The sequence below is a fragment of the Desulfohalovibrio reitneri genome, from assembly GCF_000711295.1.
Classification (GTDB): Bacteria; Desulfobacterota; Desulfovibrionia; order Desulfovibrionales; family Desulfovibrionaceae; genus Desulfohalovibrio; species Desulfohalovibrio reitneri.
Genome location: NZ_JOMJ01000004.1, coordinates 731,566 through 787,529 on the forward strand (window position 1 = coordinate 731,566; position 55,964 = coordinate 787,529).

At 63.2% G+C, this 55,964-nt stretch carries 57 protein-coding genes and 1 pseudogene (2 of these 58 only partly in view); 44 read left to right on the forward strand and 14 right to left on the reverse strand.

From position 1 onward, the window contains the following. The 20 genes from N911_RS0115995 to N911_RS0116090 all read left to right on the forward strand — a co-directional run. A protein-coding gene (locus N911_RS0115995; RefSeq protein ID WP_051694516.1) for an endonuclease/exonuclease/phosphatase family protein crosses the window boundary here: on the forward strand, nt 1-167 show its 3' portion. Its footprint begins 568 nt before the window's first position; only the last 167 of its 735 coding nucleotides appear in the window; the start codon falls outside the window, past its left edge; it ends in the stop codon at nt 165-167. A 49-nt stretch (nt 168-216) separates the two neighbouring features. Next, complete coding sequence (locus N911_RS0116000; protein ID WP_029898917.1) at nt 217-1,224, forward strand: aldo/keto reductase; 1,008 nt, start codon at nt 217-219, stop codon at nt 1,222-1,224. 83 nt (nt 1,225-1,307) lie between these two features. After that, complete coding sequence (locus N911_RS0116005) at nt 1,308-1,706, forward strand: hypothetical protein (RefSeq protein ID WP_029898919.1); 399 nt, start codon at nt 1,308-1,310, stop codon at nt 1,704-1,706. A gap of 120 nt (nt 1,707-1,826) precedes the next feature. Continuing rightward, a complete protein-coding gene (locus tag N911_RS0116010) occupies nt 1,827-3,122 on the forward strand; it encodes an IS5 family transposase (RefSeq protein WP_237559957.1) in 1,296 nt (431 codons plus the stop codon). Between the two features lie 111 nt (nt 3,123-3,233). Next, nucleotides 3,234-5,621 (forward strand): phosphoenolpyruvate synthase, encoded by a 2,388-nt coding sequence (gene ppsA / locus N911_RS0116015; protein WP_029898921.1) that lies wholly within the window; start codon nt 3,234-3,236, stop codon nt 5,619-5,621. Continuing rightward, nucleotides 5,618-7,003, forward strand: coding sequence for a F0F1 ATP synthase subunit beta (atpD, locus tag N911_RS0116020; protein ID WP_029898923.1), 1,386 nt, complete (start codon nt 5,618-5,620; stop codon nt 7,001-7,003). The genes ppsA and atpD overlap by 4 nt, the downstream gene beginning before the upstream one ends. Further along, on the forward strand, nt 7,000-7,383 hold the full coding sequence (locus N911_RS0116025) for a hypothetical protein (protein WP_029898925.1): 384 nt from the start codon (nt 7,000-7,002) through the stop codon (nt 7,381-7,383). The genes atpD and N911_RS0116025 overlap by 4 nt, the downstream gene beginning before the upstream one ends. Further along, entirely contained in the window at nt 7,380-7,679 is a 300-nt protein-coding gene (locus N911_RS0116030; RefSeq protein WP_029898928.1) for an AtpZ/AtpI family protein, read from the forward strand. The genes N911_RS0116025 and N911_RS0116030 overlap by 4 nt, the downstream gene beginning before the upstream one ends. Continuing rightward, nucleotides 7,676-7,966 carry an ATP synthase subunit I gene (locus N911_RS0116035; RefSeq protein ID WP_029898930.1) on the forward strand — a complete coding sequence of 97 codons (291 nt, stop codon included), beginning with the start codon at nt 7,676-7,678 and terminating at the stop codon, nt 7,964-7,966. The genes N911_RS0116030 and N911_RS0116035 overlap by 4 nt, the downstream gene beginning before the upstream one ends. Next, nucleotides 7,963-8,694 (forward strand): F0F1 ATP synthase subunit A, encoded by a 732-nt coding sequence (locus N911_RS0116040; protein WP_029898932.1) that lies wholly within the window; start codon nt 7,963-7,965, stop codon nt 8,692-8,694. The genes N911_RS0116035 and N911_RS0116040 overlap by 4 nt, the downstream gene beginning before the upstream one ends. 1 nt (nt 8,695) lies before the next feature. After that, a complete protein-coding gene (locus N911_RS0116045; protein WP_029898934.1) occupies nt 8,696-8,977 on the forward strand; it encodes a F0F1 ATP synthase subunit C in 282 nt (93 codons plus the stop codon). Between the two features lie 3 nt (nt 8,978-8,980). Next, nucleotides 8,981-9,829, forward strand: a complete 849-nt coding sequence (locus N911_RS0116050) for a F0F1 ATP synthase subunit delta (protein ID WP_029898936.1) — start codon at nt 8,981-8,983, stop codon at nt 9,827-9,829. After that, nucleotides 9,822-11,453: an alternate F1F0 ATPase, F1 subunit alpha gene (locus tag N911_RS0116055; RefSeq protein ID WP_081859294.1), complete on the forward strand. Its 1,632-nt coding sequence runs from the start codon at nt 9,822-9,824 to the stop codon at nt 11,451-11,453. The genes N911_RS0116050 and N911_RS0116055 overlap by 8 nt, the downstream gene beginning before the upstream one ends. Further along, a complete protein-coding gene (locus N911_RS0116060) occupies nt 11,446-12,348 on the forward strand; it encodes a F0F1 ATP synthase subunit gamma (protein WP_029898940.1) in 903 nt (300 codons plus the stop codon). Before N911_RS0116055 ends, N911_RS0116060 begins: the two co-directional genes overlap by 8 nt. Beyond that, the gene (locus N911_RS0116065) at nt 12,345-13,589 is read left to right on the forward strand and encodes a glycosyltransferase (RefSeq protein ID WP_029898942.1); all 1,245 of its coding nucleotides are present in this window, start codon (nt 12,345-12,347) and stop codon (nt 13,587-13,589) included. The genes N911_RS0116060 and N911_RS0116065 overlap by 4 nt, the downstream gene beginning before the upstream one ends. Before the next feature lies 1 nt (nt 13,590). Next, complete coding sequence (locus N911_RS0116070) at nt 13,591-14,877, forward strand: glycosyltransferase (protein ID WP_035105635.1); 1,287 nt, start codon at nt 13,591-13,593, stop codon at nt 14,875-14,877. Next, entirely contained in the window at nt 14,870-15,790 is a 921-nt protein-coding gene (locus N911_RS0116075; protein ID WP_138774446.1) for a transposase, read from the forward strand. Before N911_RS0116070 ends, N911_RS0116075 begins: the two co-directional genes overlap by 8 nt. 99 nt (nt 15,791-15,889) lie before the next feature. Then, nucleotides 15,890-16,474 carry a cytochrome c3 family protein gene (locus N911_RS0116080; RefSeq protein ID WP_029898948.1) on the forward strand — a complete coding sequence of 195 codons (585 nt, stop codon included), beginning with the start codon at nt 15,890-15,892 and terminating at the stop codon, nt 16,472-16,474. A gap of 14 nt (nt 16,475-16,488) precedes the next feature. Further along, the gene (locus N911_RS0116085) at nt 16,489-17,913 is read left to right on the forward strand and encodes a multiheme c-type cytochrome (protein WP_029898950.1); all 1,425 of its coding nucleotides are present in this window, start codon (nt 16,489-16,491) and stop codon (nt 17,911-17,913) included. Between the two features lie 122 nt (nt 17,914-18,035). After that, complete coding sequence (locus N911_RS0116090) at nt 18,036-20,063, forward strand: response regulator (RefSeq protein ID WP_051694517.1); 2,028 nt, start codon at nt 18,036-18,038, stop codon at nt 20,061-20,063. Here N911_RS0116090 and N911_RS17800 read toward each other — a convergent pair. Next, nucleotides 20,060-21,262: a LuxR C-terminal-related transcriptional regulator gene (locus N911_RS17800; RefSeq protein ID WP_138774447.1), complete on the reverse strand. Its 1,203-nt coding sequence runs from the start codon at nt 21,260-21,262 to the stop codon at nt 20,060-20,062. The two genes, N911_RS0116090 and N911_RS17800, sit on opposite strands and share 4 nt — an antisense overlap. A gap of 349 nt (nt 21,263-21,611) precedes the next feature. Between N911_RS17800 and N911_RS0116100 the strand changes: the two genes are divergently transcribed. After that, complete coding sequence (locus N911_RS0116100) at nt 21,612-22,004, forward strand: class II SORL domain-containing protein (RefSeq protein ID WP_029898956.1); 393 nt, start codon at nt 21,612-21,614, stop codon at nt 22,002-22,004. A 92-nt stretch (nt 22,005-22,096) separates the two neighbouring features. Continuing rightward, nucleotides 22,097-22,381: a sll1863 family stress response protein gene (locus N911_RS0116105; protein ID WP_029898958.1), complete on the forward strand. Its 285-nt coding sequence runs from the start codon at nt 22,097-22,099 to the stop codon at nt 22,379-22,381. 124 nt (nt 22,382-22,505) lie between these two features. On the opposite strand, the gene N911_RS0116110 is transcribed toward N911_RS0116105, so the two are convergent. Genes N911_RS0116110 through N911_RS17165 form a run of 4 tightly spaced genes read right to left on the reverse strand, consistent with a single transcriptional unit; the run spans nt 22,506 to nt 27,087 of the window. Beyond that, nucleotides 22,506-23,468 carry an L-lactate dehydrogenase gene (locus N911_RS0116110; RefSeq protein ID WP_029898959.1) on the reverse strand — a complete coding sequence of 321 codons (963 nt, stop codon included), beginning with the start codon at nt 23,466-23,468 and terminating at the stop codon, nt 22,506-22,508. Beyond that, the gene (locus N911_RS0116115; protein WP_051694520.1) at nt 23,465-26,332 is read right to left on the reverse strand and encodes a UPF0182 family membrane protein; all 2,868 of its coding nucleotides are present in this window, start codon (nt 26,330-26,332) and stop codon (nt 23,465-23,467) included. Before N911_RS0116115 ends, N911_RS0116110 begins: the two co-directional genes overlap by 4 nt. A gap of 2 nt (nt 26,333-26,334) precedes the next feature. Beyond that, nucleotides 26,335-26,787 (reverse strand): hypothetical protein, encoded by a 453-nt coding sequence (locus N911_RS0116120; RefSeq protein WP_029898963.1) that lies wholly within the window; start codon nt 26,785-26,787, stop codon nt 26,335-26,337. Between the two features lie 60 nt (nt 26,788-26,847). Next, on the reverse strand, nt 26,848-27,087 hold the full coding sequence (locus tag N911_RS17165) for an HU family DNA-binding protein (protein WP_035105638.1): 240 nt from the start codon (nt 27,085-27,087) through the stop codon (nt 26,848-26,850). A gap of 275 nt (nt 27,088-27,362) precedes the next feature. On the opposite strand from N911_RS17165, the gene tpx reads away from it, so the two are divergent. The 4 genes from tpx to N911_RS0116145 are packed head-to-tail and all read left to right on the forward strand — an operon-like array spanning nt 27,363 to nt 31,582. Then, the gene (gene tpx, locus N911_RS0116130; RefSeq protein WP_029898965.1) at nt 27,363-27,878 is read left to right on the forward strand and encodes a thiol peroxidase; all 516 of its coding nucleotides are present in this window, start codon (nt 27,363-27,365) and stop codon (nt 27,876-27,878) included. Between the two features lie 28 nt (nt 27,879-27,906). Further along, the gene (locus tag N911_RS18160; RefSeq protein WP_029898966.1) at nt 27,907-28,050 is read left to right on the forward strand and encodes a desulfoferrodoxin FeS4 iron-binding domain-containing protein; all 144 of its coding nucleotides are present in this window, start codon (nt 27,907-27,909) and stop codon (nt 28,048-28,050) included. A gap of 43 nt (nt 28,051-28,093) precedes the next feature. Then, entirely contained in the window at nt 28,094-30,346 is a 2,253-nt protein-coding gene (locus tag N911_RS0116140) for a hypothetical protein (protein WP_035105640.1), read from the forward strand. 6 nt (nt 30,347-30,352) lie between these two features. Further along, nucleotides 30,353-31,582: a glycosyltransferase gene (locus N911_RS0116145; protein ID WP_029898969.1), complete on the forward strand. Its 1,230-nt coding sequence runs from the start codon at nt 30,353-30,355 to the stop codon at nt 31,580-31,582. 58 nt (nt 31,583-31,640) lie between these two features. On the opposite strand, the gene N911_RS0116150 is transcribed toward N911_RS0116145, so the two are convergent. From N911_RS0116150 to N911_RS0116160, 3 genes are all read right to left on the reverse strand, one after another. After that, nucleotides 31,641-31,820, reverse strand: coding sequence for a DUF1328 domain-containing protein (locus tag N911_RS0116150; RefSeq protein WP_029898971.1), 180 nt, complete (start codon nt 31,818-31,820; stop codon nt 31,641-31,643). Between the two features lie 130 nt (nt 31,821-31,950). Then, entirely contained in the window at nt 31,951-32,349 is a 399-nt protein-coding gene (locus tag N911_RS17170; RefSeq protein WP_035105643.1) for a cytochrome c3 family protein, read from the reverse strand. Between the two features lie 17 nt (nt 32,350-32,366). Continuing rightward, the gene (locus tag N911_RS0116160; protein ID WP_029898975.1) at nt 32,367-32,750 is read right to left on the reverse strand and encodes a hypothetical protein; all 384 of its coding nucleotides are present in this window, start codon (nt 32,748-32,750) and stop codon (nt 32,367-32,369) included. A 181-nt stretch (nt 32,751-32,931) separates the two neighbouring features. Here N911_RS0116160 and N911_RS0116165 point away from each other — a divergent pair, with 181 nt between their 5' ends. From N911_RS0116165 to N911_RS0116175, 3 genes are all read left to right on the forward strand, one after another. Then, on the forward strand, nt 32,932-34,590 hold the full coding sequence (locus tag N911_RS0116165) for an ATP-binding protein (protein WP_029898977.1): 1,659 nt from the start codon (nt 32,932-32,934) through the stop codon (nt 34,588-34,590). A 118-nt stretch (nt 34,591-34,708) separates the two neighbouring features. Next, nucleotides 34,709-34,840, forward strand: a complete 132-nt coding sequence (locus N911_RS17175) for a dodecin domain-containing protein (RefSeq protein ID WP_237559995.1) — start codon at nt 34,709-34,711, stop codon at nt 34,838-34,840. Nucleotides 34,841-34,858: 18 nt separating this feature from the next. Then, complete coding sequence (locus N911_RS0116175) at nt 34,859-35,587, forward strand: DUF72 domain-containing protein (RefSeq protein WP_029898979.1); 729 nt, start codon at nt 34,859-34,861, stop codon at nt 35,585-35,587. Between the two features lie 7 nt (nt 35,588-35,594). Here the strand turns inward: N911_RS0116175 and N911_RS0116180 are convergent, their stop codons facing one another. Continuing rightward, a complete protein-coding gene (locus N911_RS0116180; protein WP_029898981.1) occupies nt 35,595-35,975 on the reverse strand; it encodes a DUF488 domain-containing protein in 381 nt (126 codons plus the stop codon). Then, nucleotides 35,972-36,514 carry a hemerythrin domain-containing protein gene (locus tag N911_RS0116185; RefSeq protein ID WP_029898983.1) on the reverse strand — a complete coding sequence of 181 codons (543 nt, stop codon included), beginning with the start codon at nt 36,512-36,514 and terminating at the stop codon, nt 35,972-35,974. Before N911_RS0116185 ends, N911_RS0116180 begins: the two co-directional genes overlap by 4 nt. 205 nt (nt 36,515-36,719) lie before the next feature. On the opposite strand from N911_RS0116185, the gene N911_RS0116190 reads away from it, so the two are divergent. The 4 genes and pseudogenes from N911_RS0116190 (at nt 36,720) to N911_RS0116200 (ending at nt 41,572) form a co-directional block, all read left to right on the forward strand. After that, a complete protein-coding gene (locus tag N911_RS0116190; RefSeq protein WP_029898985.1) occupies nt 36,720-38,195 on the forward strand; it encodes a BON domain-containing protein in 1,476 nt (491 codons plus the stop codon). A 6-nt stretch (nt 38,196-38,201) separates the two neighbouring features. Next, complete coding sequence (gene ftsH / locus N911_RS0116195) at nt 38,202-40,115, forward strand: ATP-dependent zinc metalloprotease FtsH (RefSeq protein ID WP_081859296.1); 1,914 nt, start codon at nt 38,202-38,204, stop codon at nt 40,113-40,115. Further along, nucleotides 40,108-40,749, forward strand: a pseudogene (locus N911_RS19215) (DNA-formamidopyrimidine glycosylase family protein); the annotation flags it as partial. The gene ftsH and the pseudogene N911_RS19215, both read left to right, overlap by 8 nt. 184 nt (nt 40,750-40,933) lie before the next feature. Beyond that, a complete protein-coding gene (locus tag N911_RS0116200) occupies nt 40,934-41,572 on the forward strand; it encodes a TVP38/TMEM64 family protein (protein ID WP_029898989.1) in 639 nt (212 codons plus the stop codon). Here N911_RS0116200 and N911_RS0116205 read toward each other — a convergent pair. The 3 genes from N911_RS0116205 to N911_RS0116215 form a co-directional block, all read right to left on the reverse strand. Then, nucleotides 41,556-41,996, reverse strand: a complete 441-nt coding sequence (locus N911_RS0116205; protein ID WP_029898991.1) for a bacteriohemerythrin — start codon at nt 41,994-41,996, stop codon at nt 41,556-41,558. The genes N911_RS0116200 and N911_RS0116205 overlap by 17 nt on opposite strands. Further along, nucleotides 41,993-42,982: a PAS domain-containing sensor histidine kinase gene (locus tag N911_RS0116210; RefSeq protein WP_081859298.1), complete on the reverse strand. Its 990-nt coding sequence runs from the start codon at nt 42,980-42,982 to the stop codon at nt 41,993-41,995. The genes N911_RS0116205 and N911_RS0116210 overlap by 4 nt, the downstream gene beginning before the upstream one ends. 155 nt (nt 42,983-43,137) lie before the next feature. Continuing rightward, complete coding sequence (locus tag N911_RS0116215; RefSeq protein WP_029898994.1) at nt 43,138-43,788, reverse strand: response regulator transcription factor; 651 nt, start codon at nt 43,786-43,788, stop codon at nt 43,138-43,140. Between the two features lie 262 nt (nt 43,789-44,050). Here N911_RS0116215 and N911_RS17180 point away from each other — a divergent pair, with 262 nt between their 5' ends. From N911_RS17180 to N911_RS0116255, 8 genes are all read left to right on the forward strand, one after another. Beyond that, a complete protein-coding gene (locus N911_RS17180) occupies nt 44,051-44,329 on the forward strand; it encodes a phage regulatory CII family protein (protein ID WP_035105646.1) in 279 nt (92 codons plus the stop codon). 15 nt (nt 44,330-44,344) lie between these two features. Further along, nucleotides 44,345-44,722, forward strand: a complete 378-nt coding sequence (locus tag N911_RS0116225) for a response regulator (RefSeq protein ID WP_029898998.1) — start codon at nt 44,345-44,347, stop codon at nt 44,720-44,722. Continuing rightward, nucleotides 44,722-45,861 carry a sensor histidine kinase gene (locus N911_RS0116230; RefSeq protein WP_029899000.1) on the forward strand — a complete coding sequence of 380 codons (1,140 nt, stop codon included), beginning with the start codon at nt 44,722-44,724 and terminating at the stop codon, nt 45,859-45,861. The genes N911_RS0116225 and N911_RS0116230 overlap by 1 nt, the downstream gene beginning before the upstream one ends. Next, nucleotides 45,854-46,330 (forward strand): response regulator, encoded by a 477-nt coding sequence (locus tag N911_RS0116235; RefSeq protein WP_029899002.1) that lies wholly within the window; start codon nt 45,854-45,856, stop codon nt 46,328-46,330. The genes N911_RS0116230 and N911_RS0116235 overlap by 8 nt, the downstream gene beginning before the upstream one ends. A 225-nt stretch (nt 46,331-46,555) precedes the next feature. Beyond that, on the forward strand, nt 46,556-48,049 hold the full coding sequence (locus N911_RS0116240) for a sensor histidine kinase (RefSeq protein ID WP_138774449.1): 1,494 nt from the start codon (nt 46,556-46,558) through the stop codon (nt 48,047-48,049). Next, nucleotides 48,046-48,495 carry a response regulator gene (locus N911_RS0116245; protein ID WP_029899007.1) on the forward strand — a complete coding sequence of 150 codons (450 nt, stop codon included), beginning with the start codon at nt 48,046-48,048 and terminating at the stop codon, nt 48,493-48,495. Before N911_RS0116240 ends, N911_RS0116245 begins: the two co-directional genes overlap by 4 nt. After that, nucleotides 48,492-50,807 carry an ATP-binding protein gene (locus N911_RS0116250; protein ID WP_029899009.1) on the forward strand — a complete coding sequence of 772 codons (2,316 nt, stop codon included), beginning with the start codon at nt 48,492-48,494 and terminating at the stop codon, nt 50,805-50,807. The genes N911_RS0116245 and N911_RS0116250 overlap by 4 nt, the downstream gene beginning before the upstream one ends. Nucleotides 50,808-50,838: 31 nt before the next feature. After that, entirely contained in the window at nt 50,839-52,698 is a 1,860-nt protein-coding gene (locus tag N911_RS0116255; RefSeq protein ID WP_029899011.1) for a UbiD family decarboxylase, read from the forward strand. Here N911_RS0116255 and N911_RS0116260 read toward each other — a convergent pair. Continuing rightward, on the reverse strand, nt 52,688-53,539 hold the full coding sequence (locus tag N911_RS0116260) for an esterase/lipase family protein (RefSeq protein ID WP_029899013.1): 852 nt from the start codon (nt 53,537-53,539) through the stop codon (nt 52,688-52,690). The two genes, N911_RS0116255 and N911_RS0116260, sit on opposite strands and share 11 nt — an antisense overlap. Nucleotides 53,540-53,622: 83 nt before the next feature. On the opposite strand from N911_RS0116260, the gene N911_RS0116265 reads away from it, so the two are divergent. The 3 genes in view from N911_RS0116265 to N911_RS0116275 are tightly spaced (each overlapping or abutting the next) and all read left to right on the forward strand, a layout consistent with a single transcriptional unit that may run on beyond the window. Then, a complete protein-coding gene (locus tag N911_RS0116265) occupies nt 53,623-53,952 on the forward strand; it encodes a tRNA-binding protein (protein WP_029899014.1) in 330 nt (109 codons plus the stop codon). Then, nucleotides 53,952-54,983: a DUF1786 domain-containing protein gene (locus N911_RS0116270; protein ID WP_029899015.1), complete on the forward strand. Its 1,032-nt coding sequence runs from the start codon at nt 53,952-53,954 to the stop codon at nt 54,981-54,983. Before N911_RS0116265 ends, N911_RS0116270 begins: the two co-directional genes overlap by 1 nt. After that, nucleotides 54,976-55,964, forward strand: the 5' portion of a protein-coding gene (locus tag N911_RS0116275) for an aminoglycoside phosphotransferase family protein (RefSeq protein WP_029899016.1). The gene runs 4 nt beyond the window's last position; the window shows 989 of its 993 coding nt (coding positions 1-989); the start codon lies at nt 54,976-54,978; its stop codon lies off the right edge, out of view. The genes N911_RS0116270 and N911_RS0116275 overlap by 8 nt, the downstream gene beginning before the upstream one ends.

Sequence of the window (55,964 nt, forward strand, 5' to 3'; positions counted from 1 at the left end):
TGCTGGCCTTGGACCGCGTCTGGTGCCGTCCCAGGGCAATCCTCCGCAACCTGGAGGTCATGGGCGGCTTCGAAGCCAGCCGCGCCTCGGACCATCGCCCGCTGCTGGCGGACATCGATTTCGCCCGACTCCCCGCCATTTCCCCGAAGGCTCCCCTTTCGCCATGACCCCAAGACGGTCACAATCGGGAAAGTGTAAACCAAAAAGGAGTCTCATATGGAATACGTCACCATCCCTGGAACCGGCATGGAGGTATCCCGCGTGGCCCTGGGCACTTGGGCCATCGGCGGCTGGATGTGGGGCGGCACGGATGAGGACGAGTCCATCCGCACCATCCACGCCGCCCTGGACAAGGGGGTCAACCTGGTGGACACCGCCCCGGTCTACGGCTTCGGCCGCTCCGAGGAGATCGTGGGCAAGGCGTTGGAGCAGTGGCGCGAACCGCGCGAGAAGGTGTGCATCTCCACCAAGGTGGCCCTGGAATGGGACGATGAGGGCACGGTGGTCCGCAACTCAACCAGGGAGCGCATTCTCAAGGAGGTCGAGGACTCCCTCAAGCGGCTGCGGACCGACTACCTCGACGTTTACTACATCCACTGGCCCGATCCGCTGGTTCCTTTCGAGGAAACGGCCGAGGTCATGAACCGGTTGCTTCAGGACGGCAAGGTTCGGGCCATCGGCGTGTCCAACTACTCGCAGCAGCAGATGGACACCTTCCGCAAGGCCGCGCCCATTAACCTCTGTCAGCCGCCCTACAACATCTTCGAGCGGCAGATCGAGGAGGATGTGAAGCCCTACTGCGAGAAGAACAACATCGGCCTGATGACATACGGTGCCCTCTGCCGGGGGCTGCTTTCCGGCAAGATGACGGCCGACAGGGAGTTCACCGGCGACGACCTGCGCAAGGTTGACCCCAAATTCCAGCAGCCCCGCTTTGATCAATACCTGAACGCGGCTGAGAAGCTAGACGGCATCGCCCACGAGAAATACTCCAGCAATCTCCTGCCCTTCGCCGTGCGATGGGTGCTGGACAAAGGAGTCCAGATCGCCCTGTGGGGCGGCCGCCATCCCCACCAGATGGATGCCCTGCCGGAGGTATTCGGCTGGAGCCTGGACAACGAGGACATGGAGCGAATCGACCGGCTCCTGGAGGTGGAGATCCGCAACCCCGCCGGGCCGGAGTTCATGGCGCCACCCAACCGCAAGGAAGCGGACCTGGGCTAACCCCTCCCAATCACCGCACTACCCGATACCTCCCCCCTGCCTCCCCTGTGGAGGTGGGGGGAAGGACCGTACTATACTGCCTATTGGAGTGGATCAGGCAACCGGAGGCGCGCGGCATCATACTCTTCCACATTCTCCTGGCCCTGGCGGCGGCCATCGTGTTCATGGGCATGTCCGCCATGCTTTTTCGGGCGCGCAAGGCGTGGATGCGTTCTTACCGGGCGGCGCTCTTGCTCTTTGTGGCCGCTCTGGCGGGGGGAGTCTGGCTGCAGCCCGGCGGTCCGCCGGTGTGGTCGGTCTTTTGGCTGCCCTTCCTGGCCGCGGCCGCGCTCATATGGGGGCTGATGGTCCTGTTTCCCACCAAGGAGCGAAAAGAGGAGGAGCCGGGAAGAGGGACGGAAAAGCTCTCCAAGGCCAAGTCCCCTTCGGTTTCCGGGCTCATAGGCGCATACTTTTGGTTCCTGCTCATTAGTCGGCCCTGAAAAACATCTATGACACTGAAAAGAATTAACAAAGTGTAGCATTCAATGTATCATTCTCGACCAGGAACTGTAGTGATTCTGCAAGAAACCGGTCGCGCCGTCACCGGTTCGGGAGTGATGATGAAGGCCAAGCCAGCCAAAAGCGATCAGGGCAATTTCCTCTACGAGGACCTCATCGATCAGCTCAATCCCAAGGACCCGCTGCTCAAGCTTGCAGCGAACATCCCCTGGGAAAGGTTCGAGCAGGAGTTTTCTAGCCTCTATAGTGAGTATGGTCGTCCAGCAAAGCCCATAAGACTCATGGTCGGGCTCATGATCCTCAAGCAGCTTGAAAATCTGAGCGACGAGCGTGTCATTGAGGCTTGGGTCCGGAACCCCTACTATCAGGCCTTCTGCGGTGAGACGCATTTCCGGTGGAGGCTTCCTTGTGACCCCACGGACTTGGTTTATTTCCGCAAACGCATCGGCGAGGGTGGGGCGCGTTTGATCTTCGAGGTCTCGGTGGGTCTGCACGGCGACGACGCCATGGAGCGGGAGATCGCCGTGGACACCACGGTCCAGGAGAAGAACATCACCTTCCCCACTGACGTGAAGCTTCTGACCAAGGTCATCAAGCGATGCAGGGCCATCGCCGAGTTCGAAGGAATCAGCTTGCGCCGCAGTTTCCGCCGTGAATTGCCAGGCCTCCTGCGCCAGCGATTCAAGAGTCGCAAGATCATCAAACGCATTCGGACCATGGCTGGCGTCCTGATCCGCGAACTTGAGCGCAAACTGCCCAAGGATTCGTTGGCCAGGCACAGGGAAGCTATGCAGCTCTTCCGCCGGGTCCATGACCAGAAACGTACCGACAAGAACAAGACCTACAGCCTGCACGAACCGGACGTGCTTTGCATCGGCAAGGGCAAAGAGCACAAAAAGTACGAGTTCGGACGCAAGGCCTCCATCGCCTGGACCAAGACCACCGGTGTGATCGTAGGAGCCATGTCCTTCAAGGAGAACGTTTTCGACGGTCACACCCTGCCGGATGTTCTGGAGCAAGTTTCGCAAATCACGGAATCCTGCCCCGAGGCGGCCATCTGTGACCGGGGTTACAGGGGGCGCAAAAAAGTCGGTGACACGAGCATTCTGATTCCGGGCCGGCCGAAGAAAAGCGACACGCCCTACCAGAGACGAAAGGCCAGGCAACGTTTTCGCAGACGCGCTGGCATCGAGCCGGTGATCGGACATCTCAAACACGACTTCCGCATGGCCAAAAACTTCCTGAAAGGGGCCCTCGGTGATGCGATCAACCTGCTGATGGCCGCAGCCGCGTTCAACTTCAAGAAGTGGATGCGGGGACTGAAGCACTTTTTGTCTCTTTTCGCCCCTTGGCTCTGCTTCGGAACCTGGAGTCGGGGCAGACTAAAGTACGCCTGATTCAATCTGAAAGGCCTTTTTCAGGACCGACTCATTACACTGCTCATCGCGGTCATCGCCAGGTACTGGCTGTTTTTCGCCAAGGCGTGACGGCAGACGGAGAAACACGACATGGTCCATGAAGACTACATCCGCTGGTTCGACGATCTGGTGTCGGACGACGTGCCCCTGGTGGGCGGCAAGAACGCCTCCCTGGGCGAGATGATCTCCTCCCTCAAGGAGCAGGGGGTGCGCGTGCCGGATGGCTTCGCCACCACGGCCGACGGCTACCGGCTCTACCTGGATGAATCCGGCCTCAAGGACAAGATAAGGGACAGGCTGGAGGCCCTGGACAAGGGCGAAAAGACGCTGGCTCAGACCGGCCGTTCTATCCGCAACCTCTTTCAGGGCACCCATTTCCCGGAGGAGATGGAGGAGGCCATACTGGCGGCCTACCGCAAGCTCTCTGAAAGGTCCGGCAAGGACGAGGCCGAGGTGGCGGTGCGTTCATCGGCCACGGCCGAGGATTTGCCGGAGGCCAGCTTCGCCGGGCAGCAGGAGACCTTTTTGGGCGTCCACGGAGAAGATGATTTGCTTGAGGCCTGCCGCCGCTGCTTCGCCTCCCTCTTCACAGACCGGGCCATCAGCTACCGCCAGGAAAAGGGCTTCGACCACATGGAGGTGGCCCTGTCCGTGGGCGTGCAGATGATGGTCCGCTCGGACCTGGCCGGAGCCGGGGTCATGTTCTCCATCGACACGGAAACGGGCTTTCCCGACATGGTGGTCATCAACGCCGCCTGGGGACTGGGCGAGAACGTGGTCCAGGGCGCTGTCACCCCGGACGAGTACCGCGTTTTCAAGCCGCTTCTCGGCCAGGAAGGGGCAAGGCCCGTAGTCGAGCGTTCACTGGGGGCCAAGGAAAAGAAAATGATCTACGGCCAAGGCGCGCGCCGCAAGGTGAAGAACGCCGACACCTCCAAGCGTGAGCGCAGCCTGCTCGTGCTCTCCGACGACGAGGTGCTGCAGCTGGCCCGTTGGGCCGTGGCCATCGAGGACCACTACGGCCGGGCCATGGACATGGAGTGGGCCAAGGACGGCGAGACAGGCGAAACCTTTATCGTGCAGGCCCGCCCGGAGACGGTGCAATCGCAGCGGGGCGCGGCCAGCTTTACCACCTTTGCACTCAAGGAGAAGGGCGAGGAACTCGTGCTGGGGCTGGCCATCGGGCAGGCCGTGGCCTCGGGCGACGTGCAGGTCATCGAGAGCGCCCGCGACATCGAGGAGTTCCGCGAGGGCGGCGTGCTGGTCACGCAGATGACCGACCCCGACTGGGTGCCCATCATGAAAAAGGCCCGGGCCATCATCACCGACCACGGCGGCCGCACCTGCCACGCGGCCATCGTCTCGCGCGAGCTGGGTATCCCGGCCATCGTGGGCACGGGCGACGCCACCGAGAAGCTGGACGAGGGACGCACCGTGACAGTCTCCTGCGCCGAGGGCGACACCGGCTTCGTCTACGACGGAGAGCTGGAGTTCATCCAGGAAGAGATCGACCTGGAGGGTTTGCCGGAAGTCCAAACGCAAATCATGATGAACGCAGCCAGCCCGTCATCGGTGTTCAACTGGTGGCGGCTGCCGGTGAAGGGCATCGGCCTGGCGCGCATGGAGTTCATCGTCAACAACTCCATCCGCATCCACCCCATGGCCCTGGTCAACTTCAACCGGCTGGCGGACAACCAGGCCAGGCATCAAATCGCCGGACTGACCAAGGGGTACGAAGACAAGACCGAATTTTTCGTGGACCACCTGGCCCTGGGCATAGGCCGCATCGCCGCCGCGGGCTGGCCCCATCCAGTCATCGTCCGTTTGTCCGACTTCAAGACCAACGAGTACGCCCAGCTCATCGGCGGGGCGGAGTTCGAGCCGGGCGAGCACAACCCCATGATCGGCTTCCGGGGGGCCTCGCGCTACTACTCGGACCGCTACCGCCAGGGATTCGCGTTGGAGTGCCGCGCCCTGCGAAGGGTGCGTGAGGAGATGGGCTTCACCAACGTGAAGATCATGGTGCCCTTCTGCCGCACCCTGACTGAGGCGGACAAGGTGTTGGAGGTCATGGCCGGGGAAGGCCTGAAACGGGGCGGGAATGATCTGGAAATCTACGTCATGGCCGAGATTCCGGCCAACATTCTGCTGGCGGAGGAGTTCGCGGAGCGGTTCGACGGTTTCTCCATCGGCTCCAACGACCTCACCCAGCTCATCCTCGGGGTGGACCGCGATTCGGACATCCTCTCCGGCGTGTTCGACGAGCGCAACGAGGCGGTGAAGCGGGCCGTGTCCGACCTCATCAAGCGGGCGCACGCCAAGGGGACCAAGGTGGGCATCTGCGGCCAGGCGCCCAGCGACTATCCCGAGTTCGCCTCCTTCCTGGTGGAACAGGGCATCGACTCCATTTCCCTGAACCCGGATTCCGTGGTCGGGGTCATCCGCAAAGTGGCCGAGACGGAAAAGGAGCGGTCGTGAGCGAAACCGTTTCCCGGGGCACTGTCACCTCGATTCGCGGCAGCGTGGTGGACGGCCGCTTCGGAGCCGGCCTGCCACCCATGCGCGGGGTGCTCACGGCCAGGGACGGCACGTACGTCATTGAGGTCATGAGCCACCTGGACAGCGAGCGCGTGCGGGGGATCGCCCTGACCACCACCCAGGAGCTGGCCGAGGGAGAGGAGTTGCTCTACCACGGCCGGGAGCTGGACGTGCCCGTGGGAGAAGGCATCCTTGGGCGCGTTTTCAATGTGTTCGGTGAGCCCATCGACAAGAAGGAGCAGCCCGGGGGCGAGCGGCGGCCCATCCATCAACCCCCCAAGCCCTTGGGCGAGCGGCGGGTGACGACGGAGGTTTTCCAGACGGGAATCAAGTCCGTTGACCTGCTGGCTCCGCTGGAGCGCGGCGGCAAGGCCGGGCTTTTTGGCGGCGCGGGCGTGGGCAAGACCGTGCTCATCATGGAGCTCATCAACAACATGGCCGCCCACCACGAGGGCGTGGGGCTGTTCTGCGGCATCGGCGAACGCAGCCGCGAGGGCGAGGAATTGTACCGGGAGATGAAGGAGGCGGGGGTCCTGGAGCAGACGGCCATGATCTTCGGGCAGATGAACGAGCCGCCGGGGGCGCGCTTCCGGGTGGGCCACGCCGCCTTGACCATGGCCGAATACTTCCGCGACGACCTGGGCCGGGATGTGCTCATGCTCATGGACAACATCTTCCGCTTCATCCAGGCGGGCATGGAGGTCTCCGGCCTCATGGGGAGGCTGCCCTCACGCCTCGGCTACCAGCCCACCCTGGGCACGGAGCTGGCCGAGCTGGAGGAGCGCATCTGCACCACCCGCAGCGCGGCCATCACCTCGGTGCAGGCTGTCTATGTCCCGGCGGACGACTTTACCGACCCGGCCGCGGTGCATACCTTCGGCCACCTGTCCGCCTCCCTGGTTCTGTCGCGGCAAAAGGCGGCCCAGGGTCTGTACCCGGCGGTGGACCCGCTCAAGTCCAACTCGGCCATGCTGGTTCCCCACGCCGTGGGCCGGCGCCATTACGAGACGGCCCGAGCCGTGCGCTCCACCCTGGCCGAATACGAGGACCTCAAGGACATCATCGCCATGCTGGGCATGGAGGAATTGTCCCGCGAGGACCGCCGCACGGTGCAGCGGGCGCGCAGGCTGGAACGGTTCCTTACCCAGCCCTTCAACGTCACCGAACAGTTCACGGGCATCGAGGGCCGGGTGGTGGACATCGAGGACACCCTTGACGGCTGCGAGCGTATCCTGGCCGACGAATTCTCGGATCGGTCCGAACGGGCGTTGTACATGATCGGCGCCGTGGACGAGGCCGCCGGCAAGGAGAAGGCGGCGTGAGGCTGGAAATACTTTCCACCACCGGTATCGCCTTTGAGGGGGAGGTGGGGAAGGTTGTCCTGGAGGCGGCGGACGGCTCACGGGGTTTGTTGCCCAGGCACCAGGATTATGTGGCCGCGCTTGAGCCGGGCATTCTGTCCTGCGTGCGGAATGGCCGGGAGATTTTCATGGCTGTGGACGAAGGCGTGGTGGTCAAGCAGGGGGATGAGGTTCTGGTTTCCACCATGAACGCGGTCACGGAGGCGGGCCTGGGTGAACTGCGGCGCGCCGTGCGGGAGCGATTTCTCACCCGGGGCGAGCACGAGGAAAGGGCCCGGCTGTCCATGGCCAGGCTGGAAGCGGGTTTCGCCAGGCGATTTTTGGAGTACAAGGGGATATGAGCCCGGAACGGAAGGACGAGGAGTTCAGCGAGCGGATTGGCCGCAAGGAGGAGCGCAAGATGCGCGCCCGCCGGGAAGGCGAACCCAATCCTTGGTTCGGGCTGGGCATGTTTGGCCTGGTGGGCTGGTCCGTGGCCATCCCCACTGTCATCGGTACGGCCATCGGCGTCTGGCTGGACGCGGATGGCGGCGGAGACGGCCGGTCCTGGACCCTGACCCTGCTCGGCGCGGGCCTGGGCGTGGGGTGCCTGACCGCCTGGTTCTGGGTGCGGCGGGAAAGCGGAGGTGGCGAATGAATGGCGGACTCTACCTGGACATGACCCTGGGCCTGCTGGGCGGCGTGGTCATCGGCGCGGCCTGTTTCGCCGCTCTGTGGTGGCAGATTGGACGCGTGCGCGCCAGTTCCCGGCCCGGCTTGTATCTGCTCCTGGGCTTTGTGGTCCGCTCCGTGGTGGCTGTGGGCGGATTGTGGCTCATCTCCGGCGGCAGGCCGCTCCCCCTGCTGACCGGGGTGCTCGGATTCTTTCTGGCCCGGCTGGCGGCCACCCGTCTCGTCCGGCCGCGCGGGACGGAGGAAGCGTGACGTTGAAGGACATCAGCCCGGACCAGGTGGTCTACTGGTCGCGCGGCGTCGTCGAACTCAACGCCACCATCGTCTGGACCTGGATCGTCATGGCCGGACTGGTGCTCTTTTCCCTGCTCATTACCTCCCGCCTCTCCACCGGCACCAAGATGTCGCGCTGGCAGAACCTGCTGGAGATCATCGTGCAGGGCATGCGGGACGAGATCGAGGGCATCGCGGGGCAGAAGCCGGGCATCTATCTGCCATTCGTGGGCACGCTCTTCCTCTTCATCGCCGTCAGCAACGTGCTGGGGGCGCTGGTGCCGGGCTTTGTGTCCCCCACGGCCTCGTTGTCCACAACGGCGGCCCTGGCCATCTGTGTATTCGTGGCCGTGTACATCTACGGCATCGCCGACCGGGGCGTGGTGGACTACTTCCGCCTCTACCTCAAGCCCAGCCCGCTCATGCTGCCCTTCAACATCATGGGCGAGTTGTCCCGCACCTTGGCCCTGGCTGTGCGCCTCTTCGGCAACGTCATGAGCGGGGCCAAGATCGTGACCATCCTCCTGGCGGTGGCCCCCATCTTCTTCCCCATCCTCATGAAGGCCCTGGGCCTGCTGACAGGACTTTTGCAGGCTTACATCTTCGCCATCCTGGCCATGGTCTACATCGCCGGTGCCACCCGCGCACGCAAGCAGAGCGAGGAAAAGGAACCCGCCCAAGAGGGCGGCCAGCAAGGAGAATCCTGACATGAACATCGCCGCCGTCATCGGACTGGCCTCCGTGGTCACGGCCGGACTGACCATCGCCATCGGCGCCATCGGCCCGGCTTTGGGCGAGGGGCGGGCCGTGGCCCAGGCCCTCAGTTCCATGGCCCAGCAGCCGGACGAATCCGGGACCATTTCCCGCACCCTCTTCGTGGGCCTGGCCATGATCGAGTCCACGGCCATCTACTGCTTCGTGGTCTCCATGATCCTGCTCTTCGCCAACCCCTTCTGGGACTGGGCCATCCAGCAGGCGGCCGGAGGCTAGGCCATGCTCATCGACTGGTTCACGGTCGGAGCCCAGATCGTCAATTTTCTGGTGCTTATGGCCCTGCTGAAAATCTTTCTCTACGACCGCATCGTGCGGGCCATGGACAAGCGCGAGGAGCGCATTTCCGCCAGCTTGCAGGAAGCTGACCAGCGCACCGAGAAGGCGGACCAGGAACGTGAACGCCTGCGAGAGGAGCGACGCGAGCTTGAGATGAAGCGGGAAGAGGTCTTGGACGACGCCCGACGGGAGGCCGAGAAGCGGAGAGAGGAAATGTTGCGTGACGCCAAGGACGAGGCGGAGGCCTTGCGGCGGCGGTTCGCCGAGGCCTTCGAGCGGGAGAAGCGCTCCCTGGCCTCGGAACTGCGTGAAGGAGTGGTGCGGGAGTTCACCGACCTGTTGCGTAAGGCCATGCGAATTCTTGCGGGCACCGACCTGGAGGATAGGGCTGCGGAGGTCTTTCAGCAGCGGCTGGACGACCTGGATGAAACGCAGTGCGGCAAGCTCGCCCAGGGCGCGGAACGGGACGGCGGGCGGTTGGCCGTGACCACCGCTTTCGAACTGCCCGGCAAGCTCAAGAGTGCCCTCACCCGTAAAATCCATCAGCGTATCGGCGAGGACGTGGAGTGCGAGTACGCCACGGACGGCGAGGTGCTGCTGGGCGTGGAGCTTTCCGCTGGCGGCGCGCGGGTGGCCTGGAGCATGCGGGAGTATTTGCGCAGGCTGGAGGAGAGCGTCATGGAGGTGCTCGAGAGCCGGGGCTACGGCGACGAGGACGCTCCGGCGGAATCCGGGGATAAACCCGCCGCCGGAACCATGAAAACGCGACCCGCCGGAGGGGGCGATGACTGACGAATCCGGCCTCGATATGCTGCGGAGCGCTTTGAATGGTCCGCTGGTGGCGGCGCGGGAGGCGGCCGATGCTCCGTTCGAGCCAGTGCTGGAGAACGTGGGCCGCATCCGTTCCATCGGGGAAGGGGTGGCCAGGGTCCGCGGCCTGCGAGGCGTGCGCTCCGAGGAATTGATCAGTTTCCGTGGCGGCCGTCTTGGTCTGGCGCTCAACGTGGACGAGAACGAGACCGGCGTGGTTATGCTGGATCCCTCGGAGTCTCTGGGCTCCGGGGACGAGGCCCGGCGCACCGGGCGGGTGCTGGACACCCTGGTGGGGCCGGAACTGCGGGGCAGGGTGGTGGATCCCAGGGGGCGTCCCCTGGACGACAAGGGACCCTTGCGCACGGCCGATCGGCTGCCGGTGGAGCGCCCGGCCCCGGCCATCATGGATCGCGCTCCGGTGCAGGAACCGTTGCAGACCGGCCTGAAGGTGGTGGACGCCCTCATCCCTGTGGGGCGCGGACAGCGGGAGTTGATCCTGGGCGATCGGCAGACAGGCAAGACAGCCGTGGCCCTGGACACCGTTCTCAACCAGAAGAACCGGGAGGTCTTTTGCATCTATTGCGGCGTGGGCAAGCGGGCATCGGCCATGGCCAAGGTCATCGCCACCCTGCGCGAGAATGGGGCCATTGACTATTCCTGCGTGGTCATGGCCACCGAGGAGGATCCGCCCGGCCTGCAATTCGCGGCCCCCTACGCGGCCATGAGCATGGGCGAGCGGATCATGGAGGAGGGCGGCGACGCCCTGGTCATCCTCGACGACCTGACCCGGCACGCCCGCGCCTACCGCGAACTCTCCCTGCTGCTGCGCCGCCCGCCGGGGCGCGAGGCCTTTCCGGGGGACATCTTCTACATCCATTCCCGGCTGCTGGAGCGCTCCACGCATCTGTCCAAGGAGCAGGGCGGCGGCTCCCTGACCGCCCTGCCCATCATCGAGACCGAGGCGCAGAACATTTCCGCCTACATCCCCACCAACCTCATCTCCATCACGGACGGGCAGATATATCTTTCCCCGGACCTGTTTCAGAAGGCCATCCTGCCCGCGGTGGACGTGGGCCGGTCGGTTTCCCGGGTGGGCGGCAAGACGCAGCTTCCCGCTTACCGGGCCGTGGCCGGCGACCTCAAGCTTGCCTATTCGCAGTTCGAGGAGTTGGAGGCGTTCTCCCGCTTCGGCACCCGGCTGGACGAGGAGACCCGCCAGACCCTTGAGCGGGGAAAACGGGTGCGTGAAGTGCTTAAGCAGGACCAGTATTCCCCGCTGCCGGTGATGGAGCAGCTGGCCCAACTTATCGCGGTCAATCAGGGCGTGCTGGACGACCTGCCTCTGGACGGCTTGGCATTCCGTGTGGCCGAGGCGGCGGCCGCCGTTGTCGCGGACATGCCCGATCTCTCGGAGAAGGTGCTCTCCGGCAAAAAACTGGACGACGCGGAGCGTGAGAGGGTGGCCGGGGCCATGGCGGACCACCTGCGCGAGGAAGCTGAAAGCAAGGAAACGGAGGAGAAGGAAAGGGGAAGTACGGAATCCGAAGGAGTGAAGTCCGAAGGCCGGAAAGCGGATAGTCCGGAGGAAGGAGCGGATGGCTGAATCCACCGAAGCCCTTGCCCGCCGCATCTCCGGGGCGGAGGACCTGCATTCCGTGGTCAAGACCATGAAGGCCATGGCCGCGGTGAACATCCGCCATTTTCAGGACGCGGCCGAATCCATGGAGCGCTACCGCCACACTGTGGAGCTGGGTTTCACAGCAGTACTGCGGTCGCGCCCCGATCTGCTCTCCCGCTCCCGCCCCGCCTTGCCTGACGCGCCGCTGGGCGCGGTCCTTTTTGGTTCGGACCAGGGCATGTGCGGGCAGCTCAACGAGGAGGTGGGGCGGCTGTATCTACGGACGCTGCGGGACGAAAACCGTGATCCGCACAAGGTTTCGCTGTTGGCCATGGGGGAGCGGCTGGCGGGCTTCGCCGAGGAGGCGGCAACCGCGCCGGAAAAAATGTTTCACGTGCCGGGCGGTGCGGACGGCATCGGCCGGCTGGTCAGGTCCATGCTCGTCTCGGTGGAGGAGTGGACCAGGCAGCGCGGCATTGAGCGGCTTGCCCTGTTCTACAGCCGGGAGGCGGAGCGGGGCGGCACCGAGGCTGTCGTGGACGAACTGCTTCCCCTGGACAGGGAGTGGATGAGGCGCCTGGCGAGGAGGGAGTGGCCCACTCGTTCCCTGCCGGTGGTGACAATGGACACCGGGGAACTGTACTCTCGGCTGGTGCGGCAGTATCTCTTTTCCGGGTTTTTCCGGGCCGTTGCCCAGTCCCTGGCCGCGGAAAACGCCGCCAGGCTGGCCTCCATGCAGGGCGCGGAGAGCAGCATCCGGGACAAATTGCGCGAACTGCGCCAGAGCTACCAGCAACAGCGGCAGAACGCCATCACCGAAGAAATCATCGACATCGTTTCCGGCTTCGAAGCATTGGAAGAGAGTGGTGAGGCCAAATGACCAGGATGAAAGGAATCGAGGCCTTCAAGCCCCTCATCGGAGCTGAGTCGGTTGAGCGCATCAAGTCCAAGGCCGCCATGGTGGACGACATGCATGTGGTGCACGTCAACTCCACCTTCTACGGCGGAGGGGTGGCCGAACTGCTCTCCTCCCTGACCATCCTCATGAACCAGCTGGGCGTGCGCACCGGCTGGCGGGTCATCCAGGGATCGCCGGATTTCTTCAGCATAACCAAAAAGATGCACAACGCCCTGCAAGGTGGCGGCATCCGCCTGACCCAGCTGAAAAAGGACATCTACGAGCGGGTGGTGGAAAAGAACGCCATGCGCAACCATTTTCAGGACCACGACCTGGTCATGGTGCATGATCCCCAGCCTTTGCCGCTCATCCAGCATTACCGCCGCCGCTGCCCATGGGTCTGGCGCTGCCATGTGGACCTTTCCGAGCCGCACGAGGAACTGTGGGACTACCTCAAGCAATTCGTCAGCCAGTACGACGCCACCATCGTCAGCACCAGGGGGTACACCCGCGACCTGGACTCGCCCCAACTCCGTTTCCACCCCGCCCTGGACCCGTTCGACTCCAAAAACGTTGAGATGGGCGAGAAGGAGATAACCGGCCGGCTGGAGCATTACGGCATCCCCACCGATAGGCCCCTGGTTGTGCAGATTTCCCGTTTCGACAAATGGAAGGATCCGGAGGGGGTGGTCGAGGCCTTCAAGAAGGCCAGGGAAGAAGTGGACGCTACCCTTGTTCTGTTGGGCAACATCGCCACCGACGACCCCGAGGGCGAGAGGGTGTACCAGTCCCTGATGGATTGCCGCGAGGAACGCATCATCATCCTCTCCAAGCAGGACACCTCCCTGGTCAACGCTTTGCAGCGGCGGGCCGCAGTGGTGGTGCAGAAGTCCATCCGCGAGGGGTTCGGCCTGACCGTGACCGAGGCCATGTGGAAGGGGACGGCCGTCGTTGGCGGCCGGGCCGGAGGTATTCCCTCCCAGATCACGGATGGCGAGAACGGATTCCTGGTGGATTCCGTTGATGAGTGTGCGGAGCGAATAAAACAGCTCATTGGCGACGAATCCCTGCGCCAGCGGCTCGGCGAGGCCGCCATTGAAACCGTGCGGGAGAACTTTCTTCTCAGCAGGCTGGCGGAGCAGCACCTGGATCTTATGGGGTCGTTCCACTCGGAGTTCACTTTGGAAGGCATGTCCACCTGTCGCGTCAATGGAGGAGACTAGGGTGCGCGTGTGCATGTTCACCAACACCTATCTGCCACACGTTGGCGGTGTGGCCCGCTCTGTGGACGCGTTCAGCCGTGACTTGGCGGCCAGGGGACACGAGGTGCTGGTGGTGGCTCCCACCTTTCCGGACAAGGAGGACGGCGAGGAGCCGGGGCCGGTGGCCGGAGTGAGCGTCTTTCGAGTCCCCGCCATCCAGAATTTCAACGGTTCGGATTTCTCGGTGCGGCTTCCCATGCCCTTCCGGCTGAGCAAGCGCATAGACGGCTTCAATCCGGACCTCATCCACTCCCACCACCCCTTCCTCCTGGGTGACGCCGCTCTGCGGGCGGCCGAGGTGCGCGGACTGCCCGTGGTCTTTACCCACCACACCATGTACGAGCGCTATACCCATTATGTGCTGGAAACCGAGGCCATGAAACGCTTCGTGATCCAGCTTTCCACCGGCTACGCCAACCTGGTGGACCGGGTTGTGGCTCCATCCGAGAGCGTTGCCGAGGTGTTGCGGCGACGCAAGGTCAAGACGCCCATCCGGGTGGTGCCCACCGGAGTGGATACGAAATTCTTCGCCTCCGGTGACGGTGAGCGGTTCCGAGTCAAACACGGCATCGAAACGAGTACGCCTGTTGTCGGCCATCTGGGCAGATTGGCTTTCGAGAAGAATCTCGACTACCTGGGGCGTGCCGTCGCCGAGTACCTTCGCCATAACGAAGGCGTTTTCCTGGTGGCAGGGAACGGGCCGGCGGAAAAGCGGCTGCGGAACATCTTTTCGGAGGAAAAGCTCAAGGGGCACCTGCTGCTGGTCGGCATGCTGCAAGGGGACGACTTGGCCGACTGCTACAAGGCCATGGACGTTTTCACCTTTGCCTCCACTTCGGAAACCCAGGGCATGGTGCTGACCGAGGCCATGGCCTCCGGAACGCCGGTGGTGGCCCTGGATGCTCCCGGCGCGCGCGAGGTGGTGGAGGACGGCCGCAACGGACGCCTGCTCCCCGAGGAGACGAAACCGGAGGATTTCGCGTCGGCCATCGGCGAGGCCCTGGAGAAGTCGGACTCGTGGCGTTCCCGAGCGGCCGGACGGGCCGAGGAATTCTCCCGCGACACCTGCGCGGAGAAGCTGCTGGACCTGTACCGGGAGATTCTGGCCGAGCGGCCGGAAACGGAACGTCCGCAGGAAGATTGGTTGGAGACTCTGGAGATCGTGCAGCGCAGGCTGCGCACGGAGTGGGACATGCTGGGCGAAAAGGCCAAGGCCGCCCTGGAGGCGCTGGAGATGGGCCGTGGGTAGAAAGCTCGATTTGACTCAGGTCAAGGCGGCGGCCGAGGTCGCTTGGCCGAGTGGCCCCATGTGCGACACAGCCCGGCTTGCGGACCTGACACCGGAGGTTGTCCGAGAGGCATTCGAGGAGGCCTGCGCGCGCCACGGCTGGCCGAATTGCCCGCGTTGCGCCGAGGAGCGCACCTACCCGCTGAAGGAGGGCAGGCGTCGCTGTTCATCCTGCGGCTACACCTTCGGCCTTTTCACGCGGCGCTGGGCCGGCAAGCTCAGCGCCGCCCCGGGACGCTGGCTTGAATTCTTGAGGGCTTTCGCGGAGGGCGAGAGCGTCAGTTCGGCCTCGAGCAAAACGGACGCCGCCTACAACACGGTTCTCAAGGCCTATAACGTCATGCGTCAGGCCATCCTGTGCCTTCTGGAAGGACACGAAAGCTTTTTTTCCCCGGAAGGCGACCTCCTGGTCGCCTGCACCGCTCAGGATTCGGGCAGGGGCGGCGGAGGCTGCGACGATTGCCTGATGCCCGTGCTGACCTTGCGCGAGGACGGTCGCGGTGTCGATATGACCGTGCACCCGGCGTTGCGCTCCCGGGACGTGGTTTCCATGCCGCTGGCCAAGAAGGCTTGGCGGCAGATCATCTACACCGAACCGTTCAAGGGGTCGGACTCGCTTCTTTTCTCCTGTTGCAAGCAGGCCTTCGAGAATCTTCGCAGCGTTTTCCTGGACGACTCGCTACCCCTGGACAGGGGCTCATTTCTCTACTCCACCGAACGCCTATTCAGCCAAACACCATGCTATAGCCTGGAAAAATATTATCTGTTTTTGGCCGAATCCGCTTTCCGCCACGACAGAAGTCCGGGCCGGATCAAAATGGACTTGCTGGATGCCCTTTGCCGTCCGGTGCCAAATCTTGCGCATGTCAGATAGGGCGTGACCTCCCCGCCCGGCGTACGCAGAGTACACTAAGAGTGTGGTCGGCACCGTCCGGCCGGCGTACGGCAGGGACAACCGAACCAAGGGGAGGCCATGCAGAAACGCAGTACATTCCGCACCATTGGGCTGGTAGTCCTGGGGCTCGTTCTGGGCGCACCCATATTCCATTTCACCATCGTGGCCATGGCCGAAACCTCGACCCCCGAGTTTTGCGGCACCTGCCACGAGATACAGCCGGCGGTGGAAAACTGGAGCACTTCCACCCACGCCAACAATGAGCGCGGCGTGGTGGCCGACTGCATGGATTGCCACATCCCGCCGCCGGAGAACGTGGCCCAGTTCGTCTACCTCAAATCCAAGCACGGCCTGCGTGACATCACCAGCCACTTGATCAACGGCCCCGAGGGTTACGACCGGGAGGAGGCCCGGGAGGGTGCCTGGGGCGAGATCGAGAACGAGTGGTGCATGCGCTGCCACGACAGGCTGCTGGACATGCCCAACAAGCGTGGAGCCATGCTGGCCCACCGCAGCGTGCTCTACGCCAGGCCGGGTAACGAGAAGAAGTGCACCGATTGCCACTACAATCTGGTGCACGTCGACCGTGGGTTCCACGAGTACGCCAACCTGCGCGAGGTGCCCTACCGCTCTCCGGGCTTGCGCCAGGTGGGGAACAACTAGCCGAGGAGGAGGACATGCGAGGCAAAGGGTTTGTGATCGGCGTGGTCTGCGCCGCCATTGGACTGGTCGCCGTGGCGTTCTGTTCGCCGGGACTGGCCCAGGAGGAACAGGAGCTACCGCCCAATTTCCCCAAGGTACGCGAATTCAGGTTGGAGCGGGCCATGCCCGAGCAGGCCGTGGCCTGCATCGAATGCCACAAGCAGACCACGCCCGGAATCTTCAGCGACTGGGCTGCCAGCGACCATGCTGATTCCGGCATCACCTGCCTGGACTGCCACTTGGCCAAGCCCAACGACCCGGACATCGCCAAGGACCATGAAAAGTACTACGACCGGGACGACCTGCCTTACGGCGAGGCCAAGTACGAGGTGCCCATTGCGGCCATTGTCTCGCCCAAGGACTGTTCCCGCTGCCATCCCGACGAGACTAAGCAGTACGCCAAGTCCAAGCACGCCAACACGCTTGAGATCATCTGGAAGATCGACTTCTGGCTCAACGACGGCATGAACAATGCCAACGAGCGTCAGACTGGCTGCTTCGCCTGCCACGGCACCGTTGTCACGGTTGACGACGAGGGCAAGATCGACCCCGACACCTGGCCCAACGTGGGTGTGGGGCGCATCAACCCCGATGGCTCCAAGGGCAGCTGCTCCTCCTGCCACACCCGTCACCGCTTCGACGTGGCCGAGGCGCGCCGCCCCGAGGCTTGCGACCAGTGCCACCTTGGCCCCGACCATCCGCAGATCGAGATCTACGAGGAATCCAAGCACGGCACGCTCTACCACGCCTACCAGGACGAGTATAACTTCGACGCCGCTCCCGGCACCTGGACTCCAGGCGAGGATTACCGTGCGCCCACCTGCGCGTCCTGCCACATGTCCGGTGTGGGCACCGTGTCCACCACGCACGACGTGACCGAGCGGCTCTCCTGGGAGACCCAGGCTCCGCTGACCGTCCGCCCCTCCGAGTTCGGCGCCTTCCCGGCCGACACCAACTGGGAGGAGGAACGGGACAAGATGAAGTCCATCTGCAACCAGTGCCATGGTGACGCCTGGACCAACGATCACTACACAAGCCTGGATAACGCGGTGGAGAACTACAACGAAAACTACTTCAAGCCCGCCAAGGCCAAGCTGGATGAGCTCTATGAGAAGGGGCTCATGGACGACAGCAAGTTCTTTGACGAGCCTCTGGAGTGGGAATTCTACGAATTGTGGCACCACGAGGGCCGCAGGGCGCGCATGGGCGTGGCCATGATGGCTCCGGACTACGCCTGGTGGCATGGCTTCTATGAGTGCAAACACCGCTTCGCCGACTTCATGGAGCGGGCCAACACCATGATCAAGACCGGGCAGAAGTCCATCAAGTGGGAGCACTTCCCCGGCGCCACCGGAGACACCACCAAACCGGCGGTCATCTTCGGCAAGCAGGGCGGCTGAGCCGCACCTTTCGAACCGAAGGCCAAAACGGCCCGCGCCTCAGGCGCGGGCCGCTTTTTTGTCTCTCCCTCGTTGCGGCGGATTTGTGAACACGCTATGAGGGGGCCTATGGGAGAAAAACCATGACCAAACCGCCGCGGGAACACCACGCGCCCGAGGACGCCGAGAGCCTGCGCCGTGAAAACGAGGAACTCCGGGAACGCTTGGCGGAACTGGAGCACGCGGCCCGCGAGGCCCAGGAGGCCAGGCGTGAACAGGACGCGGTCAACCGGCTGATTCCCTGGGGCCTGTGGAGCGCGGACTCCGGCGGCAGAGACCTGCGCTTCGGAGCCCCCTTTCTGGAAATGCTGGGCGTGGAACAGGCGGATTTTTCCTACGATCTCTGGGCCGCCCGGCTGCATCCGGACGACAAGGAACAGGTCACGGCCAACTGGAAGGCATCGCGCCGCAAGCGGGCTTTCTGGTCCCAGGAGTACCGCATACGGGACAAGGAGGGTAATTACCGCTCGGTATTCTCCAGGGGGGCTCCGGTTTACGACGAGGACGAATCCATGGGGGGCTGGGTCGGCGTCTGCCTGGACATGGACCACCGCAAGCACCTTGAGCAGAGTCTGCGGCGGGCCAAGGAGCAGGCGGAGGCAGCTTCCCGCGCCAAAACCGACTTCCTGGTCAACCTCAGCCATGAGTTGCGTTCGCCGGTTACGGGCATTCTGGGCACCGCAGAGGTGATGAGCCGCCGGGAGCCCACACCCGAGCAGCGGGAAGCTCTGGAGCTTATTCGGCTCTCGGGCAACGCCATGATGGGGCTGGTCAACGACCTGCGCGATATCTCGCGGCTGGACAAAGGCTGCGTGGAATTGCGGCGTATCGACTTCGATCTCGAGGGAACCTTGGAGGAAGCCCTTTCCATCTATACCTATCTAGCCAGAGAGAAGGGGCTGGCGCTGCGCACGAGCCTCGGGAAGGGCGTTCCAGAGTGGGTGCGCGGAGACCCGCACCGACTGGGGCAGATTTTGCGCAACCTGGTTGGCAATGCACTCAAATACACCGTGAGCGGATCGGTTTCCGTGGAGGTGGAGCTCGTTTCGGAGAAGGGAGGCGAGGTCGAATTGCTCTTCAGCGTTTCCGACACCGGACCGGGCATAGCCAAGGACCGGGTGGCCAATCTCTATCAGAGCCTCAAGCAGAAGAGTTCCCCGGACAGGCTGGGCGGCGCCGGGGTCGGCCTTACCCTTGTCGGCCGCCTGGTCGACCTCATGGGGGGTGATGTTTCCGTTTCAAGCCGCGAGGGAAAAGGAAGCAGCTTCTATTTTAATCTCCCCTTGCTCCGGGGGGAGAAACCGGAAGCCGGGGGGGAGCAGCCCGAACTCGCCGCGCAATCGAATGCGTGGCGGTTGAGTCAGCCGGGACCGCGCGTCCTGGTGGTGGAGGACAACAGGGTCAACCAGCGGTTCCTGCTGACCCTCCTGGAGGACGAGGGGTACAGGGTGAAGCTGGCCGAAAACGGTCAGGACGCGCTGGATGTCCTGGATTCCGGAGAGACGTTCGACGTGGTGCTCATGGACGTGCAGATGCCCGGCATGGACGGTCTGGAGGCCACCCGCCGAATTCGCCGGGAGCGGCGCGCCTGGTACAGCGACATACCCATCATCGGCCTGAGTGCTTACGCAATGAAGGGGGACAGGGAACGCTTCCTCAGTGAAGGCATGGACGAGTACCTGCCGAAGCCGGTGAATATCGACGACCTGTGGGAGTCCCTGCGCCTTTACGCCCGCGCGCCGGAGGGTGAAGACCCGGATCGGGACGCCCGTTTGATCGACCATGCCTTCCTGCGCGAAACGTACAGGGGCAAGGAGGATTTGCTTCGGCGGCTGGTGGGCGAGTTCGCCAACGAGACCGTACGTATGCGCCATGCGTTAAGCGAGGCCAGGGAAAAGGGCGGAATCGAGGAAGCCGCCCGGCTGGCGCACGGCATAGGCAGCCAAGCCGGCACCCTGGGCTTGCCCAGGCTGCGCTCGCGGGCCCTGGAGGCTGAGCGGATCATCAAGGAGAGTGATCGAGACGAGGCGGACCGCGCGGTTGCCAGGCTGGAGGAGGCCGTTTCGGAGGGGCTGGATGCACTGCGCCGGGAGACCGGCGTCAGCAACTAGCCGAAGATTGCGTTGCGTTTGCTGCGAAGGAAGGAATACAGGGTAGTGGACTTGCCCTTGAGGTCCAGCTTCTTGCGGATGTTCTTGCGGTGCGTCTGAATGGTCTCCAGGGAGGAGTTCAGCAGGTCCGCGATTTCCTTGGTGCTCTTTTTGGTAAGGATGTATTGGCAGACCTCGATTTCCGTCGGGGTCAGCTTGAGCAGGGCATCGTCCAGGCCCGATGAGGACGGATCCTTGGCCAAGTCGCGCACCATGGACATGGCGCTTTCCTTGAGCTCCAGGCGAACATCGCGGTCATCCGTGTCCGCCATTTTTTCCAGAATCGGTGAGAGTGTCACCTCGGCCGAGTGCAGAAATTCCTTCTGCAGTTCCGACTTCTCGTCCTCGAAGGAGCGGGAGAGGTTGCGCAGGGTGGAGCTGAGATCGTCGCTGCGCCGTTTTTCCTCTTCCAAATCCTCGCTGAGCAGCCGCTCCCGGCTGAGATCGCGGAAGATGAGGTAGAAAAGCGATTTCTCAGCCAGATTGGCGCGGCAGACGGTGGTTTCAACCGGGAAGCTCCCTCCGGCGGTGTCGACGGCCTCCTGCTCCCCGATCCAGGTCTCCTCGTCCCCGAGCCGCCGCAGGATCTGGTTCAGGCCGTGGGCCGAACGGATGCTGAGCAATTCGTCCAATCCCGAGCCCAGCAGGTCGGAGAGGGCGGTCTGGAACAGTTCGCAGGCGGGTTGGTTGGCGGAAACGACCTTTCCTTCCTCGCTGATGAGCAAAAGCGGATTGCGTGTCAGGTGAAACAGGGTGTCGAAAAGCTTTTCCGCCTCGTTCAGCGCGAACTGCTTCCTTTCCAGTTTGGTCCGCAGGGGGGAGAGCAGCGGGTCGAAGTCGTCCTCCCGTTGCAGCAACCAGAGATGCCCGGTTTCCTCTCCGACATCCAAGGGGATGCAGCGAACGGCCATGGCGGTGCCGTCCTTGGCGGATCGCGCCTGGATGAACCTCTCGGGGCGGTCCTGGGCGTTGAGGTTGAGCAGGTCCGGAACGTGGACGTCTTTCCCCCGGGTCTTGGGGTAGAAGGACTTGGCTCTGGGGGTGACGCGCAGCAGCTTGCCCCGCGCGTCGCTGAGGATGGCGGGCAGTCCCAGGTCTTCCAGAAGGTCCAGGCAAGCGCCGGGATCATTGGTCGGAAGCGCGATCGTCTCTTTCGTCATGATGGTGCCCACCTGTTTATCATAACTGAAGTCCGGGGCAAGCCCTTTCTTTTATTCCGGCCATAATGCCGCGCCGCGCGGGAGCCCGCCACCCCGGTGAAAGGCTCGCCCCGAAAGCTCACCACTTTGTCACCTTGGGGAGGGCAAAAAGGTTTTCTAAACAGGCAACATGCGTACGGCGGAAGGTTGCCTGGGCGGTAATACCTGCGAGAGACCCGTGCGTGCGCGATTGCGGTGTGTCCCAAGTCCAGCGGGAAAATCGGTGAAATGGCGCAAAGCCCTCACTCTCCCTTCGTGAACCAGCCACGCCGGCGGGCGTGCGCGGTAAAACGGAACAGCGGGAAGAATCATGAAAATCGGAGAATTGTACAAGACCGCGGACTGGAAGAGCGAAAAGCACGTCCCGGTGATTGAATGTCCGGACAGCGTGGCCAGGGACGACTTTTTCCAGATTACGGTTTCTCTGGGCAAGGAAGTGGCCCATCCCAACACCACCGAGCACCACATCTCCTGGATCGAGGTGTATTTCATGCCAGAAGGGGAAAAATTCGTGCAGCAGGTTGCCCGGTTCGAGTTCAGCGCCCACGGCCAGTCGGTGGAAGGCCCAAACGAGGGGACGGTGTACACCCACCACACCGGCACCTGCTCAATGAAGACCGGCAAGCCGGGAACCATTCTCGCCACGGCCTATTGCAACATCCACGGCCTTTGGGAGAATTCGAGGAAGATCGGGATTTCGTGAATCCAAGGAGAACCTGGAGCGCCCCCCGCGTGCCGATCCCATCCCCCTGAACCCGGGGGCGCTCCTTTTCCTGAAACCGCGACGGAGATGGCATGCAGGAAGACGACCCCCGCATAAAGAACCTCGAGGACAGGCTGCGCCAGTGGCGGGCGAAGCTATCCGAACTTCGGAGCAAAGCTGACGCCGCCGAAGCCGAGACGCGAATCGAGTGGAGATCGCGGATTCGGGACCTTGAGGCCAAGCGGGACGACCTGGAGCAGCGAATCCGCAGATACAAGGAGTCGGGCAGCGATGCGGCCGAGGAATTGCGCACGGGGGCGGAGAAGGCGGCCAAGCAGCTCGGCCAGGCCCTGAACAAAGCGCTTTCCAGATTCTGAAGGATTTCCCTGAACCGCTCATTCCCCCGACGGAAGCGTCCTGTTCTCCCCCTGGCGGACGCTTCCCTTCTCCGGCCCCCTTCTTCACCGTGGAAGGGGGCCGTTTTTCTTTTCTGTCGGTGGCTCAGGCGTAGCCGGCGCTCTCAATCTGCTCGCGGATTATGGCGGCCGAATGTTTGAGCTTCTCCGCCTCGTCGTCAGCCAAGGTCGCCAGAATCTGGCTCTCCACGCCCTGCGCGCCGACCACGCTGGGCAGGGAGAGGCAGACGTTCTCCAGGCCGTAGTATCCTGAGACGAGGCTGGATACGGTCAGCACGCTGTGCTGGTTGTTGAAGACGGCCTCGGTGATGCGGGCCATGGCCAGGGCCACGGCGTAATAGGTGGAGCCCTTGCGCTTGATGATCTCGTAAGCCGCCCGCCGCACCTTCTCCTCGATGGTGTCGCGGATGTCCAGCAGGCAGGACTTCCGGCAGGTTGGGCAGAACTCGTGCAGCGGCGTGCCGGCTATGTTCACCCGGCTCCAGACCGCGAACTCCGAATCCCCGTGCTCTCCGATGATGTGGGCGTGGACGCTTCGGGGGTCCAGGCGGCAATGGTTGGAGAGCAGGTAGCGGAAGCGGGAACTGTCCAGAACCGTCCCCGAGCCGATGACTTGCCCTGGCGGCAGGCCTGACTCCTTGAGGGCGACATAGGTCAATACGTCCACAGGGTTGGAGACAATGAGCAGGATGGGATCGTGATTTTGCTCCATGACCCGGGCAACCACCTCGCGCATTATCTCGGCATTGCGCCGGGTGAGGTCCAGCCTGGTTTCGCCGGGTTTCTGCGAGGCTCCGGCCGTGATGACCACCAGTTGCGCGCCGCGGCAGAGCTCGTAGCCCCCCGCCTCCACCTTGGCCGGCTGGGCCAGGGAGAGTCCGTCGTTGATGTCCCTGGCCTCGCCCTCGGCCCGCTCCCTCGAGCGGTTTATCAGCCCCATCTCGTGGACGAGCCCCTTGATGGTCAGCACATAGGCGTAGGTCGCCCCCACATCTCCAGTGCCGATTACAGCCACGCGGGAGGCGGAGACATCCGCCGCCTGGCTCATGGCTGCCGCTCCGATGTCGCGTTGGCGGATGCGAAACGCGAATCGAGGGACTGGATGGCCGACTCCAGTCGGTCCAATGCATTGGCCGCGCCCTGGTAGTCGCGCCTGCCAAAGGAGTCGAGGTATCGCTGAAAGGCCTCGGACGCTCGGCCCACAAGCTCCCGTACGGTATCGTCCTCCGCCGCGGATGGAGCGGAAAGTCCGGGGAGGGCGGTTCGATCCGTGGCAGCTGGGGGGGGACCATCACCGAACAGGCCGCGCAGGGCCTCCTCGAAGCTGTCGGCGTAGCTTAGATCGTCGCCGTGCATGACGGCCACAAGGCGCAGCTCGGGATAGGCCGCGGTCTCGGCCTGCAGATAAATGGGCTCCACGTAGAGCAGCGTCTGGTCCACAGGGATGGCCAGCACGTTGCCCCGAATAACCCGTGAACCGCGCTGGTCCCACAAGGAGAGCTGGCTGGAGAGCCAACGGTCCTGGTCGATCTTTGTCTCCACCTGCTGCGGCCCGAGCACGCGCTTTTCCTTGGGGAACTTGTAGGCCAGGAAACGGCCGTAGTTCTCGCCGTCGCACATGCCCGCGATCCAGCCGATTAGAACCTGGCGGTTTTTGGGAGTGAACGGCTGGATAAGCACGAACTCCAGCTCCTCCTCGCCGGGAGGACGCCACATGATGTAGTAGGGCTGCACCGGCTGCACTTGGCCGTAGTACTTTTCCGTGGCCCGCACCCACAGGTCCTCCTGGTTGTAGAACACCGCCGGGTTGGTCATGTGGTACTTGGCGTAGACCATGCCCTGCAGCAGCAGCATGTCCTGCGGGTAGCGGACGTGCTTCTCCAGGTTGTCCGGCATCTCCGAGCGCGGCTTGAACAGGCCGGGAAAGGCGTTGTCCCAGGCTCGGATGAGGGGGTCGTCCGGGGTAAAGACATACAAATCCACCGAGCCGTTGAATGCGTCCACCACCACCTTGACCGAGTTGCGGACGTAGTTGACCCGCTCCGGCCCAGGCCCGCCGCCTTCCGCCCGGCGGAAGAACGGCCCCTGCCTGGGGTCGCGCACCGCTGTGGGTTGCCCGCCGAAGGCGAAGGGCTCGCTGTACGGGTAGTCGTCCGAGGTGGTGTAGGCATCGAGAATCCAGTACATGCGGCCTTCGGAAAGCACCGTGTAGGGGTCGTCGTCCAGGTGGAGGAATGGGGCCAGCGTCTGGACACGTTCCCGGACAGTGCGGCGGAAGAGGATGCGGCTCTCCTTGGTCGGGTAGCCCGAGAGAAAGAGCTTGGTACCGTCGAACTTCCAGCCGAAAAGGAACTTGCGCCACAGGTTGGACAGCTCCACGCCGCCTGTGCCCGGGTAGTCGATGTAGGCGTTCTCCTCGCCCTTGGGGTAGTCGAACTCCTGCTCGCTGGAATTGGCGATGACGTGTTCGTCGGTCAACTCGCCGTAATAAATCTGGGGTCTTTTCACCTCCAGCTCCGGGTGGGTGCTCACCGGCGGAATGTCCTTGATGAGCAGGTCGGGCAGGCCCTGGGGGGTGAACTCGCTGACCCCGGTCATGGTCAGGCCGTAGCCGTGGGTGTACTTGAAGCGGCGGTTGACGAATGTCTGGCTGCCCTCGGGCAGGTTGTCCACTTCCATTTCCCTGGCTGAAACCATGACCTGACGGTAATCGCCGCCGAAGTGGTAACGGTCGATGTCCACATCCACGAATTCGTAGTAGAGGCGGATTTCCTGGAACTGCTTGTAGACCGAGTCCAGGGCCCGCCAATCCCACAGCCTGATGTTCGCGAACAGGTCGCGGTTATTATCCACCGTGGCTTGGGTGAATCCTTCCTTGGCGGGGAACTCGCGCTCCTCCACCCGGTCCAGCCCGAAGGCCTTCCTGGTGAAGGCGATGTTGTGCTCGATGTAGGGTTCCTCGAAGGTGATTTCGTTGGGCTCCACCCGCAACCATTGGAACGCGCCCGGTAGCACGTCGCCCAGGCCGATCCACAGGACGGCCATCACCGCACCGGTGGCGGCCAGCCCCTTGAGCAGGGAGGGCAGGGGGAGCGGGAGGCGGTCGGTCAGCCGCAGCATTTTTTGCCTCGCCGGACCGATGAGCAAAACAGCCCCGATAGCCATGGCGGCCAGGCCGAGGAGCAGCAGGGAGGGCATCCGGATGTTCACATCGGTCCAGCCGGCCCCGTTCACCGTGCCGAGGCTGGAATGCAGCAGGTGGTAGCGTTCCAGCAGCCGTCCGGCGCCCAGCACCAGAAGGAAGGCCCCGGCGCAGCGGGCCAGGGGCAAAGGGGAGGCGGCCGGGGCGATGATGGCGTCTTCCATGGCTCGCTCGCGCGCGTCGCGGAAAGAGAAGAAGGCGCTGCCCGCCAGGCTGAAGAGGGCGGTGGTGAAGAGCAGGCGGACAAGTGCGTCCAGCAGGGGCAGGCTGAAAAGGTAGAAGGAGACAGGCATGCCCAGAATGGGGTCCATCTCCGGCGTTTCAGCGCGATTGAGAAAGAGAAGGATGGTTTCCCAGGAAGCCGCTCCCCAGAACAGTCCGGCCAGGCCACAGGCTCCGGCGGTGACCCCCCTTGGCCCGGCCAGGGGCCCCAGCCCGGAGGTCAGTCCCAGGCTGATGAGCAGGGCGGCGGCTCCGCCCCCCAGGGCGGAAAGCCATTGGGCGAGGAATACGTCCCAGAACCTGGCTTCATAGCCCAGCGACTCGAACCAGAGAAATTCGCCCCAGAACCCCATGAACCAGAACAGGAACAGGGTTCCGAGGCCGAGAATCACTCCGGTGGCGAGCCTCCCGCCGGACCCGCGGGCCTTGCCCGTGGCCACCAGAAATCCCGCCACGGCCATGAGGGCCAGGAATATGGCGATATACATGGCTAGGAGATGTCCTCCCAGTCTTCGCCCTCGGGGATGAATTCATCGGACGGTGCCACCGTGGTGCCGTCCTCGACGCCGTCGAAGGTTTCCTCGTCCGTCTTTTCGCCGTACAGCAACTCCTGCTCTTCGTCGGTCTCCTCCACTTCAAGGCCGGGGGCGTTCTCCCTGCGCTGCCAGGCGGTCGGGTCGATGCGGATGGCGTTGTCCACGATTTCCAGGTCGAGCGTGTCCTCCAGAAGCTGCCGAAGAACCGCCAGGCCGCGGTTGGACGGCAACGATCCCTCCAGCAGGAGCTTACCGTCCCGGGCCTCGATCCGCAGATCACGCACCTCGACGCGTCCGTCGGCGATGATCTTGTCCAGCACCGCCTTGGGAAGCTCCGCGTCGGTCATGCCTTCCAAGGGACCGGTGGGGACCGTGCCTCTCGGCGTTTCGGGATCGGTGGGGGGCATTCTCTCTCCTTGTATTCTCTTGCCGGAGGGGCCGGGAGCCAAAACCCCCGGACCGCCCCGTTATTCGTTGATGGAATCCATGAGCCTGCGGTCGGCAGCCAAGACCACGTCCTTGCCCTGCGGGCCCGGCTCCACGCGGAATTCGCCTATGCCATGCAATTCTACTGTGTCGCCGTTTTTCAGTCCCCGGTCAATGGCCATGAACACGGCGTCCATGGCGCGCTCCGCGTCGTCCGCGTCGGCCAGCACTTTGGGCATGGCGTCCTGCGGGGCGTTGATGAAGCCTTTCTTGTCGATCATGTTTGCCTCTTGAAAAGGGGTTTTTGGTAGGAAAGAAAAGTGTCCTTTTCCGATTTGTCCAATTGAAGGCATAATTGGATGGGGGGCCAGGGGGGAAAAGGGGGACTTACCAGTGAGGAACGCCGCCCACCCGTTTCTTCCCCGCGCTTTCCCCTGTGGCGTGTCCGTGGAAAGCGGTTAGGAGCATGAGAAGGACACGGACGCGGTTGACCTTCCGACGTTGTGGTGAGACAAACTGAAGCAAGTATCTCTCATTCCCTATCAAGGAGAGCGACATGAACGAACGCAGCGGCGCAGTGACATTCCAGGGCGATCCTCTGACCTTGCTGGGCGACATGCCCAAGCCGGGGGACAAGGCCCCCGAGTTTACCGTGTTGAGCAATTCGCTGGAGGCCAAGAGCCTGTCCGACTTCAAGGAGCAGGTGCTCATCGTGGCGGCCGTGCCCTCGCTGGACACCTCGGTTTGCTCCCGCGAGGCCAGGACGTTCAACGACAAGGCGGCGGGGCTGCCCGCGGAGACGCGCATCCTCATCGTGAGTATGGACTTGCCCTTCGCCCAGGCCCGCTGGGCCGACGAAGCCGGGGCGGACCGCATCACCACGCTCTCCGACCACAAGGAGGCGTCATTCGGAACGGCCTACGGCGTGCTGGTCAAGGAGTTGCGCCTGCTGGCCCGCTCGATTTTCGTCATCGGACCCGACCGCACCATCTCCCACGTGGAACTGGTGGGCGAGATGACCGACGAACCGGACTACGAGGCGGCCCTGACCGCCGCCTCCAAACTGGGCTGATCCCCACGAACAAACCAAGGAGGCTGCAATGGCTACGAGCAAGGGTGAAGTCTACAAGTGCGAGGCTTGTGGCAACGTTGTCGAGGTCAAGCAAGGCGGGGGAGGCGATCTTGTCTGCTGCGGCGAGAACATGAAGCTCCTCAACGCCGAGGAAGCCAAGCAGTACGGCTAGCCAAACCGGGGCCCGGGCGACCGGGCCCCTTAAGCGAGGATACATGCTGCTCCGATGGATTCCGTGGAATTTCATCATCAGGAAGGCCGCCAAGCACCACGGCATAATCGACCCCGCTTCGGTGATGGCCAAGGTCCGCAGTTTCTCCCAGCCCTCGGAGGTGAAGGAACCCATTGAGCTCCTGCGGGCGGGAATCATTTTCCAGGCACGCGGATTGGTCAACACGAGGGCAATACAGTTCAACCTCGACTGGGTCTGGCCCTACTGGGTGGAGCGACAGTTCAACCCGGAGGACCCGTCCTTCATCCCGCGCGCCTACTCCTTCACCCACATCAACCTCACCCAGCGCGACTGGAGCGCCGTGGGGCTGCCGGACGTGCCGTTGTACCCCATCGTGGACCCGCGCGGGTTGGTCACGCCGCTGTATGACGGCTGGTCGCTGGATTTCTGGGTTCTGGGCGACGACGGCCGCAGACTCCTACCCTCCAAGCTGGACGAGGTGGAGCAGACGCTGGGCATGGAAGACGCCTCCGTCCGCACCGATTGCGTTGACAGCGGCATGCGGGTGTCCTCCACGGCTCGACAGGTCATGGACGGGGGGAAGCCCCGGCTCCTGGTGGATTTGCTGGGCGAAAGCGAAGTGGACGGCTGGCTGGCGGTAACCTTGCGCCCCTACAACCCGGAAGGGGTGCGCTTCATTGAGAAGGTGGAGTGCGGGGCCGGACGCGACTCCTGGCTGGTGGACGGCGAGGAGGAGATTCATTTCGGCAAGGTGCCGGATAAGATGCTGGTTTCCTCCTTCGACGAGGGAGACGTGCTGCACAAGGTCGACCACAAGGCGGAGGGAACCTCCGGAACCTGCCGGGTGGGCATGGTCAGCGCGGCGGCGCTGTTCCGCCTGAAGGCTGGCAAGCCCCGCGAAATGCGACTGAAGATATCTCTGGAAAGCGACCTCAAGGAGCACTACCCCGAGGCCAGGCCCAGGGGAGAGACCTGGTCGGGGATTCTCGAAGAAACCGCCGGGCTGGACATTCCGGACGAGCGCGTCAAATACGTCTACGACAGCGCGGTGCGAACGCTCGTCATGCTTTCGGCGCACGAGATCGTGCCCGGTCCGTACAACTACCGCCGGTTCTGGTTCCGCGACGCCGCCTTGATGCTCAACGCGGTGCTGGCCCTGGGGCTCGGCGGGCGCGCCGAGCGCATCCTCTCCATGTTCCCCGAGCAGCAGCGCCGGGACGGCTACTTCCGTTCCCAGGAAGGGGAGTGGGACTCCAACGGCCAAGTGCTGTGGATTTACGACCGATTCCAACGCCTCACCGGGCGAGGTCTGGACGAAAAGACGCGGAAGGCGGTGCGAAAAGGTGCCGAGTGGTTCCGCAGCAAGCGCATAACCAATCGTCCGGGCAACCCGGAGAACGGGTTGCTTCCCGCGGGATTCAGCGCGGAGCATCTGGGGCCCAATGACTACTACTACTGGGACGATTTCTGGGGCGTGGCGGGACTGCGCTGCGCCGCGCGGCTCTTGGAAGGCCACGCCGGAGAGGACGAGATCCGCTCCTGGCGGGACCTGGCGGACGAGTTCGAGGAGACGATCTGGAATTCCGTGAAGCAGAGTCCGGGATTCCGGCGCAGGGGGGGCATCCCGGCGTCCCCCTACCGGCGCATGGACGCGGGAGCCATCGGCTCCATGGTGGCCGACTACCCCTTGCAGCTCACGGACACTGAGCACGAGGCCATGAACGTCACCCTGGAGTATCTGCACGCCAAGTGCTTCCACAAGGGCGGCTTTTTCCAGGACATGGTCCACTCCGGCATGAACGCCTACCTCACCTTCGCCATCGGCCAGAGTTTCCTGCGGGCAGGGGACAGGAGAGTGGACGACATCGTCCAGGACATGGCCCGGCTCGCTTCACCCACCGGGCATTGGCCAGAGGCCATCCATCCCTTCTCCGGAGGCGGCTGCATGGGCGACGGCCAGCACGGCTGGGCAGCGGCCGAGTGGATCATGCTCATTCGAAACCTCTTCGTGCGCGAGGAGTGGGAGAAGCTCGTCCTGGGTGCGGGCATCCAGCCGTCTTGGATGAAGTCGGGCGAGCCCATCGCCTTCGGCCCCACGCTGACGCCCCACGGCAGAGTTGCCGTGCGGGTGGATCACGGGGACGGCGGGCCGGTTTTCCACGTGGACGCGGTCTGGCGTGAAAAGGCGCCGGAGATGATTATCGCCGTGCCCGGCTACAAGCGGATCAAGGTGGACCCGTCCGTGGAAAGCTACGTCCTCGAGCCGGAGAAATAGCGGTCGATGCGCCAGCCGCTCACCGTCTGCGACGTGGTGCAGACGTACAGCCCCATCAGCGGCGGGGTGAAGAGCTACGTCAACGACAAGCGCGCCTTCGTGGCCGGACGGGAGGACCTGCGGCAGATTCTGGTCATCCCCGGCGAGAAGAGTTCCAGGCATACGGAGGAACGGACCACCACCTACCACATAGCCTCCCCGCGCCTGCCCGGCTCCAAGAGTTACCGGCTGCTGATCAACAAGGCGGCTGTGGACCGCATCGTGGCCAGGGACAAACCGGACGTCATCGAGGTTTCCGACGCCTATCAGCCCGCCTGGTTCGCACTGTGGGCCGGTGGGAACCTGGATATCCCCGTGGTTGGCTTTTACCACTCCGACTATCCCCGCTCCTACGGCCGCGACCTGGAGCGCGGTCTGGGGTCGGACACTTTGGGAGGCGTGGTCACGGACGCCATCGAGGGCTACCTAGCCTCCCTGTACAACAAGATGGCCGCCACCATCACTTCAACCAAGCTCTTCGAGTCACGGCTTAGGGACATGGGCGTGGAGCGGGTCGTCCGCGTACCCCTTGGCTGCGACACTGATGTCTTCCGGCCCCTGGATTCCCGGGCGAAGGTGCTGGACAGGCTTGGGTTGCCGCTCGGGACGTACCTGCTGCTTTTCGTTGGCCGGTTCGCCCCAATGAAGAACATTTCCGCCCTGCTGGCAATGATGGAGGAGTTCGGCGAGGGGGAGCGCCCGGTACATCTGGTTCTCACCGGCGACGGGGAGGATGCGGAGGTGGTGCGGCGGGCCGCGGAGAGTCGGGATGACATCACCTGGATTCCCTACGCCTCGGACCGCGAGGAACTGGTCGAAGTCTACAGCGCGGCTGATTTATTCTGCAATCCTGGCACGCACGAGACTTTCGGCCTGGTCTCGGTGGAGGCCCAGTCATGCGGCACCCGGGTGTTGGGCGTGAAGGATGGCGGCATGGGGGAAACGCTGGAAGGGGAGGAGTCGCTCATCGAAGCCGACGCGCCGGAGGCAAAGGCACTGGCTGATGCCGTGCGCCGCATCCGGGCCCTGGGCGAAGGGGAAGAGTCGCGGCGCCTGAGGCGGGAGCGCATGAAGCGGAGGTTCTCTCTGCAAAGGAATTTCCGCCGCCTCTTTCGTTTGTACGACCATGTTCGCCGCCGGGAGTCGGTGGAACGTTTTCCCACCCCCGAACAGGACGAATCATTGCCCGAGGTGTAGCTGTTTCGCCCCGCCGCGATTCGCGCCGAGGCGTTTTGTTTGCTCTGCCAAGCAAGCGTCAGGGCACTCTCGGCCCCCGCCCCCGGAATACTCCGAGGATGATGACGGCCAGGAAGAGGATGAGGAAGACGAAGAAGAGCACCTTGGCTATGGAGGCGGCCGCGCTGGCCACCCCGCCGAAACCGAGCAACCCGGCGACTATGGCCACCACCAGGAATATCAAAGCCCAACGCAACATAGTTTCCTCCTCGTATTCTCCGCTTGAGCCGAACAACGCCAGCGGCTTCACCTGGTCGGCCCGTCGTTCCCTTACGCTTCAGGCCGTAGCCGGGGGCACGCGTTCGGTTCGGCGATTGGCCGTGGCCGGATCAGCCGTTTTTGACATGGCATTCCATGCACTTCACCGGACCGTGCTTCTTGTCGGTCTGTGAGCGGTCGTTGTGGCAGCCCAGGCAACTGATTTGGCTCGTCCGCTCATGGAAGGCGGCGTAGAAGGAGCCTTCGCCCTTTTTGGCAACCATGTCGGAATGGCAACCGGAATCGGAGCAGCCCTTGATTTCGCTCATGCCGTCCCAGGTGTGGTGGCACTGGGTGCAGTCCAGGTCGCTGTGGGGAACGTGGTCGAACTCCACCCGGGCCATGCGCAATTCGGCGTCTTCCGGAACGGCCACCTGACCGGCGGCCGGGGGTTGCGGCTGTGATTCTCCCATGGCGGGCAGGGCGGGAAGCAGGAACAGGGCCAAAGCGATGAGTGCGAGACGGGACACGGCGTCCTCCTTTGCTGTTAGGTGATGTAGTAGGCTAGGATCAATAGTACTAGAATCAGGGTTAGGCTCAAGGTGTAGACGTTTCCCGCGGGGGGTGGCGTGGAGTCGCTCCGACGTCCTTCCTGGCGGAACGTGTTGGATCCCTTCTTTCCAGGGGGCGGGCCGATGGCCGCCAAGAGCAGAAAGGCCACCAGCCCGGTCATGAGAAAGGGGAAGAAGAAAGCGTCCCAAAGCTTTGGACCAAAGGGCGTGAGCCACACTCCGCCGGCCCAGGTAACGAGAAAGACAAGCAGGACCAGGCCGAGTGGATGGGGGCGGCCGGGATGGCGGAAAGCCCTGGAAAAGACCAGGACGACCACCAGAGCGACCGCGAGGGCGAAAATGAAATGCGCCAGAACCATGCAAGCTCCCCGTGTTCGATTTAGTTGGTTTATGTCAAAATGGCTCGGCCACTCGTCCTTCAAAAGGGGACGGGGAGGGGACTTTTCGGGGAGCTACCCGAAACCCGCCCCCTTTCTCCCCTGTGGAATGTGAAGGGGTGGTTGCTACATAGTATCGGAAGCATCGCTACCGGAGGCGTACATGGCGAGGGATGAATCATCGGAAGGCAAGAATGAATTGAACATGCTGGCAGAAATCAGCCATGAGATGCGAACCCCGATGAATGCCATGCTGGGAGAGATCCAGATCATGCTGGCGGATGAGTTGCCCGAGCGGCAGCGTGGACGACTGGAACGGATCCGTGTGGCCGCCTCCAAGATGAGCAGCATGATCGGCGACATTCTGGATCTTTCCCGGGCCGAGGCTGGGCGATTGCGGCTTGAGCGTCGCCCCTTCGATCTGCTGCGGGTGGTGGATGAGGTCGTCGGCCTGTTTCGCCCCCTGGCCGAGAAAAAGGGTCTGCGCCTCCAGCTGGACACAGGGGAGCAGGTGCCGCAATACGTGCGGGGCGACGCCAGAAGATTGAGCCAGATTCTGGAAAACCTGCTGGACAACGCCATCAAGTACACCGACGAGGGCTCGGTGAGTCTTGGTGTGGAATCGGCCACCACGGGCGAGACGCGCCGCGATGGAAGTCCCGGTCCCATCTCCCTTCTTTTCCGCGTCTCCGACACGGGGCACGGCATCCCCCACGACAGGCAGCGCGAGATATTCAAGAGTTTTCGGCGCGGTGAGGAGGAAGCAGGGTCCAGTTCCGGCTTCGGGCTGGGCCTGAGCATCTGTCGGGAACTGGTGAACATGCTGGGGGGGTACATCTGGCTGCAGAGCAAGCCGGGCGAGGGCACCACCTTTCTATTCACCGTAACCCTGGAACCGGCCGAGGCCGACGAGGTGGAGTCCGCCCCGGAGGGTGGCGGTGCCATCGACCTGCGACCGGACGGCCGCTCCCTGCGCGTGTTGCTGGCCGAGGACGATGAGATGAGCCGCATGTTCCTCTCCGACTACCTCACTTCCCGGGGACACTATGTGGAGACGGCCACGGACGGCAGGCAGGCCGTGGCCCGTCTGGAGGATTGCGACTACGACCTGGTGGTCATGGACGTGAAGATGCCCCGCATGGACGGCATCGAGGCCACCAGGCGCATCCGCCAGGGCAGGACCAAGGAGGCCAATCGCAAGATGGCCATCATCGGCCTCAGCGCCAAGGTGGACGATGAATCAAGGAGGCGTGCCCTGGATGCGGGGATGGACGCCTACATGGTCAAGCCGGTGGATCTGGCTAATTTCCAGGCCAAGCTTCAGGACTTGACCAGCCTTGGCGTCCGAGAGGCGGATGAAGATGTCTCCCGCAGGGAGTGCGCTCCCGGTGGGAAACCTGAAGAGGAACCGGAGGGAGTTGAAACGCCAGACGCCGCGGAGGCCGCCGCGAGCGGGGGGGGGCATGGGGAGGACTTGCTCCCCACGCTGGATGAAGGCGGGGTGTTGAAGCAGTACAAAGGGAAAAAGGAACTCTTTTTGCGCATGGTGGACGCCTTTTCGGAGCAGTGCGACGAGAAGCTGGGCGTTATCGGCCAAGCCCTGGAAGAAGGCGACATGGAAAAAGCCGAGGATGAGGCCCATTCACTCAAAGGGGCTTCCCGTCTGCTGGGCGCGGAGGCGCTCGGAGAGTTGGCCCGGACCATGGAAGATTCCGCCCGCGAGGGGCGGAAGGACAAGGCCAGGGGAGCTTTCGACCGGGCCATGCGCGAAGCGAACACCGCCTTGAAGGCCATGAAGGATTTCACGGATCAGCTTGAATGAGACAACGAGACGGCCCTCGGGTCGTCCAAAGCGGCACGGAGGTGTCCATGTCGATCGTGAAGGTCATCGAGGTTCTGGCCCAGTCAGAAACGAGTTGGGAAGACGCGGATAGGACGCCGTGCAGTCCACCGCCGCCACTGTGAAAGACATCCAATCCGTCTACTGTCAGGACTTCCAGGCCGTGGTGGAGAATGATCAGGTCACCAAGTACCGGGTCAACTGCAAAATCTCCTTCCTGGTCCACAGGTAGGAATGGTGCGCCGCCGGGATGACCCTGGGCGCTGCCTTTGTCGGCACCTCCGGGTGGAGCTACCCGCACTGGCGGGGAACCTTCTATCCCGGCGGCCTTCCTCGCGATGAGGAACTCGCCTTCTGCGCCGAGCGCTTTGGCGCGCTGGAGATCAATAACACGTTTTACAGTCTGCCTGGTCGCGAGGCCGTTCTGGGTTGGCGCAAGGCAGTGCCCAAGGGCTTTCCATTCGCGGTCAAGGCGTCACGTTATTTGACCCACATGAAGAAGCTGAAGGACCCGCGCCAGGGGGTGGACAGCTTCTTCGCCGCTGTGGACGCACTCGGTCCCAATCTCGGACCGGTTCTGTTCCAGCTTCCCCCCAACTGGCGGGTCAACATCAAACGGTTGCGGGCATTCCTCGATGCCCTGCCCGACGGACGCCGCTTCGCCTTCGAGTTCCGTGACACGAGTTGGATCACCGAAGAAACCCTTGATCTGCTGCGGGAAAGGAAGGCCGCATTCTGTATCTACCATCTGGCCGGTTATTTCTCGCCAAAGGAGGTCACGACCGATTTCATTTACATCCGCCTGCACGGTCCCGGCGACAAGTACCAGGGCTCCTATCCGGAGCGGGACCTGGCGGACTGGGCCGGGGCCATTAGTGCCTGGACCGCCGAAGGGCTGGACGTCTACTGTTTTTTCGACAACGACCAGGAGGGCTACGCGGCCCACAACGCCGCCCGCTTGGCGGAAATGATTTCCTGATGCCTGGTCAGTCCTCCATTTTTCCAGCGAGAAAATCACGCAACGCGGCGGCGTTGTTGTGTTCGCGGTCCTTGGCGGCGTAGAGCAGGGTGACGCCGCCGCTTCCGGTCGCCCGCGCGAGCTCCTCCATTTTCCGCTCTTTCTCCGAGGATTGAAGCTCTGCCCGGTAGCGCTGGCGGAAGCCGCCCCATTTGTCCGGGTCGTGGCCGAACCAGCGGCGCAGCTCCGTACTGGGAGCCAGCTCCTTGGCCCACTCGTCCAGTTGCGCCTCCTCCTTGCTTACGCCGCGGGGCCACACCCGGTCCACGAGGACGCGCAGGCCGTCCCCTGGTTCCACCGGGTCGTGGATGCGCTTGATGCGAAGGCCGGGCCGACCCCTTTCGTTCACGTGAACTTCTCCCGCAAGTCGTCCACCACGCTTTGGTACTTGTCATACAGCACGTCCCGGGCCACGTTGTGGTATTCGGCGAGCATGGAGTCCATTTCGTCCCGGCTGAAATAGTCCATGACTTGATGGAAGAAATCCCTGTCCTCGGTGCGGATGTGGCGGGGGTAAAGCCGCACCAGTTCACGGAGGGAGATGCGGATGTCCTCGAAGGCGAGTTCCGGCTCGTTGCCGAACGCCTTGGCCGAGGATCGCAGGCGGGAGACCAGCTCGCGGCCCAGTTTATGGTCTTCCTCCAGCCCGTTCATGATTTCCTTGTGCTTTGGGCTGATATCTTTCTTTTTCAATTCTCTGAACAGGATTCGCTCTTCCTTTCCGTGGTGCAGGGCATCGGCGTACACTGATAGGAAGTCGGCGCATTGCATGGCGAAATGGATGTCGGGCTCGCCGCCGCAATCAAGCCGGTCGGCCTCCCTGCCGATGAGGTCGACCATCTGCTCGATGAGGCGGTGTTCCCACATGAGGGGGCCGATCGGTTGCATGGTATCTCCCAGGTTGCGGTTCGACGGCATTTTCTTCCTTGTGCCTTCGGTTCAGGTTTTTTGACAGGGGACGAGTAGGGGAGGTGTTGGTTACGTCCGGCTTACCCGATAGGTCCCCGAATCGCCCCCTTCTCTCCTTTCGCCGTTCGAACGACTGTGGCAGGAATGAAAATTGGTCCTGAATTCAACCGCAAGAGAGGGTTGCGTGCGCCACGCCATACTGTTCCCGCTCCTTGTTCTGCTTTCCGTTCCCGCCGCATCCCCGGCCTCCGGGGATGGCGGACTGCCGGACGAACGCATCGCCCGGGCCGTGGAGCGCACGTTGGAGCGCGACCACGGCGTGGAGTCGCATTTGATGGATGTCTCGGTCCGCTCCGGAGTGGTCCGGGTCTCCGGCGTGGCCAACGACCTGCTCTCCAAGCACAGAGCCACGCGGGTCTCCCGGACCGTCAAGGGCGTGCGGACCGTTGTCAACACGGTGCGCGTTTCCCCGCTGCTTGGCCGTGAGGACGGCGAGATCCGTTCGGACGTTCTGCGGGTCCTGTCGGAGAATCCGGCCACCGAAGCCTTCGAGGTCGAGGTCGAGGTGAAGGATGGCCGGCTCGAACTGGAGGGCCGGGTGGAGTCTTGGCCCGAACGGCATATCGTGGAGCGCCTGGTGATGGATGTGGAGGGTGTCGGCTCCATTGAAAACGGCATCGAGGTGAAACCTGAGGTCAAGCGGTCTGACGAGGAAATAGCCGCTGACGTGCGCAGGGCCTTGAAGTGGAACCCCTGGGTTATGGAGGAATCCATCGAGGTGGAGGTGGAAAACGGTGAAGTGGAGTTGACCGGCAGGGTCGGCAGCGCGGACGAGCGATACCGGGCGTACGAGGAAGCCCTGGTCACCGGCGTGACGTCTGTGGAGATGGAGGCGCTCATGGTGGACTGGCGTGGCGGAGAGCAACTGCGCCGGCAGCGGGAGGTCCCGCCCCGGTCGGATGACGCCGCCATCGAACGTGCCATTGCCGACGCCTTTTTTTTGGACCCAAGGCTTAAGTCGTTCTCCCCTGTCGCGGAATCCCGCGAGGGTGTGGTAATTCTGACCGGAACCGTGGGCACTTTGGACGCCAAGCGGGCGGCGGAGCAGATCGCGCGCAATACGCGGGGGGTTTGGTCGGTGGAGAATCACATCCGCGTCCGGCCGCTGGATCGCCCCGGCGGCGAGGAGCTGGCCGAACGGGTGCGGCGGGCTCTGGAAACGCAATCGCGCCTGGATCCGGGCGAGGTAACGGCCAAAGTCGAGGGCGGCATCGTGCGCCTGCGCGGCATTGTTGACACGGCCTATGAAAAAACGCTGGCCGAGGAGGCGATCGCCGGCCTCTCCGGCGTAATCGAGGTGCGCAACGCCATCGAGGTGGCGGACGAAAGCGGAGACGCCGCCTTGGACTACGAATTGTTGAAAGACGTGCAATCGGAATTGTGGTGGGACCCGTATGTGGACAGCGAGGAAGTCGATGTTTCCGTTGAGGGCGGACGCGTGATCCTTCATGGCGAAGTCGACACCTGGCTGGAGTGCGAACTCGCGGAGGAAAACGCCTACCAGGCCGGAGCCGAAACCGTGGTCAATCGCGTCAAGGTTGAATCCGGCCCTGGTGTGCCCATTCCCGGTGTCTCCAACGCCACGGAACCCGTAAAGTGAGGAAAAATGGCTGATTTCAAGGGGAGGAAGACCCCCGGGCAGCAAGCCGCGGGCCCAGGGGGGTTCTGGAGGATTGTCCTCATTATTCTGGCCGCTTGGCTGGCCATGAACCTGTTGACAGGGGGGAGGAACGAACCGCTCATCGACTACACCATGTTCCTGAACCAGGTGGAGCGGGGAAACGTGGAATCCGTGACCCTGGAGGGAAGAGAGGTCACGGGCGTGTTCAAGGAGCCGGTTCAGATTGGTGATGCTCCGGCGAACGGAGCCAAGCCCGCGAAAAACGAGCGCTTCACCACCCACGTGCCGGACTTCGGCGACGACGACCTGCTTTCCACCCTGCGGGAGCAGGGTGTCTCGGTGAAAACTCTCCCGGCCAGGGATCGGGGCTGGTTCTGGTACCTCGTCATATCCTTCCTGCCGCTTCTGCTCATCGGCGGCCTGATTTACATGCAATACCGCCGCATGCAGGGCGGGGGTGGCGGCGGAATGTTCAACATCGGAAAGAGCAAGGCCCGCCGGGCGGAGCCGGAAAAGCAGAAGACAACCTTTGACGACGTGGCCGGGGCGAAGGGCCCCAAGAAGGAACTCGAGGAAATCATCAACTTCCTCAAGGACCCCTCGGCCGTGCGCAAGCTGGGCGGGGAGGTTCCACGGGGCATGCTCCTGGTCGGTCCGCCGGGCACTGGCAAGACGCTGCTGGCGCGCGCCGTGGCGGGAGAGGCCGGAGTGCCCTTCTACCACATCTCCGGCTCCGACTTCATGGAAATGTTCGTGGGCGTGGGCGCTTCGCGCGTGCGCGATCTGTTCAAGGAGGCCAAGAAGAACGCGCCGTCCATCGTCTTCATCGATGAACTGGATTCCATCGGCCGCCGCCGGGGAGCGGGCCTTGGAGGCGGGCACGACGAGCGCGAACAGACCCTCAACCAGCTTCTGAGCGAGCTGGACGGCTTCGAGCCCAACGAGGATGTCATCGTCATGTCCGCCACAAACCGTCCGGACATTCTGGACCCGGCGCTGCTGCGTCCGGGCCGGTTTGACCGCCGGGTGAGCGTGCCCATGCCCTCGGTGGATGAGCGGGAGGAGATTCTCGACATCTACGTCCGCAACAAGCCTCTGGCCGATGATGTGGACCTGCGGCGACTGGCCAGTTCCACACCCGGTTTCAGCGGTGCGGACTTGGAGAACATACTCAACGAGGCTGCCCTGCTGGCCGCACGGGCTGAGCGCGAGGAAATCGCCAACAAGGACATCGAGAACGCGCGGGACAAGGTCATGATGGGGCTGCAGCGCCACGGCCTGACCATGACCGAGGAGGAGAAACGCATCGTGGCCTTCCACGAGGCGGGCCACGCCATGACCGCCGCTCTCCTGCCCAGGGCCGATCCGTTGCACAAGGTTTCCGTCATCCCGCGCGCCCAGTCCATGGGCGTCACCCAGCAGTTTCCGGAGCGGGACCGCTACATCTATCGCAAGGAGTATATGCTGGACCGGTTGGCCGTGATGATGGGCGGCCGCGCCTCGGAAATGCTCGTCTTCGGCACGGCCACCAGCGGGGCGGGCAACGATCTCCAGCAGGCCTTCAAGCTGGCCCGCCGCATGGTCCTGAGCTGGGGCATGAGCGAGAAGTTCGCCCACATGGCCATGGGGGGACCCGAAGGGCAGGTGTTCCTGGGCGAGGAGATCGCCTCCCGCCGTGAGTACAGCGACCAGACCGCCACGGAAGTGGATCTCGAGGTCAAATCCCTTCTGGACGAGGCATACCAGCGAGCGCGGGAGTGCATTGAGGACCATCGGGAAGAGCTGGACAAGATAGTCGAGGAGCTGCTGGACCAGGAGGAGATTCCGGGCAAGAGAGTGCTGGATATCCTGGGGGTCGAGAAGCAGCCGCCCAAGGAGGCGGAGAGGCAAGATGCCTGAACTTCCCGATCTGCTCCATTTCAAGAAATACCTGGACGCCACCGCGTTGCATAAACGCATCGAGGATGTCCTGGTGCTTGACGAGGCCGTTCTGGAGGGGGTCTCCCCCTCCGGACTGGCCGAAGCGCTCACCGGGCGAAACCTGATGGAGAGCCGGGTTTGGGGCAAATACCTGTTCGCCGGGCTGGACCAAGGCGGCTGGCTGGTGCTGCATTTCGGTATGACCGGCTTTTTGAGCTATCACAAGCAGCCTTCGGGCGACACGGACCACACCAAGTTGGTGCTGGTGCTTGAGAACGGGTACCGCCTGGTCTACGATTGCGCCCGCAGACTGGGGCGGATAGCCCTGACGGATGATCCCGGAGCTTTTGCCGAAAGCAAGGAACTGGGCATCGACGCCTTGTCCGACGACCTGACTCCAGGGCGTTTCGAAGAGTTGCTGCTGGGGCGCAGGGGGCGGCTGAAAAGCCTGCTGATGAACCAAAAGGTGTTGGCGGGCATCGGCAACGTCTATTCGGACGAGATTCTCTTTCAGGCCGGACTGCATCCCGACATGAAGGCGGGGGACGTCCAGGGCGAAACGGCGCGGAGGCTGTTGCGGGTCATGCGTCGGGTGCTGCGTGAGGCGGCGGAGCGGGGGGCGGACCCCGAGCGGTTTCCGGACACGTGGCTGACGCCGCGCAGAGAAGAGGGCGCGGACTGTCCCGGCGATTGTCCGGGAAAGGTCCGGCGGATCGTGATTTCGGGCAGGGGGGGCCTACCTCTGCCCGCAATGCCAGAAAGGGGCCTGATACCCGGCCCCAAGCAGGGAGTACCGGGTGGATCGGGGCGAGAAGATCAAGATCGTTTTTTTTCTGGCGGCCGTGGCCGTCCTGGCCCTGGCCATGGGCTATCTGTTTCTGACGTACGGTCCGGAGCAGACCTTGCGGTTTCTTGTGGATCAGGACAGCCACACGGCCTTGTTCGCGGTGCTGCTGGCCGTGCTGCCCGTGCTCGGCTTTCCCTTAAGCGTGCTGCTGCTCATGGCCGGGGTGAAGATGGGTTTTTGGTGGGGAATGGCGCTCTTCGCCGCCCTGGTCCCCCTGCACATGCTCCTGACCCACCTGCTGACCCACACCTTCATAAGGGGGCCGCTGGAATACATCCTTGCCAAGTACTCCAAGGAAATGCCCCTTATAGCCCGCAAGCGAGCGATATTCTTCGTGGTCATCTTCACAGGGTTTCCGGGACTGCCCTACGCGGTCAAGAACTGCTTTCTCTCTCTCAGCAATATTCCCCTGCCTGTCTATCTGTTGGCGGCCTGGCCCATGCACGTCGTGCTGGCGGCTCCTTTCGTGGGCGTGGGAGGCTCGGCCGCGCGTGCGGACTGGCGGCTGGGCCTGCTCTTCGCCGTTCTGCTGGTTGTGGTCTATTTTCTGGGCAGATGGCTCAAAGCCAAGTTCAGCAACGATTCTTGATCCGGCTGGAGCGCAGGTGGGAGGCCATGGGCAGGTCGTGTCCCAGGATGTGGTTGATGAGCCACTCCCTGAGCAGGCAAAGCAGTTCGTCGGGGTCGATCGGCTTGCCTTCGTCGTTGAAAATGTTCAATTGCTCAACAATGCCGAGAATCTGGGCGTGCTCCCTGGCGTGTCTGGCCAGCTCCGGGTACCCGGCGGAGGCCATGATCCGTTCCTCGGCTCGGAAATGGTCGCGGGTGTAGACCCGCAGTCTGCGTAGAATCGGGTCCACCAGGTACGCTCCTTTGCCGGCGCGAACCGTCTCCAGCAGATCGTTGGCAAGCTGGATGAGTCCCTTGTGCTGTTCGTCGATTTCCGTATGCCCGGTGGACAGCTTTTCGTTCCATGCCAGGCTTGGAGCGCATCGCTTCTTGTCGCCGTTCAATGGTCGACCTCGTTTTGCTTCGCGGGCATTACGGCGTTGATTTCCACTCCTCCCCGATTCATTTCCCGCACGAGCAGGTAGCCGGACACCAACTCCAAACGCTCGCGCATGGTTTCCAGTCCGAGACTGGCCGGGGACTCGCGCGGATCGAAACCGGAGCCGTTGTCCCGGATTGTCAGGAGAATTTCGCCTCCCTTCTCTTGCAATGAAATGTCGATCTCGTCCGCGTCGCTGTGCCGCCGGATATTGTTCAAGGCCTCCTGGAGCACGCGAAAGAGAACAATCTTCCGCGTATCGTCGAGGTTCTTGTCGTCAAAGGACGTGTCGTTCGAAATCATCACGTCGCCGTCCAGGTCGTTCACATATTCGCGCACCAGGTAGTTGATGGCCGCGGAAAGGCCCAGATCGTCGAGATGCGTCGGACGCAGGCCCATGACGATGCGGCGTGTTTCCGCCATGCATTCCCTGGCCGAGGTGATGGCGTGCCGGAGCAGCTCGCGTCCGGCGGGTGAGAGCGTGTTGCTCTGATCCACCAACGCGGCCTCCAGGTTCAGGGTCAGGGCGGAGAGGTTCTGGGCCACGGAGTCGTGCAAGTCCCGGGCGATCCGCATGCGCTCGTCTTCCTGGGCGTAGAGCGCTTTGGCGGTAAGCCGCTTGAGGTCGGCGTCCCGCTTTACCCGCTCCGTGATGTCGCTGATCCGGAGGGCAAGCAGGGAGGTGCGACCGGTTCGGCACGGGATAGGAACCACCTCCGCCTGGATCCACTTCACTTCTCGTTTGGTGTTGATGATGCGGAAGCAAAAATCCCTAGGGGCTGCGACACGGATATCTTCAGCCTCAAGGTCTCCCCGGTCTTCCGGGTGAACGAACTCCGCAAGGTGTTTCCAATGCAAGGGGAATCGCTTTCGCGAAAATCCGAGAAGATCCCAGAGTCCTGGCGAGGCGTGCACCAGCTCCCCCCTCTCCGGATCAAACAGGAGGAACATACCGTGGAGGCCGTCTAGCACTCGGCGCAGCCGCCGCAGACAACTTCGTATCTTTCGTTCCGAAGGAAGTGGCCCGGCCGAGGCGCTTCCGGTGGGAATACCGGCGAAGCGGGGGCGTTTGCGGTTTAGGCGCCCAACAGGGGGGAAGCGCCGCTTTAGCGACCGTTTTCGTAGCAGCGCCACGCCTTGGGGATGTCCCGAACGCTTTGCAGGTTGAATTTCCTGACGATATTGCTCTTGTGCTTTTCCACCGTCTTGACGCTGATGTGCAGTCGTCCCGCCAATTCCTTGTTACGCAGACCCCTCCCTGCCAGTCGGAAAACCTCCAGTTCCCGCTCGCTGAGAGTCTCGATTGGGTCGCTGTTTCCGGGGCCGTACCTGGACTGCAGGAACATGGAAACCACCGTGTCCGCGATGCCGGGAGCCAGGAATATCTGCCCCCGGTACACGGTGCGTACGGCCTGGTGCAGGGACTCGGTATCCAGGTCCTTGAGTACGTAGCCCAGAGCGCCCGCGTCCAGCGCGGAGGTGATGTACTCGTCCGCGGCGTGGACGGTCAGGGCCAGCACTTTGGCATCCGGCGAAGCCCCGCGAATGGCCCGGGTGGCCTCAACGCCCCCGATGCCCGGCATGGACAGGTCCATAAGTGTAACGTCCGGATTGAGTTCCTTGTGCTTGGCTATGGCTTCACGGCCGTTGGCCGCCTCACCGATGACGTCGAACTCCAGAGAACGCTGAAAGAGGGATTTGAGTCCCTCCCGCACCATGAGATGGTCGTCTACTATGAGGAGCGTAATCGGAGGCATGACGGTTACTCTTCAAATATCTCATATGGAATGTACCTTCAAGCCTGGGGTATGCCCATTATTATTTTTCATGGTTGCTTGCCCCTTGGCAAGGGGCGCCGCATTCTTTCCCTACCGTCCGCCCGGGTTCCCCCATGAAAATATCAGGGCCCTCCCCAATATGCCTCCTCCGAAAAATCGAGATAATGCACCAATGGCTGTGAGAAACGCCTCCTCAAAAGGCCGGGGGGCTCAGGCAGATGGACGTTTTCAGGAGGGAAGCATGAAGGACACCATCACCAGCATCATTCACCAGCACCTTGTGGAAAGGCACCGGGGCAAGGCCCGGACCATCGCCGCCAAGATCGGCAAACCCTACCCCACGCTCATGCGCGAGTTGAACCCTTGGGACCAGGGAGCCAAACTTGGAGCGGACACGTTCGTGGAGATTCTCAAACAGACCCGTGACGCGGATACTCTGGCCTACATCGCAAAGGAGCTTGGTTATTCCATCAGCCCGCTGGAGCAGAGCGATGAAACCTGCATCTCGCAGCGCGGGTAAATGGAAGGGGGGAGCATGCGCCGAATTCTTATCGTCGATGACCATCGGGAGGTCCGCAAATTGGTGGACACCACGCTCTCCGGCAGCGGGTGCGAGGTGATTCAGGCCGACAACGGGGCCAGCGCGGTGGAGATCGCCAGACGCGACCAACCCGGGGTCATTCTCATGGACGCCATGATGCCGGGCAAGCTTGACGGCTATGAAGCCACGCGTCTCATCAAGGGCAATCCCGAGACCAACGGGTGCACCATCATCATGCTGACGGCGAGGGGGCAACTGTCGGACAAGGAGGAAGGGGCCAAGGCGGGGGCGGACTACTACATGATCAAGCCTTTCAGTCCACTGGAGTTGTTGCAGCGGGTGGAGACCATATTCCGCGAGGCCGAGTCGTGATGCATGGCGATTCAAGCGGCATAGGAGTGGATTCTGCGCTGGGCAGCGAGCAGGTCCTGGCCTACGCCCAGGATTTCGCGCGGGTCTGCGGCATGGAACGGGAGCGCCGTCGGGAACTCGAACGGCGCAACGCGGAATTGACGGCCATAATTGGGGCCATGGGCGAGGCGGTAGTGGTGACGGACGCCTCCATGCGCATTGTCTGGGCCAACCCGGTGGTGGAACGCATGGCGGGCTGTCCGCTTGCCGGTGAGGGGCTCTCCAAGGCGCTTCCCGAGGGGCAGCGGAGCCTCCGGCTGCTCGAGGAACTGGCCTCGACGGGCAAGGCGGACACGGAACTGGAATACGGCAAACGGGTCTATTCCGCCCGCGCCCGACGCTTCGATGAACAAGGCTGCGTGGTGGTCTTTACGGACATGACGGCGCGGCGCCGCGCGGAATCCATGAAGAACGAGTTTGTGGCCCTGCTTTCCCACGAGCTGAAGACGCCTCTCAACGGTATTCTCGGCTTCTCCGAGTTGCTGCGGGATGATGACGTCCCGGTGGAGGAGGTCAAGGAGTACTCAGGCTACATCCGCCGGCAAGCCAAGCAGATGCAGGAGACCGTGGAGAGCCTGCTGCGTTTCGCCGATCTGCACGGCGGCAGGATAGAGACTCGCAGTGATCAAGTCTCTGTCTTCAGCGCCGTCAAGGCTGCCCGCGACCAGGTCAAGGAGGAAGCGTCGCGCCGCAAGGCGTCTCTGCAACTGCGGCTCGTCGGCCCCGAGCCGAAAGTGCGGGGCAACCCCGAACTGCTGACCGATCTGTTCCGGCACCTGCTGCACAACGCAGTGGTCCACGCGGGAGGGATCATTCGTGTGGAGACCCAGCGGGACGGCGACTCAGTGCGTGTGGGCGTGTCGGACAACGGCCCCGGCATCGCCGAGGAGGACATGGACTGGGTGTTCCAGGGATTCTGTCAGGAGCAGGAGTTCCTCACCCGGGCCTGCCAGGGTCTCGGCTTGGGGCTGACCTTGGTGAAGCAGATCTGCCAACTGCACGACGGGGAAGTGGCCCTGCGAAACAGATCGGGAGGCGGACTTTGCTGCGTGGTGGTTCTGCCCCTGCCGGGAGAAGAAGAGGTTGAATCCAATGGATGACGTGCTGCAGCTCATCAACAACGGGGAGATCATCAAGCCGGTGCTGCTGTTGGTGGATGACCAGCCGGCCACTAGAAAGCTCGTGAAAACCTCGCTCAAGGACGCCATGTCCGGTTTCTTCAAGACCATCGACGTGACCAGCGTCAAGGGAGCCATACGCTCCATCGAGGAGCAGGAAACGTCCGGTTACGGCATCAGTTTCATCATTCTCGACTACACGTTGGACGATGGCCATTGCCTGCCCATCCTGGAACACATCCGGGAAAGGGGCTACAGCCACATCAAGGTCATGTTGCTGACGGGCAACGACGACACCACCGTGCTCAAACGGCTTCTTGGCTATCCCAACGTGGTCTCGGCGGTCATCAAGCCGTTCACCATAGACAAGCTCCGCCGGGAGTTCATCCTGCATGCCTGCGCCTCGGGCGACGAGAACTGCACACTTGTCTGCCGCAACTGCAACATTTGAGGCTTGAAAGCCAGGGCGCGTCCCGTGAATACCGAACATGGCCGCAGGCCGCGTTTATTCCGGCGTTCGAGCGTGTTCTTGGCCGCGGCCGGTTTTTCGGCCTGGCCGGAATGGGCGCGGGCGGAAGGTGGCGCGCTAAGCCGGGCGCTTCTTTTCGCAGACTACGGCGCTGTCTTGCCCTGGCTCCTGGCGATCGCCACGGTTTTCTTCGCGCTTTCTCTCGGCATGTGGCTGCATTGGCTGGCCATGCGGCGCAAGGTCGAGGGGGAGGTCGCCAGGTCCAGGGCCCTCCTGGAGAGCGTGCCGGACGCCATTTTCGTGGTGGAAGAACAGGGCCGTGTGGTGGATGTCAACCAGGCCGCTGTGGGCAAGTATGGCTACACTCGGGCGGAGATGCTGGCCATGCGGGCCTCGGACCTCAACGTGCCGGAGCGTTTGGAGTGGGTGCGACAGACCCGGGAACGCATTTACGACAGGGGCGATTTTTCCTTTGAAAGCCTGCATGTGGACAAGCTGGGCGACGTGTTCCCGGTGGAAGTGAACGCCAAGGTCGCGCACATCGGTGGGCGCGACCTGGAGATTGCCGTGGTGCGCGACCTGCGCCAGCGCAGAAAGGTGGAGCGGAGGGCCGCGCTCCTCGCGGCCATCGTGGACTCCGCAGAGGACGCCATTGTGGGCACGGACACGAGAGGCAGGGTGCTCAGTTGGAACGCTGGGGCGGAGCGGCTGTACGGCTGGACCTCCGAAGATGCGGTGGGCCGGGAGATAGGATTTGTCCTGCCGCCGGAGGAGGCTGACAGAGCGCGGGAAAGGTTGCGGGGGGTCCTGCGCAACGGCCGATCCATGCGCTACGAGACCAAACGTCGCCGCAGGGACGGTCGCGAGGTGGACGTGATGGTCACGCTTGGACTCATGCGGGACATCAACACAGGGGGAACGCTTGGCCTGTCGGCCATTGTGAGGGATCTGACTGAACGCAACAAGCTCATATCGCAACTGCGAGGAAAGGTCGCGGAGTTGCAGCGCTCCAACAAGGAGTTGGAGGACTTCGCCTTCATCGCCTCGCATGACCTGCAGGAGCCGCTGCGCAAGATATCCTCCTACAGCGGCCTGCTTTTGGAGGAGGCGGGTACGGAGCTCGGAGACGACGCCAAAACCTACCTGGATGCCGTCTGCCGGGCGGCCATGCGCATGAGCGACCTGGTGGACGGCCTGCTGGAGTTGTCCCGGGTTACAACCAGGGGAAGGGAGTTCGAGAGGTTGGATCTGGGGGAAGTGGTGCATGACGCCTTGGACTCCCTTGAGGTGCGCATCCGGGAAACGGAGGCCAGCATCAAGGTGGAAGGGCTTCCCGAGATAACCGGAGACCGGGACCAGATGCGGCGTCTCTTGGAGAACCTCGTTTCCAACTCCTTGAAGTATCGCCACCCGGAGCGTCGGCCGGAGATCGATATCCGGGCCGAGGAAAGCGAAGAAACAGTGAGCCTGGTGGTCTCGGACAACGGCACGGGGTTCGAGGAAAAGCACGCCGATTCGATTTTCAAGCCGTTCAGTCGCCTGGTTGGACGGTCCGACCAGGACGGCAGCGGCATCGGCCTGGCCATCAGCCGCAAGATAGTCACCCGGCACGGCGGCAGGCTGACAGCCCACGGCAAACCCGGCGAGGGGGCCAGATTCCGAATCGACCTCCCGGTGAACAACAAGGCGGAGGCCTCATGAACAGGCGATCGATCAACATTCTCATCGCGGATGACGACGACGAAGACGTCCTCCTCGTCAGGACGTCCTTCAGCCGCGCCGGACTCATCAACCCGCTGCATCACGTGCGGGACGGGGAGGAATTGCTGGCTTATCTGCGGGGAGAGGACGGGTTCGTCGACCGCACCGTCCATCCCTACCCGGGGGTGGTGCTTTTGGATCTGAACATGCCGCGCATGGACGGACGCGAGGCGCTCGAGGAGATTAAATCCGACCCGGAATTGTGCAAGCTGCCGGTCATTGTCCTCACGACATCCAAGTCGGACGAGGACATCCTGCAAAGTTACCGTCTGGGGGTTAACTCCTTCATCCGAAAACCTGTGGAATTCAGTGAGTTCGTGACCAAGATGCGGGTGCTGGGGGCCTACTGGCTGGACATCGTGGAGTTGCCGGAGGAAGCGCGATGAGCGGCGAGATCAGGGTGCTCATCGTGGACGACGACCCGGAGGACGCCTTTCTGCTGCAGCGGTATTTGCAGGGGGATCCGTCTGGAACGCTCATACGCTGCACCACCTGCCGGGAGCCGGAAAAGGCGCTTGATCAGTTGCGCGGCGGAGGATTCGACGTCTGCTTTCTGGACTATCTGCTGGGCGGCGCCACAGGCCTTGACCTCATCCAGAAGGCGGCGGACGAGGAAATCGACGTGCCGCTCATCCTGCTCACCGGCCAGGGTGACGAGGAAGTGGCCGCCAGCGCCCTGAAAGCCGGGGCCAGGGACTACCTGACCAAGCGTGATCTCTCCAGGCGCACCGCCTCGTCGTCCCTGCGCCACGTCTTGGAGCTGGCCGAGCGGGAGCGGCGGGAACGGGAAGCGCAGGAGGAAGTGAGATCAGCCAAGGCGCTGGTGGAGGGAACCTTCCACGCCCTGCAAGACCTGCTTGTGGTCATGGACAGGGAGCACCGCATTGTCTTCAGCAACTGGAAGTCGCTTGAAGACCGGTATCCCCTCTGGCGCGATGATCCTGAAATGTTTTGCTACGCGTGTTTTTTCGGCGAGTCCGCGCCTTGCGATGACTGCCCGGTGGAGATGGTGTTCCGCACCGGAGAGGCGGTCAGCGGCATCGAGATGGAAATGGGGGACAGGGTCATGGAGGTCTCTGTTTCCCCCATTCTCGACCGCCAGGGCAACGTGGACCGCGTGGTGGAGCACTTGCGCGACGTGACGGAACGCCGCCAGGCGGAAGAGAAGCTCGTGGAGTCCGAGCGGCGGTACCGCACCCTCTTCGAGCACTCTCAGGACGGCATCGCCATCTATCAGCGCAAAAGCGGCAGGCACGGCTTCAAGCTGGTGGACTGCAACCAGACCTTCGTGGACCTTTCCGGCCGAAGCAAGGAGGATCTGCTCAGGGTGGAGGACATCCGGCTGCTGCAGATGACCGGCGGGGACGAACCGCGAGGCGGCTCGGGCACAGGACCGCTGACAGGCACGTACTCCTGGCAACGGCCGGACGGCAGGGAAAACCACGTTGAATACAGCCTTGTGCCTGTGCGGCTGCAGGGAAGGGTGCACTACTACGGTATCGAGCGGGACGTGACCGAGCGCATCCTCAACCAGCGCAAACTCCAGGATCACCAGCGTGAACTGGAGCAAGCGGTTGATGAGCGGACAAAGGAACTCGGCAAGGCGCTGTTTCAGGCCGAACTGACCAGGGACAGGCTGGATCTCATTTTGCGCTCCATGGGCGACGGATTGTTGGTGCTGGACGAGATGGGGCGCGTGGAGAGCATCAACTCCCAGGCCTGCGGGATGCTGGAGAGGCCTATGGAGGAGGCGGTTGGCGCTCCGGCTGTGGATCTCTTCGGCGACGGCGGCAACCGGGCTCGGTTCGAGGCCATCATGGACAAGACGGCAAGCGGCCTCCCGGCCACGGGGGAGTTGGGCCTACCTGGCAACGGCGAGGGTGCGAAAAGGCACATCCGGTCTGTGGCTTCACCGCTGGTGGAAGGGGATATCATGCGCGGTTCTGTGGTAATCCTCCATGACATGACCCGGGAGCGGGAGCTGGACACCATGAAGACGGAGTTCATTTCCACGGCCGCCCATGAGTTGCGGACTCCCATGACCAACATCCAGGGATTTTCCGAACTGCTGCTCATGCGCAAGGACTTCAGCCCGCAGCAGCAAGAGGAGTTTCTCCGCCTCATCAACGACAGTTCGGTCGTCCTCTCCAAGATCATCACCGACCTGCTGGACGTCTCCAGGGTGGAGTCGGGCAAGGGCCTGTCCATGCGGCTCGCCAAACGGGACCTGCGTAATGTGGTGGAGCGGAAGATGGCCACGTATCGCGCCCAGAAGCCGGAATACCGATTCCAGGCTTCCATACCTGATGAACGCTGCATGGCTTTTTTCGACGAAAACCGTGTGGATCAGATTCTGGAAAACCTCTTGAGCAACGCGGTCAAATATTCTCCGGACGGCAGCAACGTGCGTCTCGACGTCCGCTGTGACGGCGGATGGCGGATATTTTCAGTGGCTGACGAGGGGGGCGGCATGACCGAGGAGGAGAAGCGCCGCATTTTCGAGCGTTTTTATCGTGGCCGCGCTTCCACCGGAAACGTGCTGGGCAGCGGCCTGGGCATGAGCATCGTCAAGCACATAGTCGACGGCCACGGCGGCTCAATCGAGGTGGAAAGCGAACTGGGACGGGGGACCACGGTCACGGTTCGGCTGCCCGGCGAGCCGGAGATGGCTCCGAGTGAGGCCGCCGGCACCGATTGACCGCCTCCCGGGCCCCTGCTATCGGCTCTGGATGGGGTACGCCAACCTTCGCCAATGCTTGCGTGATCTGGAAGCCAGGGGAGACCTGGTCCGCGTCGAAACACCCGTGAATCCGGTTCTGGAGGCGGGCGTCATCCAGCGCCGCGCCTTCCGCAAGGGATCGCCCGCCCTGCTATTCGAACGGGTGGAGGGCACTCCCTTTCCGATGGTGGCCAACCTTTTCGGCACCCGCGAGCGCATCCGTTACCTCTTTCGCGACACTCTGCGCACGGTGGAGACGCTGCTGCGCTTCAAGGCCGACCCCATGGCGCAGCTGGCGGCCTCCCTCAAGCGCCCCTGGAGCTGTCTGCCCCTGCCGCGCTCGTTGCTGCACACCATGCCCAAGACGGTGGCGGACGGCCCCATTCTGCGCGGCTCAACACGTCTTTCCCAGCTTCCTCGCCTGATCTCCTGGCCCAAGGACGGCGGGGGATACGTCACCCTGCCTCAGGTGTATACGGAGAACCCGGCTGCGCCGGGATTCTCCGGCTCCAACCTGGGCATGTACCGGGTGCAGCTCACCGGCGAACCGTTCCAGCCGGACCGGGAGGCAGGGCTGCACTACCAGATTCACCGGGGTATCGGCCCTCACCACGCCGAGGCGCTGCGTCGCGGCGATCGGCTGCCCGTAAACGTCTTCATCGGCGGCCCTCCGGCCATGACCCTGGCCGCTGTCATGCCGCTGCCGGAGGGTATTCCCGAGCTTCTTTTCGCCGGCGTTCTGGGCGGGCGGCGGCCGGCCATGGTCAAGCCGGACGGCGCGGACCTGCCCATGCCCGCAGAGGCTGACTTCTGCATCCAGGGCTATGTGGAACCGGGAAACGCCAAACCGGAAGGCCCATTCGGCGATCATCTGGGGTATTACAGCCTGGCCCACGACTTCCCGGTCATGACCGTGGAGAAAGTGCATTGCAGGCCCGACGCGGTCTGGCCATTCACCACAGTGGGCCGTCCGCCGCAGGAGGACACGGTTTTCGGCGAGTTCATCCACGAGTTGACCGCCGACTTGGTGCCCACGGTCTTTTCAGGGGTGCATGAGGTGCACGCCGTGGACGCGGCCGGGGTGCATCCCCTGCTTCTGGCTGTTGGCAGCGAACGCTACGTCCCCTACGCCGAGGAGCGCATTCCCCAGGAACTGCTGACCTGCGCCATGTCCCTGTTGGGCACCACCCAGACATCGCTGTCCAAATACGTGCTTATCGCCGCCAGGGAGGACAGCGGTTTGGTCAACGCCCACGATGTGCCGCGCTTTTTGGCCCACATGCTCCAGCGGACGGATTTCTCCCGTGACCTGCACTTTATCACCCGCACCACCATGGACACGCTGGACTACTCAGGCATCAGTCTCAACCAGGGATCCAAGCTGGTTTGGGCGGCGGCCGGGAATCCCAGGCGCGACCTTGCCGGCCGTCTTCCGGACGGCTTCGGTCTGCCCGAGCCCTTCGGTGGGGCGCGGGTGTTCACTTCGGGCGTGGTGGTGATGCAGGGGCCTCCTCACGGCGCGGGATGCGACCGGCACGACCAGCGCATGCAGCGTTTGGCCAAGGCCCTTGGGGAGCAGGGCGGGCTGGAGGAACTGCCACTCTTCGTGGTGGCTGACGACGCCGAATTCACCTCGGCCAACTGGGACAATTTTCTGTGGGTGACGTTCACCCGCTCCGACCCGGCCACGGACATGTACGGAGGGGGATCGTTCACTCACTGTAAGCATTGGGGATGCCGAGGGCCGCTGGTCATCGACGCCCGCCTCAAGACCTATCATGCCCCTCCGCTGGAGCCGGACCCGGAGATTGAGCGGAAGGTGGACGCCATGGCCGCGCCAGGCGGTCCGCTGCACGGCCTTATCGACTGATTGTCCGGCGCAGGAAATCAGTCACCATCTCTACGGTGCGGCGATCGTGCAGCATGGCGATATGGTTGATGGGCCCGGTTTCGGCCCACTCCCACCCCTCGGGGGGCAGGAGTGCCCTCGGCGGTAGCACGAAGTTGTCCATGGGCGTTGCCAGTGCCAGTCTGGGCACCTTCACCGCGGGCCGGGAAGGGCAGAAGCGCTCGATTTCAGGGGAATCCAGCCGGATGGTGTCCGTGATGGGTCCCCAGCCGAAGGCGGTCAGGCGGCTGCCCCTGTGCGGGGTGCCCAGGGAAACGGCCGCCCGGGTACGCTGGGCGATGTCCGGCTCGGCCAGACAAGCCCGGACCATCAGCCCGCCCAGGCTGTGTCCCACAAGCAGGGCGTCGCGTCCGGGGCGCTCGTCCAGGGCGCGCCGCACCTTGCGCTTCACTTCTTCCACCGCCTTGTTCATGGGGGCGAACCAGCAACGGTATCCGATGCGGACTTGGTCCGTGAACCCCGCCCGCTCGAAACGCGGTCCGTGGAACACCCAGGCCGAAGGGGAGTGGTACAGGCCGTGGATGCAAATGAGCACCGGTCCGCGCGCATCCGGCCGCTCCCGGCCGAACCAGGGAAGGCGGTGGGCGTGGTAGGTGAGCACCACCAGGAACTGGGTGCCCATGGCTCGCAACAGGCCGGTGGCGAAGAGCAGGGGGAGACAGCCCCGGGAGCGCAATTTGCGGGCATGCTCCGTGCCGGAAATCTCGTACCAGAGCAGGGCGTGGGTCACAGTGGAGACGAACAGGGCTTCCGCGATCAGCAGGGCGGCCAGAATGGCCAGGATGGTCAGCAGGGTCCACATGATTTCTTTCCTGCCGCAAAGCCGGGCGCTTGTCACCTTGTGGGCGGTATATTACGCACCAGAGTTTCATCGGGAGAGACGTCATGCAATCCGACGCGTTTTTTCAGGCCGAACTGCGAGTGGGGCGGGTTGTGTCCGTCGAGCCTTTCCCGGAGGCGCGGAAGCCAGCCTACAAACTGGTTGTGGATTTCGGGGAGGGCCTGGGAGAAAAGCGATCCAGCGCCCAACTAACCGATTTCTATTCGCCGGATGACCTGCTCGGCCGCCAGGTGGTGGCCGTGACCAACCTGCCGCCGCGCCTCATTGGCGGATTTGTCAGCGAGGTGCTCGTGCTGGGAGTGCCCGGCGAAGAGGGCGGCGTGGTGCTGCTTGAACCGGAACGGCCCGTGGCCGAAGGGGTAAAGGTGTATTGATGAGGGAAGCTCCCATTCTACTTTTGGATATCGGCAGCGGCACGCAGGACGTGTTGCTGCACCTGCCCGGCGAGGAACAGTTCAACTGCCCCAAGTTCGTGTTGCCCTCGCCTGCCAAGGGCGTGGCGCGGCGGATCATGGAGGCGGGCGAGGCCGGGGAGGGCGTGTACCTGCACGGCCGCAACATGGGCGGGGGCTTCTTCCGCGCCATGAAGGCCCTGCTGGACAAGGGGGGCAGGGTGGCCGCCCACCCGGAAGCCGCCCTGGCCCTGGGCGACTCACTGGACACGGTGCGTTCTCATGGCGTGGAGATCGCCGAGGAGCGCCCGTCCGGTTGCCGCCCCGTTCATCTCGCGGACTACGACCCGGGCTTCTGGCGTGCCTTCCTTGGCACGGCGGGGCTTGAGGTTCCCGCCCATGTGGCGGCCTGCGCCCAGGACCACGGCTTCCACCCGGGCTCATCCAACAGGCTGGGGCGCTTCGAACTGTGGCGGAAGCTACTGACCCGCGACTGTGGCGACTTGGCCGGGCTTGTCTACCGCTCGCCACCCAAGGAGATGACCCGCCTCCTCGCCCTGTCCGAATCCATTGGCGGCGGCGTGACCGCGGACTCCGGAGCCGCAGCCGTGCTGGGAGCGTTGTACGATGAAGATGTACGGATTCAGGCGGAAGGCAAGGGCGTGACAATAGTCAACGCGGGCAACAGCCACACCATCGCCTTTTTGGTGCATGGGCGCTCAGTTTACGGCGTGTTCGAGCACCACACGGGCATGCGCGACCCCAAGGACCTGCGGGATGATCTTGATCGCTTCCGACGGGGCGAGTTGACCAACCAGGACGTCTTCGACTCCGGCGGCCATGGCTGCCTCACACTGGACTTTCCCGCTGGGGCAGATTTCAAGGCAACCTACCTGCTGGGCCCCCGTCGGGACATGCTGGCCGGATACTCCCCCTTCCTGCATCCCGGTGGCGACATGATGCTGGCGGGCTGTTTCGGCCTGCTCAAGGGACTGGACCTGCTGGATGGCTGAAGTGAGCGACCACGTCGGCAAGGTGGAGCGCATCCAGGCTTTTTTGGTGGAAAATGCCTGGGTGGATGTTCCATCCCCGGAAGCCGTCACGTTTCTGGCCGCGGGCGAGTACAACGAGAACTGGCTCGTCCGGACAGATGACCGGGACTATGTGCTGCGCATCAATCATGGCAGCCAGATCGGTCTGCGGGGCGGAGAGCAGATCGAATACGAATACGGCGTGCTGCGCGCCCTTGAGGACTCGGGGGTCACGCCGAGGCCGTTCTTTCTGGACCGGGAGCCGAGGCAGCTCGACGGCGGGACGTTGCTCATGGAGTATCTGCCGGGCGAGCCGCTGGACTACCGGCGCGACTGGCGCAAGGCGGCACGGGTGTTCGCGCGTGTCCACGCGTGCCAGCCGGGAGAAGGGATGCTCGTTCAGGCCGACCCGGTTCGCGACATCGCGAATGAGTGTCACGGACTGCTGCGCCGTTTTCCGGACCATCCCCTGCAACGGGAGAGGGACCGGCTGCTGGCCTATCACGACGAGGTGTCCCGCCTGGCGGAGGAAACGGCTGATCTGTTCGCGTCCGAGCCGCTGGTGCCGGTCAACACCGAGGTCAATTCCCATAATTTCATCGTGCATGCAGAGCGGGCTTGGCTGGTGGACTGGGAAAAGGCTGTGACCTCAAGCCGTTATCAGGATCTCGGCCATTTTCTGGTGCCCACCACCACACGCTGGAAGACGGACTTCGTCTTTTCGTCTGAATGGCGGAGGGACTTCGTGGCCGCGTATCTCCATGAGGCCGAGGTGGATGAGGATTTGGAAACCGCCCTGGCCAAGTGCGACGTCATGGAGCGGACGATTCTCCTGCGCGCTTTGAGCTGGTGCCATATGGCCTATTTTGAATACACCGGGGGCGGACGAAATTTGCGAAACGATGTCACCTTTGACCGCATCACGGAGTATCTGGAGAACATGGAGGATATTCTCGCAAGGGG

Excerpts from the sequence above, each read along its gene's own strand:
- N911_RS0116175 (WP_029898979.1), top strand. The coding sequence starts at position 34,859 with ATGACCCTGGGCGCTGCCTTTGTCGGCACCTCCGGGTGGAGCTACCCG.
- N911_RS0116085 (WP_029898950.1), top strand. The coding sequence starts at position 16,489 with ATGCGAGGCAAAGGGTTTGTGATCGGCGTGGTCTGCGCCGCCATTGGA.
- N911_RS0116045 (WP_029898934.1), top strand. The coding sequence starts at position 8,696 with ATGAACATCGCCGCCGTCATCGGACTGGCCTCCGTGGTCACGGCCGGA.
- N911_RS0116110 (WP_029898959.1), bottom strand. The coding sequence starts at position 23,468 with ATGAGCCAGGCGGCGGATGTCTCCGCCTCCCGCGTGGCTGTAATCGGC.
- N911_RS0116050 (WP_029898936.1), top strand. The coding sequence starts at position 8,981 with ATGCTCATCGACTGGTTCACGGTCGGAGCCCAGATCGTCAATTTTCTG.
- N911_RS0116215 (WP_029898994.1), bottom strand. The coding sequence starts at position 43,788 with ATGCCTCCGATTACGCTCCTCATAGTAGACGACCATCTCATGGTGCGG.
- tpx (WP_029898965.1), top strand. The coding sequence starts at position 27,363 with ATGAACGAACGCAGCGGCGCAGTGACATTCCAGGGCGATCCTCTGACC.
- N911_RS0116100 (WP_029898956.1), top strand. The coding sequence starts at position 21,612 with ATGAAAATCGGAGAATTGTACAAGACCGCGGACTGGAAGAGCGAAAAG.
- N911_RS0116030 (WP_029898928.1), top strand. The coding sequence starts at position 7,380 with ATGAGCCCGGAACGGAAGGACGAGGAGTTCAGCGAGCGGATTGGCCGC.
- N911_RS0116240 (WP_138774449.1), top strand. The coding sequence starts at position 46,556 with ATGTGGCTGCATTGGCTGGCCATGCGGCGCAAGGTCGAGGGGGAGGTC.
- N911_RS18160 (WP_029898966.1), top strand. The coding sequence starts at position 27,907 with ATGGCTACGAGCAAGGGTGAAGTCTACAAGTGCGAGGCTTGTGGCAAC.
- N911_RS0116145 (WP_029898969.1), top strand. The coding sequence starts at position 30,353 with ATGCGCCAGCCGCTCACCGTCTGCGACGTGGTGCAGACGTACAGCCCC.
- N911_RS17165 (WP_035105638.1), bottom strand. The coding sequence starts at position 27,087 with ATGATCGACAAGAAAGGCTTCATCAACGCCCCGCAGGACGCCATGCCC.
- N911_RS0116035 (WP_029898930.1), top strand. The coding sequence starts at position 7,676 with ATGAATGGCGGACTCTACCTGGACATGACCCTGGGCCTGCTGGGCGGC.
- N911_RS0116225 (WP_029898998.1), top strand. The coding sequence starts at position 44,345 with ATGCGCCGAATTCTTATCGTCGATGACCATCGGGAGGTCCGCAAATTG.
- N911_RS0116000 (WP_029898917.1), top strand. The coding sequence starts at position 217 with ATGGAATACGTCACCATCCCTGGAACCGGCATGGAGGTATCCCGCGTG.
- N911_RS0116065 (WP_029898942.1), top strand. The coding sequence starts at position 12,345 with ATGACCAGGATGAAAGGAATCGAGGCCTTCAAGCCCCTCATCGGAGCT.
- N911_RS0116250 (WP_029899009.1), top strand. The coding sequence starts at position 48,492 with ATGAGCGGCGAGATCAGGGTGCTCATCGTGGACGACGACCCGGAGGAC.
- ftsH (WP_081859296.1), top strand. The coding sequence starts at position 38,202 with ATGGCTGATTTCAAGGGGAGGAAGACCCCCGGGCAGCAAGCCGCGGGC.
- N911_RS0116060 (WP_029898940.1), top strand. The coding sequence starts at position 11,446 with ATGGCTGAATCCACCGAAGCCCTTGCCCGCCGCATCTCCGGGGCGGAG.
- N911_RS0116255 (WP_029899011.1), top strand. The coding sequence starts at position 50,839 with ATGGGGTACGCCAACCTTCGCCAATGCTTGCGTGATCTGGAAGCCAGG.
- N911_RS0116090 (WP_051694517.1), top strand. The coding sequence starts at position 18,036 with ATGACCAAACCGCCGCGGGAACACCACGCGCCCGAGGACGCCGAGAGC.
- N911_RS0116140 (WP_035105640.1), top strand. The coding sequence starts at position 28,094 with ATGCTGCTCCGATGGATTCCGTGGAATTTCATCATCAGGAAGGCCGCC.
- N911_RS0116235 (WP_029899002.1), top strand. The coding sequence starts at position 45,854 with ATGGATGACGTGCTGCAGCTCATCAACAACGGGGAGATCATCAAGCCG.
- N911_RS0116165 (WP_029898977.1), top strand. The coding sequence starts at position 32,932 with ATGGCGAGGGATGAATCATCGGAAGGCAAGAATGAATTGAACATGCTG.
- N911_RS0116260 (WP_029899013.1), bottom strand. The coding sequence starts at position 53,539 with ATGTGGACCCTGCTGACCATCCTGGCCATTCTGGCCGCCCTGCTGATC.
- N911_RS0116150 (WP_029898971.1), bottom strand. The coding sequence starts at position 31,820 with ATGTTGCGTTGGGCTTTGATATTCCTGGTGGTGGCCATAGTCGCCGGG.
- ppsA (WP_029898921.1), top strand. The coding sequence starts at position 3,234 with ATGGTCCATGAAGACTACATCCGCTGGTTCGACGATCTGGTGTCGGAC.
- N911_RS17800 (WP_138774447.1), bottom strand. The coding sequence starts at position 21,262 with ATGACGAAAGAGACGATCGCGCTTCCGACCAATGATCCCGGCGCTTGC.
- N911_RS0116270 (WP_029899015.1), top strand. The coding sequence starts at position 53,952 with ATGAGGGAAGCTCCCATTCTACTTTTGGATATCGGCAGCGGCACGCAG.
- N911_RS0116160 (WP_029898975.1), bottom strand. The coding sequence starts at position 32,750 with ATGGTTCTGGCGCATTTCATTTTCGCCCTCGCGGTCGCTCTGGTGGTC.
- N911_RS0116230 (WP_029899000.1), top strand. The coding sequence starts at position 44,722 with ATGCATGGCGATTCAAGCGGCATAGGAGTGGATTCTGCGCTGGGCAGC.
- N911_RS0116080 (WP_029898948.1), top strand. The coding sequence starts at position 15,890 with ATGCAGAAACGCAGTACATTCCGCACCATTGGGCTGGTAGTCCTGGGG.
- N911_RS0116185 (WP_029898983.1), bottom strand. The coding sequence starts at position 36,514 with ATGCAACCGATCGGCCCCCTCATGTGGGAACACCGCCTCATCGAGCAG.
- N911_RS0116105 (WP_029898958.1), top strand. The coding sequence starts at position 22,097 with ATGCAGGAAGACGACCCCCGCATAAAGAACCTCGAGGACAGGCTGCGC.
- N911_RS0116120 (WP_029898963.1), bottom strand. The coding sequence starts at position 26,787 with ATGCCCCCCACCGATCCCGAAACGCCGAGAGGCACGGTCCCCACCGGT.
- N911_RS0116265 (WP_029899014.1), top strand. The coding sequence starts at position 53,623 with ATGCAATCCGACGCGTTTTTTCAGGCCGAACTGCGAGTGGGGCGGGTT.
- N911_RS0116055 (WP_081859294.1), top strand. The coding sequence starts at position 9,822 with ATGACTGACGAATCCGGCCTCGATATGCTGCGGAGCGCTTTGAATGGT.
- N911_RS0116210 (WP_081859298.1), bottom strand. The coding sequence starts at position 42,982 with ATGTTCCTCCTGTTTGATCCGGAGAGGGGGGAGCTGGTGCACGCCTCG.
- N911_RS0116010 (WP_237559957.1), top strand. The coding sequence starts at position 1,827 with ATGAAGGCCAAGCCAGCCAAAAGCGATCAGGGCAATTTCCTCTACGAG.
- N911_RS0116245 (WP_029899007.1), top strand. The coding sequence starts at position 48,046 with ATGAACAGGCGATCGATCAACATTCTCATCGCGGATGACGACGACGAA.
- N911_RS17180 (WP_035105646.1), top strand. The coding sequence starts at position 44,051 with ATGAAGGACACCATCACCAGCATCATTCACCAGCACCTTGTGGAAAGG.
- N911_RS0116115 (WP_051694520.1), bottom strand. The coding sequence starts at position 26,332 with ATGTATATCGCCATATTCCTGGCCCTCATGGCCGTGGCGGGATTTCTG.